At 47.3% G+C, this 57,671-nt stretch carries 58 protein-coding genes and 1 pseudogene (1 of these 59 running past the window's edge); 21 read left to right on the top strand and 38 right to left on the bottom strand.

Annotated elements, in window-relative coordinates; genetic code table 11:
* From AC58QT_RS33340 to AC58QT_RS33310, 7 genes are all read right to left on the bottom strand, one after another.
* Positions 1 to 693, bottom strand: the 5' portion of a protein-coding gene (locus tag AC58QT_RS33340) for a CheR family methyltransferase (protein ID WP_497412744.1). 177 nt of this gene lie to the left of the window's left edge; only the first 693 of its 870 coding nucleotides appear in the window; it begins with the start codon at positions 691 to 693; the stop codon falls past the left edge of the window.
* A complete protein-coding gene (locus AC58QT_RS33335) occupies positions 690 to 3,482 on the bottom strand; it encodes a CHASE3 domain-containing protein (protein ID WP_497412743.1) in 2,793 nt (930 codons plus the stop codon). The genes AC58QT_RS33340 and AC58QT_RS33335 overlap by 4 nt, the downstream gene beginning before the upstream one ends.
* Before the next feature lie 93 nt (positions 3,483 to 3,575).
* Entirely contained in the window at positions 3,576 to 4,400 is an 825-nt protein-coding gene (locus AC58QT_RS33330) for a PPK2 family polyphosphate kinase (protein WP_497412742.1), read from the bottom strand.
* 12 nt (positions 4,401 to 4,412) lie between these two features.
* A complete protein-coding gene (locus AC58QT_RS33325; RefSeq protein WP_497412741.1) occupies positions 4,413 to 5,186 on the bottom strand; it encodes a sigma-70 family RNA polymerase sigma factor in 774 nt (257 codons plus the stop codon).
* Positions 5,183 to 5,641 carry an anti-sigma B factor RsbW gene (rsbW, locus tag AC58QT_RS33320; protein WP_497412740.1) on the bottom strand — a complete coding sequence of 153 codons (459 nt, stop codon included), beginning with the start codon at positions 5,639 to 5,641 and terminating at the stop codon, positions 5,183 to 5,185. Before rsbW (AC58QT_RS33320) ends, AC58QT_RS33325 begins: the two co-directional genes overlap by 4 nt.
* A complete protein-coding gene (locus AC58QT_RS33315; protein WP_497412739.1) occupies positions 5,638 to 6,009 on the bottom strand; it encodes an STAS domain-containing protein in 372 nt (123 codons plus the stop codon). The genes rsbW (AC58QT_RS33320) and AC58QT_RS33315 overlap by 4 nt, the downstream gene beginning before the upstream one ends.
* Before the next feature lie 14 nt (positions 6,010 to 6,023).
* Positions 6,024 to 6,482 (bottom strand): DUF948 domain-containing protein, encoded by a 459-nt coding sequence (locus tag AC58QT_RS33310; protein ID WP_310501742.1) that lies wholly within the window; start codon positions 6,480 to 6,482, stop codon positions 6,024 to 6,026.
* A 172-nt stretch (positions 6,483 to 6,654) separates the two neighbouring features.
* Between AC58QT_RS33310 and AC58QT_RS33305 the strand changes: the two genes are divergently transcribed.
* Positions 6,655 to 7,113, top strand: a complete 459-nt coding sequence (locus AC58QT_RS33305; protein ID WP_497412738.1) for a Dps family protein — start codon at positions 6,655 to 6,657, stop codon at positions 7,111 to 7,113.
* Between the two features lie 33 nt (positions 7,114 to 7,146).
* Here AC58QT_RS33305 and rsbW (AC58QT_RS33300) read toward each other — a convergent pair whose 3' ends face one another.
* From rsbW (AC58QT_RS33300) to AC58QT_RS33275, 6 genes are all read right to left on the bottom strand, one after another.
* Positions 7,147 to 7,581 carry an anti-sigma B factor RsbW gene (gene rsbW / locus AC58QT_RS33300; protein ID WP_497412737.1) on the bottom strand — a complete coding sequence of 145 codons (435 nt, stop codon included), beginning with the start codon at positions 7,579 to 7,581 and terminating at the stop codon, positions 7,147 to 7,149.
* Positions 7,578 to 7,910: an STAS domain-containing protein gene (locus AC58QT_RS33295; protein ID WP_497412736.1), complete on the bottom strand. Its 333-nt coding sequence runs from the start codon at positions 7,908 to 7,910 to the stop codon at positions 7,578 to 7,580. Before AC58QT_RS33295 ends, rsbW (AC58QT_RS33300) begins: the two co-directional genes overlap by 4 nt.
* A 148-nt stretch (positions 7,911 to 8,058) precedes the next feature.
* Positions 8,059 to 9,183, bottom strand: coding sequence for a glucose-1-phosphate adenylyltransferase subunit GlgD (glgD, locus tag AC58QT_RS33290; protein WP_497412735.1), 1,125 nt, complete (start codon positions 9,181 to 9,183; stop codon positions 8,059 to 8,061).
* Positions 9,184 to 9,244: 61 nt separating this feature from the next.
* Positions 9,245 to 10,429, bottom strand: coding sequence for a glucose-1-phosphate adenylyltransferase (locus AC58QT_RS33285; RefSeq protein ID WP_497412734.1), 1,185 nt, complete (start codon positions 10,427 to 10,429; stop codon positions 9,245 to 9,247).
* Between the two features lie 7 nt (positions 10,430 to 10,436).
* A complete protein-coding gene (gene glgB / locus AC58QT_RS33280; protein WP_497412733.1) occupies positions 10,437 to 12,338 on the bottom strand; it encodes a 1,4-alpha-glucan branching protein GlgB in 1,902 nt (633 codons plus the stop codon).
* A 121-nt stretch (positions 12,339 to 12,459) separates the two neighbouring features.
* A complete protein-coding gene (locus tag AC58QT_RS33275) occupies positions 12,460 to 13,596 on the bottom strand; it encodes a PP2C family protein-serine/threonine phosphatase (protein ID WP_497412732.1) in 1,137 nt (378 codons plus the stop codon).
* Between the two features lie 208 nt (positions 13,597 to 13,804).
* Here AC58QT_RS33275 and AC58QT_RS33270 point away from each other — a divergent pair, with 208 nt between their 5' ends.
* Complete coding sequence (locus tag AC58QT_RS33270) at positions 13,805 to 14,188, top strand: YtxH domain-containing protein (RefSeq protein ID WP_310501734.1); 384 nt, start codon at positions 13,805 to 13,807, stop codon at positions 14,186 to 14,188.
* Between the two features lie 41 nt (positions 14,189 to 14,229).
* A complete protein-coding gene (locus AC58QT_RS33265) occupies positions 14,230 to 14,643 on the top strand; it encodes a hypothetical protein (RefSeq protein WP_310501733.1) in 414 nt (137 codons plus the stop codon).
* A gap of 273 nt (positions 14,644 to 14,916) precedes the next feature.
* Here AC58QT_RS33265 and fumC read toward each other — a convergent pair whose 3' ends face one another.
* The gene (gene fumC / locus AC58QT_RS33260; protein WP_497412731.1) at positions 14,917 to 16,305 is read right to left on the bottom strand and encodes a class II fumarate hydratase; all 1,389 of its coding nucleotides are present in this window, start codon (positions 16,303 to 16,305) and stop codon (positions 14,917 to 14,919) included.
* 208 nt (positions 16,306 to 16,513) lie between these two features.
* Here fumC and AC58QT_RS33255 point away from each other — a divergent pair, with 208 nt between their 5' ends.
* Complete coding sequence (locus tag AC58QT_RS33255) at positions 16,514 to 16,906, top strand: acyl-CoA thioesterase (RefSeq protein WP_497412730.1); 393 nt, start codon at positions 16,514 to 16,516, stop codon at positions 16,904 to 16,906.
* Here AC58QT_RS33255 and AC58QT_RS33250 read toward each other — a convergent pair.
* The 6 genes from AC58QT_RS33250 to AC58QT_RS33225 form a co-directional block, all read right to left on the bottom strand.
* Complete coding sequence (locus AC58QT_RS33250) at positions 16,903 to 17,736, bottom strand: DUF2935 domain-containing protein (protein ID WP_497412729.1); 834 nt, start codon at positions 17,734 to 17,736, stop codon at positions 16,903 to 16,905. The genes AC58QT_RS33255 and AC58QT_RS33250 overlap by 4 nt on opposite strands.
* Before the next feature lie 71 nt (positions 17,737 to 17,807).
* On the bottom strand, positions 17,808 to 18,923 hold the full coding sequence (locus AC58QT_RS33245) for a GerAB/ArcD/ProY family transporter (RefSeq protein ID WP_497412728.1): 1,116 nt from the start codon (positions 18,921 to 18,923) through the stop codon (positions 17,808 to 17,810).
* 21 nt (positions 18,924 to 18,944) lie between these two features.
* Complete coding sequence (locus tag AC58QT_RS33240; protein ID WP_497412727.1) at positions 18,945 to 19,166, bottom strand: hypothetical protein; 222 nt, start codon at positions 19,164 to 19,166, stop codon at positions 18,945 to 18,947.
* A gap of 23 nt (positions 19,167 to 19,189) precedes the next feature.
* Positions 19,190 to 20,359, bottom strand: a complete 1,170-nt coding sequence (locus tag AC58QT_RS33235; protein ID WP_497412726.1) for a Ger(x)C family spore germination protein — start codon at positions 20,357 to 20,359, stop codon at positions 19,190 to 19,192.
* 20 nt (positions 20,360 to 20,379) lie between these two features.
* The gene (locus AC58QT_RS33230; RefSeq protein ID WP_497412725.1) at positions 20,380 to 21,780 is read right to left on the bottom strand and encodes a spore germination protein; all 1,401 of its coding nucleotides are present in this window, start codon (positions 21,778 to 21,780) and stop codon (positions 20,380 to 20,382) included.
* Between the two features lie 96 nt (positions 21,781 to 21,876).
* Positions 21,877 to 22,446, bottom strand: coding sequence for a pyridoxamine 5'-phosphate oxidase family protein (locus AC58QT_RS33225; protein ID WP_497412724.1), 570 nt, complete (start codon positions 22,444 to 22,446; stop codon positions 21,877 to 21,879).
* Positions 22,447 to 22,646: 200 nt separating this feature from the next.
* Here AC58QT_RS33225 and AC58QT_RS33220 point away from each other — a divergent pair, with 200 nt between their 5' ends.
* The 5 genes from AC58QT_RS33220 to AC58QT_RS33200 all read left to right on the top strand — a co-directional run bounded on the left by AC58QT_RS33220 (position 22,647) and on the right by AC58QT_RS33200 (position 27,364).
* Positions 22,647 to 24,089 carry a spore germination protein gene (locus tag AC58QT_RS33220; protein WP_497412723.1) on the top strand — a complete coding sequence of 481 codons (1,443 nt, stop codon included), beginning with the start codon at positions 22,647 to 22,649 and terminating at the stop codon, positions 24,087 to 24,089.
* Positions 24,086 to 25,183, top strand: a complete 1,098-nt coding sequence (locus tag AC58QT_RS33215) for a GerAB/ArcD/ProY family transporter (RefSeq protein WP_497412722.1) — start codon at positions 24,086 to 24,088, stop codon at positions 25,181 to 25,183. The genes AC58QT_RS33220 and AC58QT_RS33215 overlap by 4 nt, the downstream gene beginning before the upstream one ends.
* Positions 25,180 to 26,280, top strand: a complete 1,101-nt coding sequence (locus AC58QT_RS33210; protein ID WP_497412721.1) for a Ger(x)C family spore germination protein — start codon at positions 25,180 to 25,182, stop codon at positions 26,278 to 26,280. The genes AC58QT_RS33215 and AC58QT_RS33210 overlap by 4 nt, the downstream gene beginning before the upstream one ends.
* A gap of 130 nt (positions 26,281 to 26,410) precedes the next feature.
* Positions 26,411 to 26,575 (top strand): hypothetical protein, encoded by a 165-nt coding sequence (locus tag AC58QT_RS33205; RefSeq protein ID WP_310501722.1) that lies wholly within the window; start codon positions 26,411 to 26,413, stop codon positions 26,573 to 26,575.
* A gap of 159 nt (positions 26,576 to 26,734) precedes the next feature.
* A complete protein-coding gene (locus AC58QT_RS33200) occupies positions 26,735 to 27,364 on the top strand; it encodes a DUF3298 and DUF4163 domain-containing protein (RefSeq protein WP_497412720.1) in 630 nt (209 codons plus the stop codon).
* Between the two features lie 6 nt (positions 27,365 to 27,370).
* On the opposite strand, the gene AC58QT_RS33195 is transcribed toward AC58QT_RS33200, so the two are convergent.
* Complete coding sequence (locus AC58QT_RS33195; protein ID WP_497412719.1) at positions 27,371 to 28,342, bottom strand: TRM11 family SAM-dependent methyltransferase; 972 nt, start codon at positions 28,340 to 28,342, stop codon at positions 27,371 to 27,373.
* Positions 28,343 to 28,374: 32 nt separating this feature from the next.
* Positions 28,375 to 29,265 carry a LysR family transcriptional regulator gene (locus AC58QT_RS33190; protein ID WP_497412718.1) on the bottom strand — a complete coding sequence of 297 codons (891 nt, stop codon included), beginning with the start codon at positions 29,263 to 29,265 and terminating at the stop codon, positions 28,375 to 28,377.
* A 131-nt stretch (positions 29,266 to 29,396) separates the two neighbouring features.
* Here AC58QT_RS33190 and AC58QT_RS33185 point away from each other — a divergent pair, with 131 nt between their 5' ends.
* Positions 29,397 to 30,467: a branched-chain amino acid aminotransferase gene (locus AC58QT_RS33185; RefSeq protein ID WP_497412717.1), complete on the top strand. Its 1,071-nt coding sequence runs from the start codon at positions 29,397 to 29,399 to the stop codon at positions 30,465 to 30,467.
* Between the two features lie 245 nt (positions 30,468 to 30,712).
* On the opposite strand, the gene AC58QT_RS33180 is transcribed toward AC58QT_RS33185, so the two are convergent.
* A complete protein-coding gene (locus AC58QT_RS33180; RefSeq protein WP_497412716.1) occupies positions 30,713 to 31,126 on the bottom strand; it encodes a YkvA family protein in 414 nt (137 codons plus the stop codon).
* 199 nt (positions 31,127 to 31,325) lie between these two features.
* On the opposite strand from AC58QT_RS33180, the gene AC58QT_RS33175 reads away from it, so the two are divergent.
* Entirely contained in the window at positions 31,326 to 32,549 is a 1,224-nt protein-coding gene (locus AC58QT_RS33175; RefSeq protein ID WP_497412715.1) for an MFS transporter, read from the top strand.
* A 16-nt stretch (positions 32,550 to 32,565) separates the two neighbouring features.
* Here the strand turns inward: AC58QT_RS33175 and AC58QT_RS33170 are convergent, their stop codons facing one another.
* The gene (locus AC58QT_RS33170; RefSeq protein ID WP_497412714.1) at positions 32,566 to 33,120 is read right to left on the bottom strand and encodes a dihydrofolate reductase family protein; all 555 of its coding nucleotides are present in this window, start codon (positions 33,118 to 33,120) and stop codon (positions 32,566 to 32,568) included.
* Between the two features lie 210 nt (positions 33,121 to 33,330).
* Between AC58QT_RS33170 and AC58QT_RS33165 the strand changes: the two genes are divergently transcribed.
* Together AC58QT_RS33165 and AC58QT_RS33160 are read left to right on the top strand one after the other, a co-directional pair.
* Entirely contained in the window at positions 33,331 to 33,663 is a 333-nt protein-coding gene (locus tag AC58QT_RS33165; protein WP_310501715.1) for a PadR family transcriptional regulator, read from the top strand.
* Entirely contained in the window at positions 33,656 to 34,174 is a 519-nt protein-coding gene (locus AC58QT_RS33160; RefSeq protein WP_310501714.1) for a DUF2812 domain-containing protein, read from the top strand. The genes AC58QT_RS33165 and AC58QT_RS33160 overlap by 8 nt, the downstream gene beginning before the upstream one ends.
* A gap of 60 nt (positions 34,175 to 34,234) precedes the next feature.
* Here AC58QT_RS33160 and AC58QT_RS33155 read toward each other — a convergent pair whose 3' ends face one another.
* The 6 genes from AC58QT_RS33155 to AC58QT_RS33130 form a co-directional block, all read right to left on the bottom strand.
* Entirely contained in the window at positions 34,235 to 34,741 is a 507-nt protein-coding gene (locus tag AC58QT_RS33155; RefSeq protein WP_497412713.1) for an ankyrin repeat domain-containing protein, read from the bottom strand.
* 95 nt (positions 34,742 to 34,836) lie between these two features.
* Positions 34,837 to 35,166, bottom strand: coding sequence for a hypothetical protein (locus AC58QT_RS33150; RefSeq protein ID WP_497412712.1), 330 nt, complete (start codon positions 35,164 to 35,166; stop codon positions 34,837 to 34,839).
* Between the two features lie 68 nt (positions 35,167 to 35,234).
* On the bottom strand, positions 35,235 to 35,858 hold the full coding sequence (locus AC58QT_RS33145; protein WP_497412711.1) for a LysE family translocator: 624 nt from the start codon (positions 35,856 to 35,858) through the stop codon (positions 35,235 to 35,237).
* Positions 35,859 to 36,734: an N-carbamoylputrescine amidase gene (gene aguB, locus AC58QT_RS33140; RefSeq protein ID WP_497287602.1), complete on the bottom strand. Its 876-nt coding sequence runs from the start codon at positions 36,732 to 36,734 to the stop codon at positions 35,859 to 35,861.
* A 5-nt stretch (positions 36,735 to 36,739) separates the two neighbouring features.
* Positions 36,740 to 37,780 carry an agmatine deiminase family protein gene (locus AC58QT_RS33135; protein ID WP_497412710.1) on the bottom strand — a complete coding sequence of 347 codons (1,041 nt, stop codon included), beginning with the start codon at positions 37,778 to 37,780 and terminating at the stop codon, positions 36,740 to 36,742.
* Between the two features lie 568 nt (positions 37,781 to 38,348).
* A complete protein-coding gene (locus AC58QT_RS33130; RefSeq protein WP_497412709.1) occupies positions 38,349 to 39,794 on the bottom strand; it encodes a dihydroorotate dehydrogenase in 1,446 nt (481 codons plus the stop codon).
* Positions 39,795 to 40,531: 737 nt separating this feature from the next.
* Here AC58QT_RS33130 and hmpA point away from each other — a divergent pair.
* A complete protein-coding gene (hmpA, locus tag AC58QT_RS33125) occupies positions 40,532 to 41,749 on the top strand; it encodes an NO-inducible flavohemoprotein (protein ID WP_497412708.1) in 1,218 nt (405 codons plus the stop codon).
* A 20-nt stretch (positions 41,750 to 41,769) separates the two neighbouring features.
* On the opposite strand, the gene AC58QT_RS33120 is transcribed toward hmpA, so the two are convergent.
* The 3 genes from AC58QT_RS33120 to AC58QT_RS33110 all read right to left on the bottom strand — a co-directional run bounded on the left by AC58QT_RS33120 (position 41,770) and on the right by AC58QT_RS33110 (position 44,199).
* Positions 41,770 to 42,279 carry a Crp/Fnr family transcriptional regulator gene (locus tag AC58QT_RS33120; RefSeq protein ID WP_497412707.1) on the bottom strand — a complete coding sequence of 170 codons (510 nt, stop codon included), beginning with the start codon at positions 42,277 to 42,279 and terminating at the stop codon, positions 41,770 to 41,772.
* 82 nt (positions 42,280 to 42,361) lie between these two features.
* Positions 42,362 to 42,868: a hypothetical protein gene (locus tag AC58QT_RS33115; protein WP_497412706.1), complete on the bottom strand. Its 507-nt coding sequence runs from the start codon at positions 42,866 to 42,868 to the stop codon at positions 42,362 to 42,364.
* Between the two features lie 155 nt (positions 42,869 to 43,023).
* Positions 43,024 to 44,199: an ROK family protein gene (locus AC58QT_RS33110; RefSeq protein ID WP_497412705.1), complete on the bottom strand. Its 1,176-nt coding sequence runs from the start codon at positions 44,197 to 44,199 to the stop codon at positions 43,024 to 43,026.
* 173 nt (positions 44,200 to 44,372) lie between these two features.
* On the opposite strand from AC58QT_RS33110, the gene xylA reads away from it, so the two are divergent.
* Entirely contained in the window at positions 44,373 to 45,692 is a 1,320-nt protein-coding gene (gene xylA, locus AC58QT_RS33105; protein ID WP_497412704.1) for a xylose isomerase, read from the top strand.
* 882 nt (positions 45,693 to 46,574) lie between these two features.
* On the opposite strand, the gene AC58QT_RS33100 is transcribed toward xylA, so the two are convergent.
* From AC58QT_RS33100 to AC58QT_RS33080, 5 genes and pseudogenes are all read right to left on the bottom strand, one after another.
* On the bottom strand, positions 46,575 to 46,727 hold the full coding sequence (locus tag AC58QT_RS33100; protein ID WP_497412703.1) for a hypothetical protein: 153 nt from the start codon (positions 46,725 to 46,727) through the stop codon (positions 46,575 to 46,577).
* A 21-nt stretch (positions 46,728 to 46,748) separates the two neighbouring features.
* Positions 46,749 to 47,462 carry an S-layer homology domain-containing protein gene (locus AC58QT_RS33095; protein WP_497412702.1) on the bottom strand — a complete coding sequence of 238 codons (714 nt, stop codon included), beginning with the start codon at positions 47,460 to 47,462 and terminating at the stop codon, positions 46,749 to 46,751.
* The gene (locus AC58QT_RS33090; protein ID WP_497412701.1) at positions 47,459 to 48,106 is read right to left on the bottom strand and encodes a hypothetical protein; all 648 of its coding nucleotides are present in this window, start codon (positions 48,104 to 48,106) and stop codon (positions 47,459 to 47,461) included. The genes AC58QT_RS33095 and AC58QT_RS33090 overlap by 4 nt, the downstream gene beginning before the upstream one ends.
* An 84-nt stretch (positions 48,107 to 48,190) precedes the next feature.
* Positions 48,191 to 48,511, bottom strand: coding sequence for a YiaA/YiaB family inner membrane protein (locus AC58QT_RS33085; protein ID WP_497287737.1), 321 nt, complete (start codon positions 48,509 to 48,511; stop codon positions 48,191 to 48,193).
* Positions 48,488 to 48,625 (bottom strand): annotated as a pseudogene (locus tag AC58QT_RS33080) (YiaA/YiaB family inner membrane protein); the annotation flags it as partial. The pseudogene AC58QT_RS33080 and the gene AC58QT_RS33085, both read right to left, overlap by 24 nt.
* A gap of 206 nt (positions 48,626 to 48,831) precedes the next feature.
* Here AC58QT_RS33080 and AC58QT_RS33075 point away from each other — a divergent pair.
* The 6 genes from AC58QT_RS33075 to AC58QT_RS33050 all read left to right on the top strand — a co-directional run bounded on the left by AC58QT_RS33075 (position 48,832) and on the right by AC58QT_RS33050 (position 57,474).
* On the top strand, positions 48,832 to 49,449 hold the full coding sequence (locus AC58QT_RS33075) for a TetR/AcrR family transcriptional regulator (protein WP_497412700.1): 618 nt from the start codon (positions 48,832 to 48,834) through the stop codon (positions 49,447 to 49,449).
* A gap of 424 nt (positions 49,450 to 49,873) precedes the next feature.
* Entirely contained in the window at positions 49,874 to 51,163 is a 1,290-nt protein-coding gene (locus AC58QT_RS33070) for a glycosyl hydrolase family 18 protein (protein ID WP_497412699.1), read from the top strand.
* A 302-nt stretch (positions 51,164 to 51,465) separates the two neighbouring features.
* Positions 51,466 to 54,066 carry an Ig-like domain-containing protein gene (locus tag AC58QT_RS33065; RefSeq protein ID WP_497412698.1) on the top strand — a complete coding sequence of 867 codons (2,601 nt, stop codon included), beginning with the start codon at positions 51,466 to 51,468 and terminating at the stop codon, positions 54,064 to 54,066.
* 183 nt (positions 54,067 to 54,249) lie between these two features.
* Positions 54,250 to 54,657, top strand: coding sequence for a hypothetical protein (locus AC58QT_RS33060; RefSeq protein ID WP_310501698.1), 408 nt, complete (start codon positions 54,250 to 54,252; stop codon positions 54,655 to 54,657).
* 770 nt (positions 54,658 to 55,427) lie between these two features.
* Positions 55,428 to 56,558: a carbohydrate kinase gene (locus tag AC58QT_RS33055; protein WP_497412697.1), complete on the top strand. Its 1,131-nt coding sequence runs from the start codon at positions 55,428 to 55,430 to the stop codon at positions 56,556 to 56,558.
* A 4-nt stretch (positions 56,559 to 56,562) separates the two neighbouring features.
* Positions 56,563 to 57,474 carry a pseudouridine-5'-phosphate glycosidase gene (locus AC58QT_RS33050; protein ID WP_497412696.1) on the top strand — a complete coding sequence of 304 codons (912 nt, stop codon included), beginning with the start codon at positions 56,563 to 56,565 and terminating at the stop codon, positions 57,472 to 57,474.
* The last annotated feature ends 197 nt before the right edge of the window (positions 57,475 to 57,671 follow it).

Here is a 57,671-nt window from a genome sequence, read left to right as displayed (position 1 = left end):
ATTGCGGCATAGAATGGCATGAAATTCATTAAATGAACCATCTGTGACCAGGTTATGCTGGGCAAAAATGAGATTCTCTTTAATCAGCGGCTGAAAGTACGCATATTGATGATCCGTCTTATAGTATTCGGAGAACGCTTTGGTGCCTCCGGCTTCCAAGTAATTCTTCGTATACATCTGCATTTGCTTCAGAGGAAATGCCCCCCGCTGTGCTGACACAATGGCATTCTCGTTCATGTCTGTCGCGTAAATCTTGGTCTTCTCAGCTAATCCCTCTTCCTGCATGAGGATAGCCATCGCATAGACCTCTTCGCCTGTCGCACAACCTGCATGCCAGATTCGAATCTCCGGATAGTCACGAAGCATAGGCACAACCTGATTACGAAAAGCGAGGAAGAAGCTGGGGTCTCTAAACATTTCGGTCACTCGAATGGACATATCCCCTAAGAGCTTATCCACGAACCCAGGTTCATGGAGCACTTTCTCTAGGAGAGCTGTAATGGACGGCAGCTTTTCCAGCTTCATCCGATTTAGGATTCGTCTACGCAAGGAGGAACGTACGTAATGACGGAAATCAAAACCATACATTTGAAACAAACCTTCTAAGAGAAGGTTAATCTCGATATTTTGCAATTCGTCATAAGGCAGCTCGTCCAACTCAGCGTACGCATCTGTGGAAGATGGACGTATCAATGCTTCTTCACCTGCTTCGTTAACCACACCCGCATGAGCGAGAATAGCTGCTCCATATTGATTGGTTTGGTAATGTAATCAGACGCGCCTGCTTCCAAGCATTTTTCTTTCTCACTCTTCATGGCTTTGGCCGTAAGCGCTATGATCGGCAGATCGTGCAGCTCAAGCTGCCCGCGGATCGCTTTCATCGCGTCGTAACCGCCCATGACCGGCATCATAATATCCATGAGCACCAGGTCATAATCACGTTTTTGCGAAAGCATATCCAAGGCGTCCTTCCCATTATGTGCAACTTCAACGATAACACCCTTGGTCTCGAGCACGGACACCAGTGCGAATACATTACGGGCATCATCATCGACAAGTAATACATGTTTACCTTCAAAAAGGTGGGAATCCGTACTGACCGGCAGCGCAAACCGCGAATCCGTTTCTAGAAGCGTCATTCGTTCAGGGGTAGCTTCCAGCCTCTGCCACTCTCCACCAGCTAGCTCAATAGCAGCTGCAATTTCACCTTTAGTTGAGCCCTCTAGGGCTGCATCCTCCGCACTCTTTTCCTTCGCATTCGGAATATAGAGAGTAAAGGTGCTGCCTACGTGCATCTCACTTTTCACGACAATGGTGCCTCCAAGCAATCGCGTAAATTCACGACATATAGATAAGCCGAGCCCCGTACCGCCATACTGACGATTCGTCGTACCATCAACTTGCTGGAACGCTTCAAAGATCATTTGCTGCTTATCGATTGGAATGCCAATGCCCGTATCTTTCACTGAAAAAGCCAAGAGCGTCTCTTCCGGTTGTAGATGAAGAAGTTCTTTGACACGCAGCGATTCAGCAAGCGCAATTTTCAAGCTGACTGTCCCTTTTTCCGTAAATTTAAAAGCATTTGACAATAAGTTTTTCAAAATTTGCTGCAAGCGCTGACCATCCGTCAACATCACGTCCGGCACATCTGACTCTAGCTCTACTTCGAACTCCAGACCTTTTTGGGCAGCAACCGGAGCGAACATCATAGTCATGGCTTGCGGAATTTCAGTTACATTGACTTCATCCGTCATAATTTCTATTTTGCCCGCTTCTACCTTGGATAAATCCAAAATATCATCAATCAATGCCAGGAGATCTTTCCCCGCCCCATAAACGACATTCGAATAATCAACAACCTCCGACATCTCCATGTCGCCATTACTCTCTGCCAGCATCTGCGATAAAATCATAATACTATTCAGTGGCGTACGCAGCTCATGGGACATATTCGCCAAGAAGTCCGACTTGTACTTCGAGCTTGTTTCCAGCTTCATGGAGTAGTCCTCTAGCTCGTCCTTCGCTTTTTTGAGCTCGAGCGCTTTCTGCTCTGCAAAGTGGTTCTGTTCCTCCAGGAACTCGTTCGTCATTCGCAGCTGTTCTTGCTGCATCTGGAGTTCCTCAGATTGCGTCTGAAGCTCTTCGGATTGCGCTTGGAGCTCTTCGGTCAGAATTTGCGATTCGGAAAGCAGACGCTCTACTTCCATTCGGCTGCGAACACTCGTGATCGCGGTTCCGAACTTATCTTGCAAGGAATCTAGCAGTGTCAGATGTTTGGATTGGAAGTGATCGAGAGAAGCAAGCTCAATAACTGCCTCTGTTCTTCCCTCAACAAGAATAGGGGCCACAAGCAAACTGCGAGGTCTGGAACTGCCTAAGCCGGATGTGAGCTTCACATGATCCTCTGGTAAATTATCTACTAGAAAAATCCGCTGGTCTAACGCACACTGACCTACAAGTCCTTCACCGGAGCGGAAGCTGATCGATGACATCTCCTGACCCATGGACGCGTAACCTGCTATTTTCACATAAGAAGGCTTGCCATCCGTATGCTGTCTCAGGTATACGACGCCATAACATGCGCCAAGCATAGGGGCCAGTTTAGAAATGACCATCTCACATAGCACCTTACTATCACTAATCCCTTGATATAAGGTGGATATATCGGTAATTCCCTTCTGAATCCAACTTTCTTTCTCTAATTCAGCTAACAAGTCATTGGTCGCCTCAGCCAGATGGCGAATCTCGTCATTAGAAGTAATATCAATTCTAGATGAGAGGTTGCCATCGGCAGAAGAAATCTCACGAATCTTTTGACTAACCTGCCCGATGGTTCTTGTTATCGAATTAGAAAGCACCAAAGCCACAACAATAGAAATGAAAGAGATAAGGCCCAAAAGCGAAAAAAGAACAATCCGCAGGTTACTTGTGCTCCCCTTTAACTGTTCAACACGCGTAGAAGTTAACTTTTTCTCCGTTGTTAAAAAGGAATCAAACTGCAACCGCAATTCATCCATGATTTTCTTGCCTGAGTTTAACTTAAAGAAATTATTAAGCGCTGAGGTATCATTGTTCTTCTTCAAAAGGACAGCTGGTTCACTAGCTGTTTTCACGTAATTCTGAATGGTCGTTTCTAAGGTTTTCAGACTTTGCAGTTGAGCCGGGTTATCATTGACTAGTACACTCAACTTCGTATAATTATCCATCCAAGTTCGACTGCCAGAATCATACGGTTCTAGATACTGCACATCTCCTGTAATAACGAATCCCCGCATCCCTGTTTCCATATCCAAAATATTTTTTTGTAAGGAACCTAGTAGATCATGCACTTCAATATCATGAACGGAGACAAAGTCGACCTCTTTCTGAAGATCAGACATACGGTTACTTACGACTAAGAGCGCAATCCCGAGGCATAAAATAATAGATAAATAGCCAATTAATATTTTGGCTTTAATCGTCACATGAATAGACTTAAACATAAGGATGTGCCTCCAAGTACAGAGATTTGCAGCATATTATGTAAACATACTGCAAATCTACTATACCACATCAACGCGGTAGCTAGAATGTAATTAATGTGTTTCTGATGAAATTTTTACCAGCAGCTGTTCTAGTTCTGGGGAGGAATCGGGGTAGGCCAAGCTCATGCTTTCTAACGCGTGTACAGCAATTTGCAGCACCGCCCAATCTCGGTACCACCTGTGATTCGCAGGAACAACATACCAGGGAGCGGTAGCCGAACTACAACTTTTAAACACAGCTTCGTAAGCTTGTTCATACGCCTTCCATGACTCACGTTCAACCAAATCATTTTTGTCAAATTTCCAGTGCTTTGTCGGATCCATCAGTCGATTCTTCAGCTTGGCTAGCTGAAAATCCTTGGAGATATGCAAAAAAATCTTAACGATTTTAACACCGCTGCTCTCTAGTAATTTCTCAAATTGGTTAATTTGCTTGAATCTGCGCTTTGCCTCAGAATCTGTAACCATACCATGGACTCTCGTTATGAGAACATCTTCATAGTACGAACGAATAAACGCGCCAATCATCCCCTTGGCAGGTACGATTTTATGCGCTCGCCACAAAAAATCATGAGCAGCCTCTTCTTCCGTAGGCGTCCGGAAGCTGTGAACTTCAAAGCCTTGCGGATGTAATCCGCCAAGCGCATGTTTCACAACCCCGTCCTTCCCACTGCAGTCCATCCCTTGGATGACAAATAGGACGGAGAGCTGTTTCTGAGCGTAGAGGATGTCCTGCAGTTCTTGCAGACGCTCGGCAAGTCGTTCCATCTGGGACTCCGCCTCTTCTCGGTCATGTAGGCCTTCCGTTTCATCGGGGTCTATGTTGGCTAGCCGCGTCTTCTTATCCGAATCCAACCGAAAATGACGATAAGGCATATAAAGCCTCCTTTATGTCTGCTGTGATAAGACAGCCTTTAACTTTGTCATGGCACGTTTCTGAATGCGTGAAACACTCATCTGAGAAATACCAAGCTGGTCCGCGATATGCCTTTGAGAGTAGCCTTCGTGATAGATCAAGGCAATGATACGGCGCTCTTCTTCCTTCAAACAGCTCATCGCCTCTTCTAGATCCATCTGCCTCTCAAGCGCGGCATACTCATTCGTTGTCCCAGCAATCATATCTCCAATGGTTGCACTGTCACCCTCCGTTGCAAGAGGGGTGTCGAGCGAAGTGTAATGATAATAGTCGCGCCCAGCTAAAATCTCTATCGTTTCCTCTGGGCTCAACTCCAGGTATGCAGCAATTTCATCGACATTCGGTGAACGTTCCAGCTTAACCGTCAATTCATCTAATGCTCGTTGAACTTGTGAACCCTTCTCCTTAATACGTCTGGGAACCTGTATGTACCAAGATTTGTCACGAAGGTAGTTTTTGAGATGGCCAATCACACATTTCATCGCATACGCTTCGAAGGGAATGTCCATCGTGCTGTCATACTGCTTAAATAATCGCAACATCGACATTTGCCCAACTTGAAAGAGATCTTCATATAGATCTGGGCGGCTTCGCGACATTTTGCCGGCTGCCATACGAACGATAGGTTCGTAGTGCAGCAGCAATGCCGTAGCCGCCTCTTCACATGCTGTTTCTTTGTATATCTTCATTTTGGAATACATTTCGTATAAGGGCTTGGAGGTAGCGGAAGATGCCTTAGCATTCATACCAGTTCCTCTTTTCTACTCGCCTGCCCTGCCAACTGTTTCGTGAGTATAATTTCGGTTCCCTTACCTGTGTGTGTCAGTACCTGCACCTCATCCATCAGCGCTTGCATCAGAAAGAGGCCTAAACCGCCAATATCGGCTTCGCTAATTGATTTATTATGCAGACTCGCGTCGTCATGGTTGGTTTGCACATAATGAAAGCTGCGGCCTTCATCTTTGACTGATATTTTCATGAATCCGTTACTGCATTCAAATTGAAGTTCTATGTTTCCTGACTGTTCCTCTTCATAAGCATGCAAGATTGCATTATTACATGCCTCGGCTACAGCCACTTTCATATCTTCAATATCTTCAAAGGCGAAGCCTGCTTTGGTGGCAACACCATATAACGTTAATCTCACAATGTCTAAATAGTCTGCTTTGGCGGGTATCGTCAGTCCGATGTATGGGCTCATATGATCTCTTCTTTCCTTTCTGTTACACGCTCGGATTGATCTAAACGACCATTGTCTACTAAATAACGGGCAATACCAGTTAGCTCAAACAATCGCTGAATTTTGGCCGGAACGTGGTGGATACGAAGAGGTGCCTGCATGGCCGCTCTAATCTTAAGAACAGAGACAAACATTCCGATTCCCGTACTATCAATATAGCGTAATTCCTTCAAATCTAAGGTTAATGCCTCATCATACTTGTTGACAACCGAATCTAACACAACAGCCAACTCAGGCGCTGCAGATAAATCGAGTTCTCCACTTAAGTATATCGTATTCTCATTTCCATTCGAATGTTTATAGACAAAAAATTTACGTATAGCGTTCACGTGATGACCCCTCTCTATTTGACACGGCTAGCATGCGAAGTTGTTTTTTTGGATCTGATTTGCTGCCACATCTCAATGGACATTGCAGCTCCTTGTAACAGCGTCTTCCATTTGGAGACGATCTTGGGCGCTTCGCTTGGTATCCCTGTTTGTTTCACAGCAGAAATCAAGCCTGAAGCGGATTGCTTGACAGAGGTTGTTAATTCTTTCATCACTTGGCCGACGTCACTCACGGAGCTGAACAAACTGTTGAGTTTCGCTAGTTTCACTCGCACGTCGATGGCCATCTCATTCGTATTGAGAATAACATCCTTCACATCTGACGTAATCTCAGTTACTTCATTCTTCATTTGAGCCATTGTACTCGTTATTTCATCAAGCGAATGTTTGAGTGATTTTAACGTTTGAATCAAATAAAACACGAGAAACACGAAAGCTACCGCAGCAATAATGGCACTAATTTGAACTAACATTTGAATCCCCCCTGACGGCTTAGTTATTAAGTAGTACCCCAATCGTTTGGGTTTGAAACACCCTTATTTTTCAAAATTATTATTTCACCATTCGTGTTTCAAATCGAACTAGCCGGGGTATTTCATGCTATACACCAATTTGCTTTACAGAATGAACAATGGAGGGATTACAATGGTCAAATTAGCTACGAAAGCAAGTCCAATTACTAACCTGCTGGATAAGCAAGTCGCCAACTTCTCGGTTCTCTATATGAAGCTGCATCATTTTCATTGGTATGTGAAAGGTGAGAATTTCTTTACCTTACATATTAAATTTGAGGAGCTTTATACCGAGGCTGGGCTCCATTTGGACGTCATTGCGGAGCGAATGCTTTCCCTTCGCGCTAAGCCAACAGCTACTTTACAAGAACAGCTACAACTAGCTTCCGTTAAAGAAGCGAAGAACATGGAGTCGGCGGAGGAAATGGTTAAGCAGATTTACAACGATTTCACCGCAGTTTGTGCCGAACTCACTGAAGGCATTGAGTTGGCTGAAGAGAACAAGGATCAACCGTCCGCTGATATGCTGATTAGCATTCGCTCATCGTTGGAGAAACATAACTGGATGTTGGAAGCGTATCTAGGTAATTAAAAATATAAAAACCACGGAATGGCGGTTAACCCGTCAATCCGTGGTTTTTGTATGCACATATTTAACAAGCGTAACCTCTGTCCCATCTTGCGTATCGATCTCGACTTCATCCATTAAAGCCTGCATAAGGTAAATGCCTAGACCACCGGTTTGCAACTCACTTGGCGAAGTACCCGAGAACGGTCCTGTCTGCCTATTGGGGTCGTGAGTCTCATAACCAGTACCATCATCCTTCACTTTTACCCGTAAGAACCCTTCGCCAAACTCATAACTAATCTCAATTTGGCCGTTGCCAATCTGCGGCTCACCATGCAGAATCGCATTATTGCACGCCTCAGAAACTGCTACTTTTAAATCTTCGATATCCTCATAAGAAAATCCCATCTTAGAGGCAACGCCGTATAGACTCAGTCTTACTAAATCCAAATATTCTGCCGATGCCGGAATTTGTAAGCGAATTACACTCATGCGCTGCCTTCGATCCCTTCGTTAAGGAATCCCGAAATACCCGTTAAATCGAAAAGTTTGCGAATTGTGGATGGAATATGATGCACGGCCAATGGCATCTTCAACTCATCTCTAATTTTCAAAGCGGAAACAACAATCCCAATACCTGTACTATCAATATATCTGAGTTGACTTAAATTAAGGATTAACGCCTTATCCTCTCGGTGAACAACGGCCTCGAGTGCTTGACGAAACGTTTGAGCTGCTGCCAAATCTAACTCGCCACTGATATGAAGCTGGATCGATTTCTCTAGTTCTACTTGTTCAACCTGGAACTTTTCTGCAGACATGAGCCACACTCCTTTAGTTAAAGTCATTACCTAAATAGTAACAAGGCTCCAGCTTTTATACAAGTTCACTTGTATAGAAGCCTTCACCTGAACATACCTGTAAGCTGGCTTTCCCTAGGGGGCCAGCAGTTAAGTGGCATCTTTCTTCTTACATGATGCCCTTTTTTTCAGCAACAAAGGGATGAGTAAGCTCTCCGCAAAGCACGGCCCCTTGCTCGACAACTACCTGTTTGTCCAATATGACGTAATCCAAATACACTCTAGATTCGATGGCACAGTCCTGCATGATGACACTATTTCTTACGCTGGCCCCTCGGCTCACGGTCACACCTGGGAACAAAATACTGTTTTCCACGTAGCCTTCAATTCGGCAGCCTGGACCCAGAAAAGAATTACGAATTAACGAGGCCTCATGGCAATCAATGTCAAACTCCTCTTCTTTGCACGTGTACACAGATTCCTTATTCATCATAAATTCCTTCCACCCTTGCGGTTGCAAGAGCCTCATACTGTGCGCATAATAACTTTCAATGGAATCCATGATGGCTACATAACCATGATTAGCATAGCCCTGAACATGCAGGTCTACCAGATGCGCATAGATCATGTCCTTCAGGTACCCGTGATAGCCCCGCTCGACGCTCTGTTCAATGATATGAACCAACAGCTTCCTGGACAACACCATCGTTTCTAAATCGATACGATGCGGCGTCAACGTTGGGAGTTCATGATAGACGTGTGAAACGCTAATCACGCGACCTTGCTCGTTCATCTCCAGGTTGAACGCTTTACCGATATGAGCATCACGGTCAATCTCCGCAACGTGCTGATAGAGCAGCGTAATGTCTGCCCCGCTGCTCCTATGGTAATCGACCATATTCTCGAAATTTATCCGATAAATTACACTGCTTGGCGCCAGTAACACGTACTCCTCTGTGCAAGCCTTTAATTCCTCGAGATGACTGTACAAATGATACAAGTCACCCTCCTGGGACAGCCGGGTTATTGCAGGCGCAAGGATGGAAACACCGCCTTCAGCTCCTGTTAACCCCCAATGCTGGCCGTCGCCAACGTGTTCCAATAGCGAATCCGCCTTGGGGCTAGCAAGAAGCAACACCTTCTGAATGCCCGAATTGCTCATGTTGGAAAGCGCAAAATCAACTAACCGATACCGACCTGCAAAAGGCACCGCACCCACACAACGATTACGTGTCAATGTCGATAAGTCATCCTGTTCATTCATGAGGTTGATCATGCCAAGAACATTTTTCATGATGAGCTCCTCCTTCACATTTAGCACCACTTACATCGTAAGCATTCAATTAGGGGTTGCTTTAGCCGAAATTCACCCTCGTATTCGTCAGTTTGACAGGGATTGTCGCTGGATAGTGACGTCCAACCACCGTTTTCTCAGCAATCACAGAGATGCTATCGCTTCCAGGCTTGCCAACAATGGCGCCATCTTTGATGACGGCTCCTTCCCCCACGATCGCATTGAGGATAAGTGCATTTTTACCGATGCTTACGCCCGGCATGATGATACTGTTCATCACCCTGCTGCCCTCGCCAACCCGAACACCTTCGGAAATAACCGAATGACTAACACTTCCTTCAATCTGGCAGCTGTCGCCAATCAAGGCATTATTCACTCTAGCTGTTAAAGCCACATAACCTTTGGTATACTCTCGTTTCGGCGTTAACAGAGGCCACTGCTCACTATTGATTTGCAAATGGGGGTTATATCCCAGTAAATCCATATGAGATTCCCACAAACTTTCGATCGTACCGACATCTTTCCAATAGCCCTCATAAGGAAAAGCCGATAAGTGAGCACCTGCTTGCAGCAGTCCTGGGATAATATTTTGACCAAAATCATGATTCGATGTTTCGTCATTCGCATCCTCTTCCAGGCATGTCTGGAGGACATCCCAGTTAAATAGATATACGCCCATGGACGCCAAATTGCTTATCGGATTGCGCGGTTTCTCGCTAAAACCAGTAATACGATCGTCCTCGTCCGTGCTCATAATTCCGAAGCGGCTCGCCTCTTCCATTTTGACCGGTGTAACTGCAATCGTAGCTACAGCGCCGGATTTCTTGTGATGGGCCAGTAATTCTCTATAGTCCATGTTATAGATGTGATCTCCAGAAATAATCAGAACATATTCGGGGTCATACGCTCGTAAGAAAGAGGCATTTTGATGTATCGCATCCGCCGTACCTGAGTAGGCATTAGGCGCCCCAACCTGCCTTTCCAGCAGCGAAATTCCCGTGCGCTCACTCGTCATACCCCATGCTTCTCCGTTGCTGATATGGGCGTTTAACACAGCTGGCTTATATTGTGTCAGAACACCAATTGTGTTAATCCCGGAATGGCGGCAGTTGCTCAACGTAAAATCAATAATTCGATATTTCCCTCCAAAATGAACAGCTGGTTTGGCGTTATTCTTCGTTAATGGACCCAGTCTAGTCCCTTCCCCACCTGCTAATAGCATAGCTACACATTCCTGCTTCATCATCGTTATCTCATCCTTTCGAGGGAATATATTCGAAAATTACGGCTGCTAGCGGTGGCATATTAACCACCATGCTGTTCGGTCGATTCTGGCAGAACCACTCTTCCGTGTTCAGCTCACTTGCGTTGCCTACGCCTGAACCACCGAATTCGGAGTTATCACTATTAAATATTTCTCGGTACCGTCCTGGCATTGAAATACCAAGTCGATAACCTTCCTGTGCCACCGATTTAAAATTGCAAACAATGACTAACTGCTCGTTTTCCTCATCACCTGTTTTCCGATAGAAGGTTACGATGCCATCACTTTGATCGTCAGTCCCCATCCATTCAAAGCCAAGCGGTTTATAATCCTGTTTCCATAAGGCTGGCTTCGATTTGTAGAAATGGTTCATTTGTGTAACAAAATGTGCAAATTGCTGGTGTTCTTCATAGTCCAGCAGCTGCCATTCCAACGTGTCATCCCAGTTCCAGTCATCCATCTGACCGAATTCATTGCCCATGAAGGTCAGTTTTTTACCTGGATGGCCCATCGTGAACATATAGAGTACGCGTAGATTAGCAAAGCGCTGCCAATCATCCTTTCCTGACATTTTGCCAAGTAACGATCTAGATTCATTCGCCATTTCGTCGTGTGAAAAGGGGAGAATAAAGTGCTCATCCCCAATGTTAAGCAGCGACTGTGCCATTTGGTCTTCCCCCGCGCTGCGCTCTTCTTCACTTTTCTTCTCATATTCAAGTGTGCGCCAGGTATAGCCTAGATCCCATTTGTAATTAAAACCTAGACCTCCGTTAGCTACAGGACTCGTAACACCTGGGAATGAACTTGAATCCTCCGCAATCATCAGCGCGTTCGGATATCGCGCGAAAACAACTGCATTCAGCTTCTGCAGGAAGGCTATGCCCTCCAAGTTCTCATCCCCGCCATACTCATTGGTGATACGAACCTCCTTTCGCTCATCGAAATTCAACGTTAATAGACTAGAAACCGCATCAACACGTAAGCCATCCACATGATACACATCCATCCAGAATAAGGCATTCGTGATGAGAAAACTCAACACTTCTGGCTTCCCATAGTCGAATACACTCGTTCCCCACGTGAGGTTCTCGCTTTTCTGAATGTCAGCGTATTCATAAAGGGGTGTCCCATCAAATCGAGCCAAACCATGAGCGTCTTTGCAGAAATGAGCTGGCACCCAATCCATAATGACGCCAATGCCTTGCTGATGACAGCGATCCACGAAGTACATGAAATCCTTCGGCGACCCATAACGGCTTGTTACGGAAAAGTAACCCGTTACCTGATAGCCCCACGAGGCGTCCAACGGATGTTCCCCGAGCGGCATAATTTCAATATGGGTATAGCCACGGTCCCGCACATAATCAATGAGCTCGTCCGCTAGCTCAACATACGTGTAGAAACCGCCGTCTTCCTTCCGCTTCCAGCTGCCCAAATGAACCTCGTAAATGAGTAACGGCTGCTGCTGCAACTGATCCGACTTGTTCGCCTGCCAATCCTCATCCTCCCATTCATATCCTTCAAGGGACGTAACGATAGAAGCAGTGCCCGGGCGAAGCTCGGAATGGAAGGCCATCGGATCGCTTTTCAGATAACAATCGCCCTGCTCAGTGATCACTTCGTATTTATATAAAGTACCTTCCGTCAGTTCCGGTATAAATAGCGTCCACACGCCCTCTTGCCGAGACATCGGGTGCCCACTGCCATCCCATCCATTAAAGCTGCCAGTTACGTTCACTTGCTTCGCATTCGGCGCCCACACAGCAAAATGAACACCACGTTGGCCACTTCGTTCCTCTAGATGAGAACCGAGAAAATGATAGCACTGATATTGTGTTCCCTCATGCCATAAATACAAGTCCTCTGAATCGACCACAGACGTCATTGTCATCCATTTTCCTCCCAGCATGCCTGATATAATACTCCTTATTACACAGCTAATGGAGGATTGAAACAACAAACGCGCAAGTTTCTTCCCCTTAGAGGAAAAAACTTGCGCGTATTGTTGCAAATTATGAAACAGTTACCATGACCAAACACATGTCGTCTTGAGGAGAACCTATTTTATCATACGGATAGATGCGCTCTATCAGCTGATCAGGATCATGAGAGGTCGAAGCCTTCATACCCGCCATAATTTGAGTCACCCCGTCCGACTCCTCCTTATCGAGCCATTCGGTCAAACCATCGGTGAATAAGGCGATGCGAGCTTCTTTTTGGTAAGAAATTAACCCTTTGTTCATTTCAATTCCTTCAAAAAAACCAATCGCACAGCTGCCTTCGGTCAGCAGCTTCACTTCGCCATCCAAAATGGCAATACCAGCCGGATGACCCGCATTCACATATTCAATCGTGCGGCTTTCCGTGTCCAGTACCATATAGATCGCCGTAAAGTAATAATTGATTAAATTATCGGATCTATGCAGCTGGTTCATTCGCCGATTAAGCTCTTGCATGACACCTTCCGGATCGCAAATGTTCGTAATGGTATCCTTCAAGGCAGAGTAAATGTACATACATACCAATGAGGACGAAATCCCATGACCCATCATATCCAGTAAAATAATGCCATACCGATTCGGAGCGATCGGATACCAAGCATAGAAGTCCCCGGCCAGCTCCGAGGATGGCTTGTACACCGCTGAAATCTGAATGCCATCATCCCTCAGAGGGCTGCTAAGTACACTAAGCTGGACTTGCATGGCTAGGGCTAATTCATATTTGATCCGTTTATCGCGCTCTTTATGCCAGTCTTTCTCGTATTTCAATCGCAACGTCGAACGAATGCGAGCGAGAAGTTCCACCTTATTGATTGGCTTCATGACATAGTCCAAGGCTCCGGCATCCAGCGCTTCAGCCAGTTTATTGGAATCCCCCATTGCCGTGACGAAAATAATCGGAATATCCTTCAGTCGCTCCTCCGCCTGAATCGTCCGACAAGCCTCTACGCCGTCAATTTCAGGCATCATCATATCCATGAGAATTAAATCGACAGGCACTTCAGCTTCACTTGTTGATTCCATATTTAGCACTTGATATAGCTCTTTAGCGGATGAAACCAGCACTAAATCGGTATAACCCGCCTTCAGCAAAATTTTTTCAATGATTAATAAATTCGTTGCGTTATCGTCTACAATGACAATACTCATCCCTATAACCCCTTTCGGGTAAACAAAAATCACAACACGTATGTAAGTAGTTTACCTTACTATCCTAATACCCTACTGCCAACTATTCAATCATTCCTATAAAGAATTTCAAATATGCGCCCCTCCACTTGTTTCAAAAAGAGCTCAGACGGGTATATCCCTGTATAAGCCGAATCAACAACTACCTAATTTAAAGGAGAGATGACTCATGAGTGAAGCAGTCGAAACAAACAAAGGCGGATTTTTCGTAGGATTATTGCTTGGAGGCGCGGTAGGTGCGGTCACCTCATTGTTAATGGCTCCTAAAGCGGGGGAGAAGTTGCGCAAAGACCTCTGGAGCACTTATCAAACTTGGCTGGACAAATCAAGCCAGATTGCCTCCACTTTAAGCAATAAGACCGAAGAGGTTGTCTCCAAAGTGAGTGATAAAACAGACGATATCGTTTCCACCGTTAGCGATAAAACAGAAGATATGGTAACCAAAGTAACTGATAAAGCCACGCACCTTGTAGACACAGCAAAAGAAAATAAGCAACTCGTCTCCGACTCTATACAAGCTGCCAAAACAACGTTTCAAAACAATCAACACTAGCTCATCCTAACATTGAAATGCTTAAAAAGGAGTTGTACACGATGGACAAACATGCCCTGCATCATCAATTAACGGATCTCGGGTTGGAACGTATCGAATACTTGGAGAAATCCGTTTATAAATTTGATATTTATCATGACGCTACCTCAGCTTCCTATCCATTAACTTTGACCACGTTAACTTCAGAGCATGGGAGTACGACCGTGCATTTCCATGAGGCCGATTTCGCAGACAACCAATTCGTTCCCCTTCAAGTCCGACGAGCTGCGCTGGATAAATTAATTGAGCTAGAACAGATCTGTAACGGATCCTCTGGTAAATCACTGGAAGAAGCCAACAATGGCTCTATGGCTCAAGATATGGGCGAGATGAAGAAGCTCGGGAATGAAATGAAGCATATGAAAACCAATAGTGAGTTATTGGAACGGGATATGATTCCGGATCCGATTCAGTAAGCATAGTTCAGATAAATAGAGAGTTATTGGGAGATAGAGGGAACATCGGAGATTTGCGATGATAGACGAAGAGGCTGTTTCAAAAGTCAATTTTGACTTTTTGAAACAGCCTTTTCTTTACCCAACCTCAAACCAGCCACTACCTACACCCAAGGTCAATACCTCGCCAGATATAGACACTATCCCGTTGGCTCAGACGCTCTTCCATGCGAGCACATCTGAGCCAACGGGATAGTACAGATAGTTGCCTTCCCTAGCAGGGCCGACTCTTCTTTAAGCCTTCGGATGGACCATATCCGCTGGCTTCACGTAACTGTCGAATTGCTCAGCCGTCAAATATCCGCTGCGCACAGCTGACTCCTTCAATGTCAGCCCTTCCTTATGCGCTTGCTTCGCAATGCTGGCTGCCTTCTCATACCCGATATACGGGTTGAGTGCCGTTACCAGCATGAGCGATTGCTCCAGATTGCGCTGAATCACCGCGCGATTCGGTTCCATGCCTGCGAGGCAATGGTCGTTGAACGAGCGCATGCTATCCGCCAGCAGTCGTACAGACTGCAGGAAGTTGTGGATGATGACGGGCTTGAACACGTTCAGCTCGAAATTGCCTTGGCTAGCGGCGAAGCCGATGGACGCATCGTTGCCCATCACCTGGCACACGACCATCGTCATCGCTTCGCTCTGCGTGGGGTTGACCTTGCCCGGCATAATCGAGCTGCCGGGCTCGTTCTCTGGAATCGTGATTTCACCGATTCCGCAGCGGGGTCCGCTCGATAGCCACCGCACATCGTTGGCTATCTTCATTAAGTTCGCCGCCAGTGCTTTAAGCGCACCGTGGGCGTAAACGATCTGATCATGGCTGGTCAGCGCATGATACTTGTTCTCCGCCGAGACGAAGCGCGTGCCCGTCTCGCGAGTCAGGGCTTCGGCGACGCGGGCGCCGAACTCGGGATGCGCGTTCAGCCCCGTCCCGACGGCGGTCCCGCCGATCGCGAGCTCGCGCATCGTGTCTACGGCGCTGCGTACCATACGCGCCGTCTGCTCCAACATGGCCCACCAGCCGCTAATCTCCTGACCCAGCGTCAGCGGGGTCGCGTCCTGCAGGTGGGTACGGCCGATCTTGACGATGTCGGCGAAGGCCGACATCTTGGTGTACAGCGTTGCCTGCAGCAGTTCTAGCGCAGGCAGCAGTTCTTGCTCTACGGCGATGACGCCAGCAACGTGCATCGCCGTCGGGAATGTATCGTTCGAGCTCTGCGAACGATTCACATCATCGTTGGGATGGATGCGCGAAGCGCCCTCCCCGATCAGTTCATTGCCACGATGGGCGATCACCTCGTTGACGTTCATGTTGGACTGCGTGCCGCTGCCCGTCTGCCAGACGACAAGCGGAAACTCATCGTTCCAGAGGCCTTGTACGATTTCGTCAGCCGCTTGTGAGATGGCCTCTGCCTTTTCAGGCGGCAATCCGCCGAGGTCACGGTTAACGTGAGCGGCTGCCTTTTTGAGGAGCGCAAAAGCACTAATCAGCCTCACCGGCATTCGCTCGGTACCAATTTTGAAATTCTCGAAGCTGCGCTGGGTCTGTGCCCCCCACAACTTATCCACAGGTACCCTGATTTCCCCCATGGTATCCCGTTCTATCCGATATTCTTGCGTCATACATACCCTCCTCTATCTGTCCATAATCTGAATCGTAAGGAATAATACCCACGCTTTAACAACATCTAACAATCCTCATATAGTTTCCCCGCATTTGGGAGGCTTATGAGTCGCAACTGGTTAACTAGCAGAAGCTAGAGCTATAATGAGGAATACAGAGACTACCCCTGTTAGAGACAGGGTCATTTATGAAAGGAGACTATCGTCTATGGAAACGAAATTAGCGATCATTGTCCGTTCCACGGAGATTGATGTGAACGGCCATGTAAATAATGCCAAATATTTGGAGTACCTCGAATGGGGGCGTGAAGAATGGTATGAAGCCTGCGAGCTATCTTATGAGACTTTTGGTGCCCTAGGCTTGCAGACCGTGACCGTAAATATCAACATCAATTACCGTAAGGAGTGCAAGCAAGGCGAACATTTGACAGTGAGCTGCCGCCCTGAGAAAATCGGCAATTCCAGCTATGTCCTCCAGCAAGAAATTCGTAACCAACAAGGTGAACTATGCGCAGATGCGCTTGTAACCAGCGTGACAATGGACAGTACAACGCGCAAAAGCCGGGAGGCCCCGGCGGCATTACGTGCATACTTCGCTTAGTCGTTCAACATAGATGACTTCGTTAACGGGCAGTGACCGAGAGGCGGCGCATCCGGTATGAACACCGTGAGTTTTCGCATGAAATAGCAGGATTCTGGAAAATGGTGTTCTAGAAAACGAAGTGTCGATTTTGATAATAATTCGTCATTTCGATATTGAACGACGATTCGCTGTACGAAATCATAGAATTTTTTTACAGTTCCCAGTACTTCCTTTGCGAATCGAATCTCCGCCGGGAAACCAGGCGGTGTAAAACGCAAATAACCTTGCATGGCACGATTTTTCGTCATATAAGACGAGAAAAGCGAAGCGAACTTATCCGTCTCTACGCCAAGTGGAATCTCCACTGGGTCCAGCAGCCCATTCAGCAGCACAGCATGCCCAAGCTGATCCTCCAGCCAGAGATCCAACAATTCGGTTAGTCTCAACGGGGCCGCTGGAACACCTTGCATCCAGTACGAGAGTTGCCGCAAATATTCTCTGTTTTCATTAATGGTTCCATTAAAGTAAGAGGGCGTCAGATTCAGGTTAATACGATTCCACAGCCTTAAATGCTGCATATGCCCTTCTAGTCTGCAATAAGCATCCGCAAGCGGGTACACGCTTCTAGCGAAGGCTTGCATGGTCGGTGAATCTGCACCCTCGGACGGTGCTAACCCCTTCGCGTGACGAAGAGCATCTTGAAATTGTGGAATGAACTTCTCTGCTTCCTTCCACCATTTCGTTTCCACTGGAGATAAATAATCCCTCAAAAAGTGCGCATGATCTTCCAGCACTTCCAGCCAAAATAAATGCTCCTCCTGCAACGAGATTCGCACTTCTTGTGTCATGCAGTTCCCCCTCCTCCGCACGCCTTTCTTTCCTTCAAAATGTATGAAAGAAATCGGCGCCATAGACCGCTTCACGGTTTCGGGGCTGGCCCCTTACTACGCGCTCTTCCGTTTTTTATCCAGAAGACAAGGGGATAGATAAAGAACAAACACTCGATAAATAGGGCAAAAGTTGCCCAGCTGCTATTAAAATAACCCGCTAATTCTACAGGGTTTTTAGCTAAAATTAGGGACATGGAGACGACAATGGCCGCCAGCGGGAATGTAATTGGTTTATAAGTACTTAGCGACAGCGCTTGCGAGCAAAGCAGCGTCCCTATCGTAAAGATAATACTTAGCTTAATGAAATAGCCTGTGAACCAGATCGAGACAATAAGCGCATCAGTATTGCGTAGAAAGTCGCCTAGATGCAGGAATCCCGTAAGCTCTAACGCAGGATATACTAACGTAGCCGCAAGCTTAGGTCCGAAAAAAAACATTATTAACAAAAATTCTACAAGGAGTATGTAAGTACCCGCCAAGGATCCTACCCAAATGACTTTACGGATTTTTTGATTGGTATTTAGCTCTGGAATGATATAAGAGAACATCATTAATTCCCCATACCACGGGATAATGGCATACGTTTGTGCCCACAGTGCCTTCCAATCATGAACACGCGTAAACTCGTACCACATGGGTGTATCCATTGCCGTAAGAAAATATAACGGTTTGAATACAAACAACACGCCAATAAATAAAAAGCACCCCTGTGCGAATCTGAAAACAGTTGAAACACCAGATTGGGTTAAAGACGCAACGGCAACCATGACCAGTACACCAACAGCAGCAGGTGGTGTTTCCCGCAAATAAGTTGGGATGAAGAAGTCAGTAAACTCACGCAGAATATAGGAGGCTAGATGTAAAAAAAAGAACGATATCAGAAACAAAATACCTTTGTGAAGGTACTTGTTTATGATAGTCCCTCCGTATTCACCCAAATAGTTGGAGGGTTGGCGGAGAGCAAACCTGAGGCTGAGCGTTGCAATCGCTGTTCCAAAAATCGCGGCAAGTACGATACACAATCCACCGTCAAAGGAGACCGCACCCGCAAGATGACTAATGAGAAAGGCAATCGTGGTAGAAAACACGAACACAAAGGTCATCGCCCCCAACTGCAGTCCTGTCACTGTTCCTTGTTGCTTCACCTTGCCGCCTCCCTGTAATGCCTATCTTTGAACAATGAAGCTTTGTAGCGGCTCAAATAGCAAACGGATTGCATGACTGGGATTTACCCACTCCGGCCAGAAAATACTGAGGGCTCCAAAAACAAACGCGACACCAGTAACCGACAGCGCAAGCCTCTTTTCTTTTGAGCTTGCAGATTGACGTCGAAGCAACGAAATTTGATAGATCAGGATACAACCAATACCCAGAATTAAATAGAACATTGGAATCTGATCTCCTTTCGAATTCAAAGTTTCGCTGAGCGGCTTATCCCCGTGCTTCGCAAGACCACATGAACTTGAAATTCAGGATCTGTATGTGTAAACATCATCTCGCGGGGATTTTCCGACCATTCCTGCCACATCCCAGGATATTTATATTTAACTAATTCGCTCCACTGAAAAACATCGGCCTGGTGGTCTTGCGCCTTCTCACTCGCAGATTGAATGAGATGTCTAATACGATTGCTCACAGCCTTCTCCACGATGGAAATATTCGTTGGGGCGTTTAAATTCATATTGGATTCAATGGAAATGAGATCTGCTCTTGCTTGAATAGTTACCTGAAAGGTGACCCTGTCTCCGTTGCGAATCGCTCGCGTCCTATGCTTCACATCAATGAGTCTAGCGCTGAAAACACCCTTATTATCTGGGAGTTCCCCCGTAATGATCATCTCCGGAATCCGATTCTTCATCATTAAAATGCCCATCGCTTCATCATTCGTAAATCGACCTGTAACAGCGCCATTTTTCAAAATGGCTGCGCCTCCAACCCCCGACCACTTCACAGATTTGGCTTCTGTCAGCAGCTTAAGATCACGCAAAGTTAACTCTGGAATATATGAGTCGCCCAAGTTATTCCATTGTGCATATAATAAGTCTCGGATTCGGATTGGGGGAACTCGCTTTGTATGCGCTGATTCTCGCCAGATCTCAGTGGGGAAACGTTCAAATACAGATTCCAACTTCGCTAAATTTCTGGCGAGGCCATTGAAATAAAACACATAGATGGGCAATCTGAAATCCGTTGCACGAATCAAATGATCCAACAAAGGGGTCAAGCCCGCCCTTGCAAAACGATCGCCAATGACGATAACTTGCATTTGTCCCCACGTAACCGATCTAGGTAACTCCGCTTGAATATGTTGGAGCGCTTCTGCGACATCCGAGCCTTTGCCCGAAATCGATACATACGGTTTTTGATTAACACTATTCGAATTGAGTCCATTTGATATGCGGTTCGGCAGCATGAATAACGTAGAGACTTCCGTCTGCCCATCCTCATTTAGATCAACAAGCATCGTTGATACGAAGGTTCGGTCATTGAGCTCTTGTTTGGACCAGCAGCCTGTTAATCCTATTGGAATCGCCGTGATAAGCACCAGCATGCCAATCATACGCTTTATTTTTGGCAACATTGCAGCCCCTCCTTGATGGATCAAGGTCGTTTCTTGCCCATCCATTTTGTCCAAGGAAATCGGCCAGCGGCATCCCTCATCTGTTCCGACTTAAAAGGAATGAACGGAGATAGATACGGTGTGCCATAAGACTCCATGGACAACAAATGAATATAAATAAAAAAGACCCCAATCAATAGTCCGAGAAGCCCAAATATCGCCGATATGAATAATAGCGCAAACCGTAGGAATCGAACCGTCAAGGTAAGTGAGAAATGCGGCACAACAAAGGAAGAAATCCCTGTGAGAGCCACGATAATGACCATGGGTGCACTCACGATGCCAGCCTGAACGGCTGCTTCGCCTATGACAATAGCCCCAACAATAGAGATTGTCTGTCCCATCGTTGTAGGGATGCGCTGCCCCGCTTCTCGCATGACCTCGAACGTAACCTCCATAATGAGAGCCTCCAGGATCGCGGGAAAAGGAACAATATCTCTGCTTGCAGCTAATGAAATCAACATATTGTAAGGGAGCATTTCTGGATGAAAGGTCGTAATGGCCACATACGCTGATGGCAGAACCAGACTGACAGCAAAAAATATGTACCGGAGCAGACGGATCCAGCTGCTGTAAAAATAGCGCTGATAATAATCCTCTGCCGACTGCATAAACGACAATAAGGTCGCGGGGGCGACCAAATTACTTGGCGTTCCGTCTGTCAAAAGCGCTAAGCGTCCTTCAAATAAAGAAGAAACCACTACATCCGGTCTCTCTGTATTCAGCATTTTCGGAAATGGCGATATGAGCCTTTCGTCCAGTAACTCTTCAAGAAAGCTGCTATCTGGAACGCGGTCTGTTCGAATTGCCCCAAGCTTCGTTTGAAATTGCTGCACCAGTGCAGCGTCACAACGACCTTTCATATAGAGCAAAAGAACGATTGTACGTGATTCACTTCCGATAATAAATTGCTCTACAACAAGATTATCGCTTTTGATGCGCTGACGGATGAGTGACAAGTTCGTAGATACATCTTCAACAAAGGATTCCTTCGGCCCTCGAATCGTCTTCTCATTCTCAGAGACATTCACTTCTCGCTTCGCTTTTTGAGGAAATGGGAATACGACGCCCGCCGTCTCACCAGAAATACATAGTAAGACATACCCGTTAAACAATCCTTCTAGCGCTTCTTCTGGCGTATGTGAAACGTTATAGGCAGCTGAAAAAAACGTGTTACTTTGGAAAATGCTATGGAGACGCTCGTCGCTGCGTCCCGGATAGGGCTGCAGCAACTTACGCAGTACATGCGTTTGCAGCATCTCCAAATCAATCGCATCCATCATATAGTAAATTGTGCAGATGAAGTCGTCTTGCTCAATCCTTTGCGAGATCACATCCAAGCGATCTTGGAGCTTCTCACGGATCCATTGCGTCAATTCCATATAACATGGCTTCCTTTTTGGTAGTAGTTTCCTCTGACTTGGATGTAATTATGCATCCTATGGCGAATCAATTGGAAATTACTTCATGGAGCCACTTCATCTATTCTCTGTGGATAACTTATGTCCAATCGGCGTTGGCAGTCCATCCATACTCGTCATATTTTTCTTCTCCCAATAGGCAAGCAAACCTTCGTCCCCTTGCTTCGTCGCCCATTTTTGCAGCGTATTACGCTCTCCCTCATAAGTATAGAACGGTACACTAAAGCCGCAGGACGACTTCACCTCATGAATATCGATGACCATAATTTGCCGCACCCCTGGCAGCAACTCGAACTTCGGCGCCAGCTGCTCCCACTCATCAGATCCAGACAGTACCACATGGCCTTTTCCATACAACCTGATAATCTCTGGCGGTCCCTCGATAGCCATGAACATAATGGTGATGCGGCCATTTTCCGCTAGATGAGCGCTGGTTTCATTGCCACTTCCAGTCAAATCTAGATAGGCCACTTGATTGGCCGATAGGATGCGCAGCACATCGTGCCCCTTCGGTGAAATATTGACATGCCCTTCCGCTGATAATGGTGCTGAACCAACGAAGAAGATATGTTGCTTGGCGATGAACGCCACGTGTTCCGGCAGAAGTGCCTCGAATGATTTCCCCATTTTGCACTCACTCACTTTCCATTTTCTTCTATTATGTGCCTCCTAACACTATTTGTGAAATACATAAATTATGTACACTTTATAGGTAACACCTATAGGAAAATGTAGAACCATCCATTGAACACCCTCCCAATGACAATTACATATTTTTGGAATTACAGGAGAAAGTAAGGGGATCTGATGATGAGGAGGGGACACGCGTGAAACAAAATCCGCCGGTCGAAGCAGCAGAGGCCTATTTCGAACACATTTTCTCTGAACAAAGCGACTTTCAATCGAAAGAATTGCTTATAGGAGGAGCGTTATTTCAACTGTTCTATTTCGAATCGCTTGTCGATCTGTCCCTCGTTCAAGAATTCATTCTAAAACCACTGCTTCTCCGCCCTCAAGAAGGTATTCGCGAAGTGGTATCCATTCTCGACTATGCTGAAACTGAAAATTGGGAAGAAGCGGTTCAAGCCATATTGTACGGTAAAATTGTACTCTATCCAGGCGGAGACAGTAAGCTTTACCTCCTAGGTGTTGACTTGAAGAAGGAACGCTCCGTTAATATTCCAATTAATGAACGCGTTTTACGCGGAGCAAACGAAGCTTTCATCGAGAATTTAGATACCAACATTAATCTGATGCGCAAATTAATTAATTCTACAGAGTTCGTTGTAAAAACATACACGATTGGACGGCTTTCGCGAACGAAAGTCGCTGTGATGTACATCAAGTCGATTGCCACAACAGCGATCGTCGATGAGCTGGAGAGAAGGCTAACTAGCATTGACATTGATTATGTCGAAGCGCCAGGATTTATCGACGAAATGATTCGGGAGAAGAAATTCAGTCTATTTCCACAACTTCTCATTACAGAACGGCCTGATCGTGCGCGTTCCTATCTGATGGAGGGGAAGGTTGTCATCGGAACTGCTGGGTCATCAGATGCCATTATTATGCCTGTAACGTTCTGGTCTTTCCTGCAAAGTCCTGATGATTATCAAGTAAGTTGGCTGATAGGTACGTTCTTTCGCCTCTTGCGCATATGCTGCCTGTTCATTACGATTGGCCTGCCCGCCTTGTATGTGGCTGTCAGCGCCTTCAACCCACAACTGTTGCCAATTAATTTCGTGAATACACTTCAGAGCTCTCTGAAATACGTCACGTTCCCGCCCGTACTCGAAGCACTTTCCATGATGTTCATGCTTGAGATATTAAGAGAAGCAACCATTAGGCTAGCGAGTCCCGTCGGCCAAACCATTGGCGTCGTAGGTGGTATCGTCATCGGAACAGTCGTCGTGCAGGCTAACTTAGTTTCTAATACGATCGTTATCGTTACTGCTCTAACAGGCTTGGCCTCCTTTGTCCTGCCTTCTTACGAAATGAGTAGTGCAGTTCGCCTGTTAAGCTATCCGGCGCTCCTTCTTTCCGCGTTGTTCGGCTTGTTTGGACTCGCGTTCTTCTTCATGATGATTTGCATTCATCTATGCCAAATGACAACAATGGGACTCCCTTACTTTACACCGCCGTTCTCCTTACGCGATACGAAGGATACGCTGTTTCGAGTCCCCATCTGGGGATTACTTAAACGCCCCATAGAGTCGATTTCAAGCAATCGCACAAGGTTAAGGAATCCAAGGAGTTGGAAACGCCAATGAAGGAAGAAACCATCACAAGGAGACAGCTGATTTCGCTTGTTATTATGGTTCAGCTCGGAATTGAAGTATTGTCACTGCCCCATGTGGAAGCTGGAACTGCAGGCCACGATACATGGCTAGCTGTCTTGCTAGCTGGACTGGCCTCACAAGCAGGCATCACGATCCTCTGGTGGCTTGGCAGTCGCTACCCTAAGCTTAACTTCTACGCCTACATCCCACTAATTGTAGGGAAACCAATTGGAGCCAGCATTAATTTATTGCTGGGATGCTATTACGCCTTTTCTGGATTTTTGTTAACACTACTTTATAGTGACATCTTAAAAAGATGGCTCTTTCAACTCACGCCTAGGTGGGTTCTTATTCTTATGCTTCTCCTCGTGTGCGGCTATGCAGCTACGTCAACACTCAGGCAGCTTGCTAATATTTCACAAACCTTTATGGTCTTCGCTTACATCAGCTTTTTGCTCATCGTATTTAGCGGAATTTACGGCCTTGATGCGAGAAATTTGTTGCCTGTTCTTCCCAATGGTTGGTACCCGCTTCTGAAAGGTGCCTATTCTGCCTTCAGTTCTTACGTTGGTTATGAGCTGCTTCTTTATGCTTACCCCTATGTACAGTCAGATAGTAAAAAAAAGGTACTGCTTTCGATGACATTAGCGAATGCTGCTACTACCGTATTTTATATTGCCGTGTGCCTGATCTGCTCCATGAAGTTCAACTTAAAACAGCTGGAGGTTATTCCGGAACCGATAATTTTTATATTAAAAAATTATCGTGTTGACATCTTACAGAGCATTGATATCTTATTCCTGATTTTCTATGTATGCATTGTATCGGCAACGATATATACCTATTTCTTCATGGCTGCCAAAGCATTCCTGCACTTACGCACCCGTGGCTTGGGTAAACAGGTTATTTGGGCATGGATGATAGTCGCTCTCTGTCTACTTGGAGGTTTCTTCTTGACGAAGCTTAATGACATTCTGCAAATTGCTACGATTCAAGATATGATATCCATCGTGTTGGTCGTCGCTCTACCGGTTGTTCTGCTCATTATTTCTGGGATACGCGGTACGAGGAGGCACGAGACATGAAAAAAGTGGTAACAGCGCTACTCATCTGCTTACTGCTGACAGGTTGCTGGGATCAGTCACAACTGAAGAAGCTGCTCTTTGTCGATGTCATCGGCTTAGATTACGCTGGTGACAGCAAGCAACTACAGGTCGGCTGTGTTATTTCCTCGCTTCAGAATGCCAATCTAGGAGGAGGCAATCCGAACAACGTATTCGTGGAATCAACAGGCGATAGCATCTATGACGCTGTGAATAAAACAAATAAAGAATTTCCTGGCATTCTTACTGTGCTAGAAACCCGGCTATTTCTGATAAGCACCGCATTCGCCAAAGATCAGCCGCTGAACTATCTCAATAGTACCAGCCAATTCATAGCCAATCCTTTGTACGGCTATCTGGCTGTGTATGACGGCGATCTGACTACGCTGCTGCGTAAGAAAAAAATAAATGATCAGACCTTATCGGAATATCTTGTAGGTTTATTGGAAGATGATAAGAAGAGGGGCAAAATCCCCTTGAATAAGATAGTTCAGTATATCCTTGGAGGAGCGGGGTTCCTTAACGACTTTGCACTCAATCGGTTGGAACCTTACGAGAACGGCGTTCGACTCGCAGGTACCGCTTTATTTCGAGACGGAAGATATACGGGCGTCAATCTCGATGATGATAATACCCTCATAGCCACGCTCCTGGATGGTACATCTGGTAAAAATCAACTTATCACAGGTAATGTGGACGGAAAGCACTATACTGCACTAATACAGAACGCCCATCGCGATTTCCATATTCACCCTAGGGACGGCCGTCTTCATGACATTGAAATCTCGTTAGATTTAGATCTTAAACTCATTGAAGCTGGATTTGAGAGTAAGAGACATACGAAAGACATGCTCGCCGAGTTAGAAAAGCAAATCACAGCTAGTCTTATCCCAAAAGTAACTAACGTGATGGCAATCCTGCAGAAGACCAATTGCGATTATCTGCAGCTTGGACACGAGGTGTCCGCCTATCATCCCAAGCTGTTTGGCGGCATCGACTGGTGGCGCGAGCAGTATCCGACCCTCCCTATTCAACCACAAGTGAAGGTCAAGATTCTGAATACAGGTATTTTGGAATAACGTCAGTGAGAAAAACTTGCATTCCCTTTGCATATTTTCCCTCTACTCGAAGAATACTTAGTTGGTTGAATCTTAGCTTATGTTTACGACGCCGGATTTCTGGCGAAAACGCGAAGGAGGTGATTGTACCATGTCAACAACGAACAGTAATGACGACGTAGTAAGTCATGCCATTAATGCGGCTCAGGCAAATGCTGAAGACAGCCAATCCCAACAACAGGTAGAGGAATTGTCTGCTGCGCTGCAAAGTGCAACATCCGATGCGAATGATGAGGAAAACACCTCACAGGAATAATTCGGTTCAGTTCCGTATCAAATAAAGAGCTTTCCCTCACGCTAATCGCGATGCAGGGGAAGCTCTTTTTCTTTGACAATGGCACGAATTGGTCTCATTCATTGAACCAAACGCCCATCTTTGGAATATGGTGTAGCAAAAACGTAGGGATGATGAAACATGAGAGACATGGATCAGGACTTAGAATTGGAACACCAACCCGTTAGTATACAAACCTATAAAGTGCTAAAGAGCAAATTAAACCTGTTGTACCCCGCTGTTATTCATATGAATACCCCGCTAGTTCAGCATAAAATCAATACAACCATTGTCGATGCCGTCAACAAGCAGCTGCATGATCAGGGATTTCCACAGAATCCAGAAACCGATGTGACCGCTTATTATGAAATCAAAACGAATGAACGTCGCGTGCTGAGCTTATCGTTGCTCAATTATGCTTTCTCTGGCGGCGCTCACGGAATGACCATCCAACAATCATTGACGTTCAGCACGGAAACTGGGCAAAGCTATACGCTAAGCCAGTTATTTAAACCAGGCAGCGATTACGTCAAAAGAATTAGTGATATCGTTGCCGCCGAGATCAAACGACGCGAAATTCCATTGTTGGTTGAGTTTACAGGCATTCGACCTAATCAAGACTTCTATATAGCGGATAAATCACTGGTTGTTTATTTTCAACTCTACGAGCTAGCCGCTTACGTGTATGGCTTCCTTTACTTCCCGATTTCGGTGTATGAACTCCAGGATATCATTGCTGAAGACGGCCCGCTTGGGAAAATGATGTACTAAAATAGGCTAGACGCAGACAATAATTTGTCGGCTGAAATTCCCCTTGTTAACCATACATCGTGAATCGATGTGGAAGCCAGCTTTGGTCAAAAGCGGGTCGATCTGCTCTGTCGTTACAATGACCGCGCGCCGCGCTAACCGGCGGGCGGTTTGCAGCATGTCCAGCTTCTCGGCCTCCGGCAGCACGGAGCACAGATTATACGGCATGTCCAAAATCAGCGCATCGTAGATGGGCTCTGGACTGCCTGACAGGGCCGCCGCATGCGGAACAAGCGTCCGCATGTCCGCGATCTGGACCACCCCCGGCATGCCGAAGTGGTCCAGATTCACCCGCGCGCCGCGTACGGCCAGCGGGTTGATGTCGTAGCCCACGATGTCGATCCCCATCGACATCGCCTCCACCAGCACCGTGCCCATGCCGCAGCACGGGTCAATGACCCGCGTGCCCGCCACCTCGGGCACGGCGATGTTCACCACCGCCCGCGCGAGGCGCGTTCCGAGGGCGGTGGAGTAGTTCTGTGGCTTCTGCTGATGCTGAAGCCACACGGCTTCGCCGTAGCTGCATTCGCCGAACAACCATCGGCCACCCAGCTCCGTCACGGCGAAGTACTGCTCCGGCCTGCGCATCTCGGCCTTGCCGCGCAGCCCCAGCCCCAGTTCGCGCTCGACGCTGCGCTGGCGGTCATAGCTGACCGCCGTGTCCGTCTCCGCGAACACGACCTTGAACGTTGCGCCGCGCACGGTCAACGTCTGAAGGTCAGAGGCCAGCTCCAGCAAACTGCCGGCCTCAAAAGCAACATCCATCCGCAGCTTCAAAAACGGGCTGCGGCTCGGCTCTACCTTACGCGCGCTGACGGCGTAGCGCGCACCAATCACAGCATCTGCGCCCAATAACGTGTGCAGCTCCAATTGACACAACGCCTGTTCATCCTCATGACAGGCAAATACATAAATATGTTCATTGCTCACTTGTTCCATTGCCCTACCTCACTCTTCCTTACGCCCTTACGCTACGCAAATTCCTGAATAACCTGCTTCACGAACGTATCCATCGTTTTACACAAAAACATATCCTTCCGATACACAATACCGACTTCCTTCTGCGGAACGGGATCGATAATCGGAATCGCGCACAGCTTCTGCTCACGCATCTGAGCCCCCATGCCATCCACATAGGATTGTGGCAAAATCGCACCGCAGACATGGTTTTTCACCATTTGCAGCAGGGATTCGAGTGTGGAAAGTTCCACGATCGGCTTCCAAGCAAGACCGATCTGTGCGCAGCAATCATCCATCATTTGCCGAACATAGAACTTCTGCTGCAGCATCGCAATCGGAATCTCGGTCAACTCCGCCAACCTGATCTCCCTCACCTGTTCTTGAGCAAATGCATGCTGAGCCGACACCACAAGTTGAAGCTTCTCTTGATACAACGGCACACATCGCAGCTGCTCATCCTCTTCAGGCAAAAAAACAACGCCCACATCCAACTCATTGCTCAGCAGCTTCTCCTTGGTTTCCTCGGTAGCCAGCTCCATCACCGATAGCTCGATTTTCGGATACTTAGCATGAAACGTCATGATCGTCGCCGTCAGCAAATGATTGCCCGAACAGCCGATCCGCAATCGCCCGCGCTGCATCCCTTGAAGTTCATTCATCGCCATCTGAGCTTGCTCCAGCTCGTGAAAAATGTTGCGACTATGCTTGCGCAGAATCTCGCCGGCTTCGGTCACATACACTTTTTTACCCATGCGCTGAAAAAGCGGCGACCCCACCCGATCCTCTAACAACCGGATCTGTTGACTAAGGGTAGGCTGGCTAATGCCCAGCCTTTCTGCTGCTTTTGTGAAATGGAGCTCCTCACATACCGCCAAAAAATACACCAATAACCGATAATCCACCTGACGCCCCCCGATCATAGCTATTAACTATGATAGTAATTGATAAATAGCAATTGATCAATGATTGCGAATTTTCTATAGTTAAGGGTAAAAGATTGTGAGTACCCTCAATAGGAAAGGTGGCACAACGTATGTACGGAAACATTCGCATCGAACAAAATCAAAGTGGTAAGCCTATGCCAAATTTGAAAGAGAATCTGGGGTTTGGCAAACTTTTTACAGATCATATGTTTATTATGAATTACGAAGAAGGTCAAGGCTGGCACGATCCGCGCATCGTTCCCTACGGTCCGATTTCACATGACCCTGCTGCGATGGTTTTCCACTATGGGCAAGCTGTTTTTGAAGGGATGAAAGCATTTCGCACGGAGAGTGATGAAGTTGTTTTATTTCGTCCCGATCAAAATGCCAAGCGTTTAAATCGTTCTAGCGAACGACTCAGTATCCCGCAATTGGACGAAGAGTTCGTTGTCCGTGCTATTCAAGAGCTAGTTCACCTCGATGCCGCATGGGTACCGAAGAAGGAAGGCTCCTCTTTGTACATCCGTCCGTTCATCATTGCAACGGAAGGCGTGCTAGGTGTCCGCCCATCTCTTACTTACTCCTTTATTATCATTATGTCGCCAGTAGACGCTTACTATGAGGAAGGCCTGCAGCCGATTAACATCCTTGTGGAAAGCTATTATGCGCGATCCGTGCAAGGCGGGACAGGCAATGCCAAAGTAGCAGGCAATTACGCTGCCAGCCTAAAGGCACAAATGTTGGCTAAAGAGCATAACTGCGCACAAGTGCTATGGCTCGATGCTATCGAGAAGAAGTACCTGGAAGAAGTTGGAAGTATGAACGTCTTTTTCAAAATTGGCGGAGAAGTCATCACGCCTAGCCTTAGCGGCAGCATTCTAGAGGGAATCACGCGTGGCAGTATCATCCACCTACTGAAAGAGTGGGGCATCCCCGTCTCTGAGCGGAAAATATCAATCGATGACCTCGTAAAAGCGCATGCGGATGGGACGCTGGAAGAAGCTTTCGGCACTGGCACCGCTGCGGTAGTATCGCCAATTGGCAGCCTGCTGTGGAACGGTACACCGATGGTCGTGAACCATGGCGAGATCGGCGAGCTTGTGGAGCGTCTGTACACGACAATTACAGGAATTCAGAGTGGCAAACTGCCAGACACGTTTGGCTGGTTGTTAAAGGTTTAAACTCTGTATTGCCGCAAAATAGCTGCACAGCAAATAACCGACGAGTTTTCTATTCGTCGGTTATTTGTCTATTCGCTTCACCTGCGGTGCCCTATCCGACGAATAGCTGGAAAAAGTACAGTTAATTCTGGACTGTTCCACGATTTTAGTGAAATAAGTAGTTAATTCGGCTCGTCTTCAGCAGAACCAGCAGATTCTCCGAAAATAACTACATATTTTCCAGTTAAACGAGGGCGTAGCTTCCCCTACTCCTTCGCCTTCCCCTGCTCCTCCACAACATGACCATCAATATCAATAATGTCCTTGCTGCTAACGGCATCATCACCGAGAAAATCCCTCAGCTTACTTTTCGCTTTGCGTCTAACCTCATCATCAATACTCTTCGACACAGCCGCCAACGCAAAGCCCAGCGCACTTAAATCATCGACATAACCAACAATGGGCAGCAAATCTGGCATGAGATCCAGCGGCAAAATGAGATACCCCAAAGCACCGTAGATCTGAACTTTCGCGCGCAGCGGCGTTTTCGGACTATCCAATGCATAAAAGAGCAGTAAACCCATATAAATCACTTTACCGCCAGCTTTTTTGGCACCTTTTTTCAACTTGGACCAAAAGCCGTCAATTGAGAAATACTTTTCATATTTGGACACATTCATTTGGCGACCACTCCATTCATCTTCATTCACTGTATACCCGTATATACCCTTATTTTACACTGATCTCACACAAGAAGTCTTCGTTTCTGTATATCTAACTTTTACCCAAGTCCATCCAAAGAATATCCCTATACAAATAATCCCTCATCCTGTATGGTGTTGAAATCGACATCTTACAGCAAGAAATGAGGTTTTACTTATGTCATCCATCTGGAATAAAATCACATCCATTCGGCTACCCTTCTGGGTTATGTTCATGAATACCTTCAGCATGGCGGTCGGATTTTATATGATGATCCCGTTGCTTGCCTCTTATCTATTAAACGACATCCTGTTGACAGTCAGCATGGTTGGGATCATTTCAGCGATTCGCAGCTTCAGCCAACAAGGGCTTTCCGTTCTTTGCGGGACTTTGGCTGACAAACTCGGGTATAAGCGTACCATTCTGATTGGTTTGTTTATCCGTACCTTTGGTTTTGGTATGTTCGGTTTCGTCGATAGCATCCCTGGCTTTATCATAGCTTGTTTCTTCTCTGGTTTAGGCGGATCGCTATTCAACCCAGCCAGCTATGCTTATTATGCGGCATTATCTACTTCGAGTAACCGCATTACGATTTATTCGATTCGCGAAATGTTAAGCAATATGGGATTCGTTGTAGGTCCTGTTGTAGGTGCATTACTTATGGGCTTTCATTTCAAATATGTGAGTATGGCTGCTGCCCTTATTTTCGCATTTTCCTTTTTCTTTAGCCTCTTCTTCTTGCCAGCTATCCAGAGTGAGCAATCTCGCAAGGCCTACACAAGTATCTGGTCACAAATGAAAAATGTACTGAGCAATCGTCCTTTTCGACGTTTTATGATTTTCACGATGATTTCGTGGTCCCTTGTCACTCAACTATATATAGCTGTTCCGTTTCGAGTACATCAGCTTGCCAGCGATGCGAATATCGGACTCATTTACAGCTGTGGCGCTATTGTCATGGTCCTTCTGCAAGTGCCATTGTCCAAATTAGGTAACCAAAAGCTGCAGCCCTTTGGCGTGATGTCGTTAGGTACGTTGCTGTTGGCAGGCGGTTTATTCACAATGGGCATGCTGGGAGGCATGTGGGGAATTTACGCTGGAGTGATAGCCTTCATGATTGGACAAGTATTTCTACAGCCTATGATGAACACCATGGTTTCCGACTATGCCGGAAATGATCAAATTGCCAGCTACTTTGGCTTTAACAGCTTCGCTCTTTCTATCGGGGCCATCATTGGTAACGTCGGCGGCGGTTACTTATATGACCTAGGTAATGCCCTCGGCTGGCAGGGCCTTCCTTGGGTTTGCTTCTTCGGTTTTGGACTTATGAATATTGTGTTTATGCTAAAAGAGCAAAGAACGACGTCAGCTGCTAAGTCTTTCATCCGCACAGAAGCTTAAATAGTTACACGCTCTTCTATTCGCTAGCTCTCACAATCTGATAGCTCACAGCTACAACGCCGTTACTGTAGCCTTTGGAGTCAATCAATTTCAGGTTGATTAGCTCCTCAATCCCGTCGAAAAGACGTGTGCCGAATCCAACCACCACAGGGCATATGTTGAGGTTAAGCTCATCCAGCAACCCTTCGCGCAGCAACGATTTAACGAGTGTCGGACTGCCCGGAACCTGAATGTTCTGGCCAGGCTGCTGTTTGAGCTTCCTTATTTCTTCGACAAAATCCCCCCGTATTAGCGTCGCTGGCTGCCAATGCAGTGAATCGAGTTTCCCCGAGACCACGTATTTCGGTGAGTTGTTCAAGAAATTCGCCATAGGCGCATCATTGCTTTGGTGCTGCCAAAATTGCGCCAGAAACTGATACGTTTGCGGCCCCAAGAGGACAGCATCCGCTTTCGCCACACCTTCCGCGATACGCTCCATGATTGCGCCATTACCCCACTTTTTCGGCGAGTTTTCAGGCGAGTCGATAACTCCATCCAATGACATGAATAGTCCTGCTACGATTTTTCTCATCGTGTATTTGCTCCTTCTACTGTTCACTTTAGTTGTTGGACCGTGTACCTGAATCTTAACATAAAAGAATTCCCAAGTTGGTATCCAGCTTTTTTGCATATGCCTATTGCACTCTATATCGCGCGGTGATATACTCATCTCATGATATATCACAACACGATATAGCGAGACATGATACAACATACCCTGATATAAGAAAAAGGTGCATTTATGGATAGTGAAAAGCTCTACCGTCAGTATTTACCGATGTCTGAAACCGCCTACTACATTCTGCTTTCCCTGACTGAAACCCGGCATGGTTACGGCATTATACAATTTGTTCAGGAGCTGACGCACGGTCGAATTCACTTAGGTCCTGGAACGATTTATGGCAGCTTATCACGGATGGAGAAGGATCGTCTAATTCAGGCAGTAGCTGAAGAAGAACGTCGTAAGCTATACTGCATTACCCCATCTGGGAAAGAACTGCTTAAGCTCGAGATCGCCAGAATCACGGAGTTATACGAAAATGCGAAGAAAGTAGAGGGATCTTTCGATGAATGAGACCAAGAAAGTGTTTAAATGGTGGGACGGTTCACAATCAGAACTCATTTCTGCATGGCTCGAGAATATGGAGGCACAAGGTTGGCATTTACAACGTGTCAATTGGAATGGCCTGCGCTTTCATTTTAAGAAAGGTGCTCCACGTAAAATGAGCTATTGCGTAGACTATCAAATGAAAGTAGACCCCAACTACACTAGTATTTTTGAGGACACGGGATGGGACCGAATTTACAGCGGAGCCGGCTGGTATATCTGGAGACAAACCTATCAAGAGGTAAAGCCTGAAATTTTTACCGACATTGACTCCATGATCGATCGGAATAAACGACTACTCGGTGTATTTACTGCCGTAACTGCCGCTCAAATCCCAATTATCATGATCAACATCGACAATGCTTTCTTCTATCCCTTACTCATCCTATATATACCTCTGATGGGCCTGCTTGTAGCTAGTTTATACCGACTAGTCGCTGCCAATAAAAAACTTCAAGCCAAAAAGGACATTCTGTAATGGGCTAGCTGGCTAGCTGAATGTCCTTCATTGACCCTGTATGATCGCTAACGTACTCGTTTATCCTACTGCTCCATGCTCTCTTAAGAGCGCTATCACCGCAGTATGTCCTTGCTCTTGAGCCAGATCAATCGCATAGACGCCGTCCTCTGACTTCGCATGAACATCCGCACCATGATCGAGCAACAGGGAAATGATCGCTGTACTATCCTTATGGAAAGCCGCTACATGTAAACTTGTATGTCCATTGCTATCCATGATCGTCGGATTTGCTCGGTGAGCAAGCAGCAATTGTATGACCTCCATGTTCCGCTCGCCAGCAATAGCCGCGTGAAGTGCCGTATTGGATGGGATGTAACTCACTTTGGAATGAGATACGGCATTCACAACCGCACCATTTTCCAGAAGCAGCTTAACTACTTCACTCTGACCGAAATGTGCTGCAAATCCCAATAGGGTAAGGCCCTCACTGTTCTCAGCATTGGCAAGCGTAAGATCCGAGTTTAGTAACGCCTTGATACGATTTGCGTCTCCTGTGCGTGCTGCGGTAAATATATCGTTAATCATGTAGGGAAGCCTCCTCTAACTTGTATGTATGTCAATTCGGCAAAAATCCAACATTTTCCTTTTTTCATCCAAATAAATGAATCCATCATGCACACTTAGACAGACCTTTTCCCTCGCATCTCGGCACGCATCTTCCCCCATTTATGAATGAACCCATCCACCACCAAGCCAATCATCCCATACATCACTACGCAGATCACATAAGTGAAATAGGTTACAGGCAGCAACGCACTGCTCCCCGGCCATTTCGTTGTATTCATGCGGTCAAATAACACTTGATCCAAGGCATCCACCTTTGCAAGCAAGCTTATCGGCGGCGTCAGTCTTATCCATAGATTCGCCAATCCGAACCCTGCACCATCGCAGACGCAAACGATAACGCTAAGCACCATAAGCCAGAAGGCACAACGTTGAAACAATGACAATGGACAGACCTTCTTTCTCCGTTAAGTTGGATGGTTAACCATAAAAAACCAATATAACACAAAAAAAGCTACCCCCGAAAGAGTAGCCCCACAACTGCAAACAAACCAAACACGGATAACATCGCACCTGAAATGCGGTTGATCCATAGGAACGCCGCTCCTTTGAGCCGCTCCCGCAACAGTCCAACTAACAAGCTCAACAACAGCCACCACAGCGCGGAGCCTGTGAAGACACCGATCACTAAAGCGATCGCTGGCGAGAAACCTGCATCGCTGCTACCGCCAAGCCCTAGACCCGCGAAGGCGCCGACGAACGACATAATCGTCATCGGATTCGTGATCGTGAGTAGCAACGTAGACGCGTACGATTTGATCATCGTGTCCCCTGTTGCTTTAGCGGCCTCAGCAGCAGGCTTCGAGCGGAAGGTTTGCACGCCCAAATAGATGAGGAACAGACCGCCGACCAGCTGCAGGATCACCTTCTGATCCAACAGGAAGCTGGTGATCAGCGTCAATCCGAAGCCAGCGATAAAACCATAAATGGCATCAGCCGTGGCTGCGCCTAGCCCTGACAGAAAGCCATGCAAGCGACCTAACGTTAAGGTCCTGCGCATACACAAGATCCCGATAGGGCCCACCGGTGCTGCGATCGAAAAACCTAGCAAAAGCCCCTTTAACAACGGGATGAGCAATTAAAACACCTGCTCACCATCGTAAGTAGCGATTTTCTTATAGAGATCCGGACGACGATCGCGGAAAATACCCCATTCGATACGCTGAACTTCCAGCTGATCCAAGTCAAACTCAGCAACGAGAACCGTTTCCTCGTCACGTCCAGCTTCTTCAATTAAATTGCCCTGCGGGCCTGCAATGAAGGAAGAACCGTAGAAGTTGATGCTGGAATCCTCATCTTCTTCCTTACCAATCCGGTTCGAGGCAATAACCGGCATCAAGTTGCACGCCGCGTGACCGCGCATGCACATTTGCCAGTGATCCTTCGAATCAATGGAGCCATCCTGCGGCTCAGAGCCGATAGCCGTTGGGTAGAACAACAGTTCTGCCCCCATCAGCGCCATGACGCGAGCAGCTTCCGGGTACCATTGGTCCCAACATACGCCGACGCCGATTTTGGCGTAGCGTGTTTTCCACACTTTGAAGCCGGTATCTCCCGGGTTAAAATAGAACTTTTCCTCATACCCCGGACCGTCAGGGATGTGGCTTTTGCGGTACGTGCCGAGCACCGAACCATCGGCATCGATAACAGCAAGCGAGTTGTAGCGAGCGTAGTTCTTTTTCTCATAAAAGGAGATCGGAAGTACGACTTGTAGTTCTTTGGCGATCTCGCGGAAGTGATTGATCGCTTTGTTTGTCTCGAGCTCCGTCGCGTAGCGGTAGTAGTCGGATTTTTCTTTTTGGCAGAAGTACGGCGTCTCAAAAAGCTCTTGAATCAAAATAATTTGTGCGCCCTTCGCCGCGGCTTCGCGTACCAATTTCTCCGCTTTGGCGATGTTTTCTTCTATATTATCGGAACAGCTCATTTGTGTGGCTGCTACAGTCACTTTTCTCAATGGAATCACCCTTTCTTGCTAGCTGGCATTTGCTGCGTTGTGCAGTGAACATTGCCGCCTTCTTTAATGATGGACATACCGTTAATCGTACGGATTCTGCGGTCTGGGAACGCAGCTTGAAGAACTTCAATCGCCTTGCGATCCGTCTCCTCTGATGTCCCGCCAAACACCGGCAAAATAATGCCGCCGTTCACAAAATAGAAATTCAAGTAGCTAAGCGTCAAGCGCTGCTCTTCAAAGAAAGTAAGCGGAGGCTGCTCAATCTGAATAATTTCAAAAGAGCGACCTTTAGCGTCCTTCGCGTTGCGGAGAATCTCCAAATTCTCCTGTGTAATCGCATAGTTGGCATCCGAAGGATCGTTGCACACTTGCAAAATGATTTTGCCTGGAGCTGCGAAGCAAGCAATGTTATCTACGTGACCGTCCGTCTCATCGCCGTCCAGCCCTTTGTTCAGCCAGATGATTTTCTCTACGTTCACGAAATCGCGGACAAGCCCCTCAATCTCCTCGCGGCTTAGATCCGGGTTGCGATTCGTGTTCAGCAAACATTCTTCGGTAGTCAAAAGAGTACCTTCCCCATCCACGTGGATGGAACCGCCCTCCATGACGATCGGAGCGTCAAAACGTTTCACACCATGGTGCTCCGCGATTTGTGGAGCTACGTTATCATCGAGATCCCAAGGCGCGTATTTGCCGCCCCAGGCGTTGAACTTCCAGTTGACTGCTGCGATTTCTTGCTGCTCGTTCAACACGAAAGTTGGACCATTATCGCGGAACCAAGCGTCATTATGAGGGATCTCAAGGAAATCTACGTTAGACTCCGTAAACATCGCCTTCACTTGCTCGGCATCAGATGGGTTAACGATCACGGTTACAGGTTCGAATTCAGCAATGGCTTTGGCTAGATCCGCATACCCTTTGGACACAACTGCGTGATCCTCTGGGTAAACCATCGATGCTTGAACAGGCCATGAAATAAAGGTACGCTCGTGCTCTGTCCACTCTGCTGGCATGCTATAGTTTAAATCTTTGGGTTTCGTCATCATCCATCATCTCACTTATCTTAATTGGATTTATAATCTCGTAGAATATAAAAAAAACATCGTCTCCCATCATAACTCAAAAGTGGCTAAGGCTCAATGTAAATAGGTAGTTCCTCGACCAATTCCTGCTGAGCATCCACTTGATCCCCAAATCTGTGTCCGTACACAAAGCCTAATCCCAATGACAAAGAGATTCCTATTAATTTGTATCGTGTCCAAGTGCCGCATATTGATGCGGACGTGTTCAGGCAGTAGGTGTTCAGGTAGGCGGGGGCAGTCACCAGACCCACCATCAGACCTTTCACCAGTTAGTCCGAAATGATCGAACTAATTTCACTTTCCAAGTGTTTAATTCTTACTTAGTTCTAAATAGCCCAACTAAATCGCCCCAAATAGCATACATCTGAGAATAATAGGCAAATAGTTCGGCAGAATCTGACTATTGGTTCTTTATTGATCGGGATCGACGATTTAGTTCGGCGATATCGGACTAGATCTGATTCCTGATCAGAAAAAGCAAAGTGCAAAAAAAGAGGCACCACCGGAACCCTCCGGGGTGACCTCTTTCCAACTAGTCCTGCTGATGGTTCATCTGAACTCTAAGGGGAGTACCAACTAGATACGGATATGTTAAGAATAAACCAGCTAAATAGAGAAGCACAGCTATGTAGACAGGCAGCAAATGGACAAAATCCGTATATCCAATTTGTCCATGAACCGCGAGCCCTGCCACGAAGCCGGGCAGCCCACCCCAGAGGAATGTCCGCCACAGCCAACTCTCGCCTTGATTGACACCCCACAGTGCCGAAGCGGTTATGGCTACGGCTAACGAAAACAGCGCACCACCAAAACCTGCACGATCATGTGCAATGAGCGGAATAATCGAGTCACTCCAAGCAGACAGCTGTGACGTGGTTACACCCAAATATGCCAAATCACTGGGAACAAATACGCCGGTAATCCCTACGATCGATATCGTGAGACCTCCAATTCCTAAGCCAAAGCCAAGTATCACGAAGCAGCATTGCCCCCACTGGGCTCTTAGCCATATCCGGTCATTCCGTAGACCTGGTGGTTTACGAGACGGTTGATCCTTTAGTCCACGCAACGTAAGTAAAAACATGGGCAGTAGAACAACTGCCGCCGCCGCATGCAGCGGATCGAAATACCCGTAGCCGAGATAGAGAAAGAAACTACTAAAACCAACAACACAAGAAGATAAAACTGCCGTACGCGCCCAATGCAGCCCATAACGTAAGCCATGATGAGCTAGCTGATAATAAAAAATGCCGATGGAGATCATTGTACCCGCTAAGGTAATACGATCATGTGACATGAAATGAAGAAGATGGCTATTAAAACGGACAATTTCACTGCGTGATCTGCCTAAGAAGTCTTCATCATAAGGCAAAACCACCGTCGTTGCTGCAATAAACCAGGCGAGCACACCGCCGATCATCATGCCTAATCCCAGCAGACTCATCCAGCCCCAATTCGCGAAAAAGGCAGGGAGTGGTGGGAAGGAGCGAGATAATGGTGAAGGCGGTGGTGACGGGAAGGATGGACTCTCTTCTCCAGCGGAAATCACAGGAGCAACGAGGCGATCATACAGAATCGCCTCATTAATGCGCTTGGGCAGCCCTGGCCCCGCGTAGACCAGCCCGCTGTGCAGCATCACGCTAGTCGCGCCTGCTGCCAACAGCGCGAGCGCGTCCTCCGGCTGATGCACGCCGCCGGCCGCCACAATCGCGCTGCGCTCGCCCAGCGCCTCGCGCAGCAGCCTGACCTTGCTCAGCTGCGCGCTGAGCAACGCTGCCCCGCCGCCGACGCGCTCGCGGCGAGTGCCCGGCTCCCGCTGCGCGTCGCCGAGGACGACACCGCTGAAGTTGCGCGCGGTGTCCAAGACCGCAGGCAGCTCCCACTCCGGGAGCTGCTGCGGCACATACAACAGCAGCGGCTTCCCCGGGGCCGCCGCTTCGGCAAGCTGGCGTACCTCGGTGAGGTACGCCAAAGCCATGTCGGATGGCCAGCCTTCGGCGAGGCCATCGAGGGTGAAGCCCGCCGCGTACGGCGCCAGCGTGAGGAGCAGCTCCCGCTGCTCTTCAAGCGCTTCGCGCGGCGAACTTCCCGGCATCGGCCGGAGCCGCACGAAGTGCGGCAGTCGATGCCCCGTGCCCTTGCGCAGGCGCGCGGCGATCGCTTCCGCGCCGTCGTTCTCATAGCCATCGGAGTAGACGATGGCTTCTTCCTCCGTCATGCGAGTTATCGAGGCATGACGGAGGACAGCTCGGGCCGTCACAGGCCCGAGCTCGATGAACCCGAGCCCGAACTGGGCGAGGGCCTTATGCGCAGTGCCGTGCGGGTCAAGCCCGCCGCTGAGTCCCACGGGGCAGGCAATCGGCACGCCTGCCAGCTCACTAGCAAGCTGTGTGGACATTTCCATATGACCCATCGTGCGGATCACAAAAGTCCCGCCAGGAATGCGACTTAGCCCGCCTATCGCTTGCAGCGTAAGATCTCTTGCCCTTCGCCCGCTAAGCCGGAAAAGCAGCGGTTTAAATAACGTATGATACGACCAATCGGGCATAGGCCGCCTCCTCTTTTGGATATTAGTTCCAGTATACCTTGTATCCCTCATTCTGCCCATAGACACACTTTGTTGCTATTCCCTGTGATTCTAATCACAGGGGTTCCAGCCGCTTATTCGCTATACTGAAGGCATCAAGTCATCCTAACAGAAATGAGATGATCCCTATGTTAAGCGAACAAACCATCCAAATTATTAAATCCACTGTGCCTGTACTTGAAGTTCATGGTGTAGAAATAACCAAACGTTTCTATGAAAAATTATTTACATCTCACCCAGAGCTCCTACATCTATTCAATCACGCTAATCAAAAGCAAGGCCGACAGCAGACGGCTTTAGCTAATGCTGTTTATGCAGCGGCGAAGCATATCGATCGATTGGAAGCGATTCTTCCCGCTGTCAAACAAATTGCCCACAAACATCGCAGTCTTGGGGTTAAGCCTGAGCAATATCCCATTGTCGGGCAACATTTGCTAGGAGCGATTAAAGATGTTCTGGGCGATGCAGCAACAGACGAAATTCTTGGGGCTTGGGCTGAAGCTTACGGCGTCATCGCAAGTGCATTCATTGGCATTGAATCAGATATGTACACCAACTCGGCTATGCAGCCTGGGGGCTGGAGTGATTTCAGACCTTTCGTCATCACAGGCAAAAAAAGAGAAAGCGACGTCATCACCTCTTTCTACCTAACGCCGCAGGATCATGGTCCTCTCGCTGCATTTGAACCTGGACAATACGTCAGTATCCGTATACAAATCCCTGGCGACACCTACACACACATTCGCCAATATAGCCTTTCCCATGTATCCGGTCAGCCGTTCTACCGAATCTCGGTGAAACGTGAAGACACGAACCCTGCCATCCCTGCGGGCAAAGTTTCCGTCTACTTACACAATCAAGCGCAAGAAGGAGACGTTGTCTGGCTTTCTGCGCCAGCAGGTGATTTTACGCTAGATCAAACGGATTCTCGACCTGTTACGCTGCTTAGCGGCGGTGTTGGACTAACTCCTATGGTAAGTATGCTGCACGCACTTGTTACCAAACAACCGAATCGTAAGGTTACCTTCATCCATGCTGCTCAAAATGGTCAACATCATGCCCTTCGCAGAGAGGTCGAACAGCTCGCTGAAGCACATCCACAAGTAACGGTTGCTTGGTGCTATGCACAACCTACAGATTTGGATTCCAGCGAAAAGGTATACCATAAAGAGGGTTATCTCGATCTACCATGGATTCAAAGTCTTGTTCCTAGCGAGAATGGCAGCTTTTACTTCTGTGGTCCCGTACCGTTCATGAAAACTGTGAACCAATCGCTTATCGCTTGGGGTGTTCCAGAAGCCGACCGTCATTACGAATTCTTCGGCCCTTCAGGGGCGCTTGCCTAAACAAAAAAAGGGAGAAGAGCCTAATCGCTCTTTCTCCCTTTTTCTCGCAGCAGTCGATTCACGGTTTCACGGCGAAGCCCAATAAATTGCCCGATTTCCTCCTGCGTTAGCACGTCTGTCAGCTTCAAGTCACCTAGGTAATGTTGAAACCATTTTTCCATTTTCAGCAATTTAGCCGCTGGAGCGACTACCGTTAATTGATCAATGCGCTGCTGCATCATGCGCAGCTTGTCCTGCAGCTGACGAGCGATCGTGCGAAAGTGTTCTGGGTTGCGTTCCAAATCTGCATACCACGGCTCAGACGGCAGCACTTCAACCTCACTTGTCACAAGGGCGATCGCCGTTGCATAGTAAGCACTCGGACTAATTAAGGAATGATGCGGAATCGTCTCACCGGGCACGATAATATTGACCAGTGTCGTATTCCCGTCTTCGTGTGATCTGACGATTTTTAACAGACCCGTATGCAGCTTGAATAGGGAACCTGACTCTCCTTGCCGGAATAGAATTTCTCCCTTATGCAGTTTCATCTTTGTATATCTCCTTTAATGAGCAAAAAAGCGACAGCACCTTAGCTGATCGCTTTTTCATTTGCACACGGATGACGTCATGCTATAGCTCTTTCTTTAACGGTTCAAAAGGTGTCCGAATCACTTGCCGCGCCTGTGTTAATTTGCCCGATAGGTTCACGTACCAATTCAGCTGCTCGACTTTGCCAATCAGCCAAATCGAAATCAATAAGCCTGTTAACGACAAGAGAACAGCAATCGGCAGTGCCCACATGGAGACGGGATGAGCGAAATAGGGAATGAATGAAACCGCCAAGATCGGCGCCGCATTCCATTTGAAGAATTGGATTAACGTGATCGTCACGAGAGCTGTTAAGAAGAATGAAATGGCTCCTGTGCTAATCGAATAAAAAATACTGCCCATCGTAACCGCGATAATGGCTCCGAGAATGATCCGCCGTATTTCTCTAATATTGTCTACGCGATGCATAAATAAGAAACTGAATGCGCCCAACGTTGGGTAAAATACCATCTTCATCGATGGAAAGTGATAGGATGCCCAATAAGCTCCCATCAGATAACAGCAAATAACAAGCGAACGAAGAAACATCGTTGGTTCCCGTCCTTTTCTATATGGGATTCATGAGGCCGTTCACGTTCTAAACCAGACCCTTCCCATTTTACAAAAAAGACAGAGAGTCAGTCAATAACTTTACATGCCATGTTATGTCAATTTGACTCTTCGCTAACCTTAGTTCTTAGTTCTTAGTTCCGATCCACGGATACGGTTGTCGATGCAAAAAACTTCGCCACAGCAAAAGACGCCGCTCCCAGCACGGTGGACCGATCACGCAGCTGAGAGAACTCGACCCGCAATTGCTTGCGCGGATGCGGCAAAGATCGCTTCTCAAGCAGCTCCAAAAGTGGCTTCATGAGCCATTTTTCACCACCAGCCAACCGTCCGCCAAGAATAATAAACTCTGGATTATACCCGTTAATGATGTTCACCACACCAACCCCAAGGTAGTAGCCTAGCCGCTCAAAAAGCTTAATGACCCCTGCGTCGCCACTCTCTGCTTGTGTTAATAAAGACTCCAGATCGACTTCGTGCCCAAGCTCTCTCGCCGCTTGCTCCAATAACGCATGCTCGGATGCGTAAAGCTCCCAGCAGCCCAAGCTGCCGCAGCGGCATTTCGGACCGTCATGCTGAATCGAGATGTGGCCGATCTCACCGGCGAAGCCCGTCGCCCCGCGATAGAGCTCGTTTTTGATAATAATACCCGCACCGATCCCCATACCAATGGACACATAAATGAGATTCGCCGTGTCTTTGCCAGCGCCAAATTGCTTCTCTCCCACTGCACCAGCATTCGCCTCATTATCGATGACAACAGGCAGTCCAAATTCAGCTTCCAGCTGTCCCTGCAACTGTACATTTTCCCAGCCCAGATTCGGGGCAAACAATAAATTCCCTTCCTCATCGCAAATGCCAGGCACACCGAGACCGATACCAATCACACCATATACGCTCTCTGGCGCCGTTTCAATCAGCTCACGAATTGTCGTTTTCAGCAGTTGCGTTACCTGTTCTACAGACCCGTTGTGATGCAGGATGCGATTTTCACGAATCACTTTTCCCGTTAAGTCGGTAAGCACAGCCAACATATCATGTACACCTAGATCAACACCGATTGCATATCCGGCCGTTCCGTTAAAAAGCAGCATCATCGGCTTGCGCCCACCGCTTGACTCCCCAACACCGATCTCTTGGGCGAGGGAGCTCTCGATCAGTTCATTCACGAGACTGGATACCGTCGCCTTCGTCAGTCCTGTAATTTCAGCAATTCTCGCGCGTGAGATTGGTGAATCCGTGCGAATGTGATGCAAGACGATCGATTTATTAATCTTTTTCACAAGGTTTAAGTCGCCTGTTTGTTTCATGGTTATCCTCCATACCGTTCCAAATGCTGCGAGTCATCGCTATGGAAATGATTCTAACATAGAAGGCTTTTTCATGCATTAACTAAGTTTGTTTAATGAATTTACAAACTTTAAGAATGATGCTATGATGGCTTCATAAGCAATTATTATTCCTTTATACGGAGGCTGAATTCATGAGCTACTTTGACAACATTCAACCGGTTACTTACGAGGGCCCGACATCCACGAACCCACTTTCCTTTAAATTTTACAACCCAGAGCAAGTCATTCTAGGCAAAACAATGCGTGAACATATGCGTTTCGCAGTCGCTTACTGGCACTCTTTCTCTGCTAATGGTTCTGACCCATTCGGAGCTGGTACTAACATCCGTTCTTGGGATAAGTACGACGGCTTAGAGCTGGCCAAAGCTCGCGTTGACGCTTGCTTCGAGCTTCTGAACATTCTAGGTGTCGACTACTTCGCTTTCCACGATCGCGATATCGCACCAGAAGGTAACACCCTGCAAGAAACGAATGCACACCTCGACGAAATCGTTGGTTTGATCAAAGATAAAATGGCTTCCACAGGCAAAAAGCTGCTTTGGAACACAGCCAACATGTTCACAAACCCGCGCTTCGTTCATGGGGCAGCTACTTCCAACAATGCAGAAGTTTTTGCATATGCAGCAGCACAAGTGAAAAAAGCTTTGGATCACGCCAAAGAGCTTGGCTCTGAAAACTACGTTTTCTGGGGCGGCCGTGAAGGTTACGAGACGCTTTTGAACACGGATCTTGGTCTTGAGCTCGACAACCTGGCTCGCTTCCTGCACATGGCTGTTGATTATGCCAAAGAAATCGGCTACACAGGTCAATTCTTGATCGAGCCTAAACCGAAAGAGCCTTCCAAGCACCAATATGATTTCGATGCAGCGACAACACTTTCATTCTTGCAAAAATACGACCTGCTTCCTTACTTCAAATTAAACCTTGAAGCAAACCATGCTACACTTGCTGGTCACACGTTTGAGCACGAGCTTCGTGTAGCTCGCGTTAACGGCATTCTTGGATCCATCGATGCGAACCAAGGCGACTTGCTGCTAGGCTGGGATACTGACGAGTTCCCAACTGATTTGTACTCGACAACGATGGCGATGTACGAAATCCTTCTGAACGAAGGCGGCATCGGCCGTGGCGGCGTGAACTTCGACGCGAAGGTTCGCCGTACTTCCTTCGAAGCTATCGACGTTGTGTATGCACACATCGCTGGTATGGACGCATTCGCTCGCGGTTTGCAAGTTGCAGCCAAATTGATCGAAGATAAAGTATTCGATAACATCCTTGATACACGCTACGGTTCCTTCAAGTCCGGCATCGGCGCAGACATCGTGTCTGGCAAAGCGGACTTCAAATCACTTGAAGCTTACGCGCTTGCCAACAACGGACCGATCGTGAACCAATCCGGCCGTTTGGAATTGATCAAAGCAACTGTGAATCAGTATTTGCTTAACGCTTAATACATGAAAAAAATCCCGCTTCAGCCTTGGCTGGGGTGGGATTTTTTGCTGACTCCAAAAGCCCTTGCTTCGCTCACGTAACTCGAAAAATTCGTGTTACAGACCCCAAAAGCCCTTGCCGCGCTCACGTAACTCGAAAAATTCGAGTTACAGATCCCAAAAGCCCCTGCCGCGCTCACGTAACTCGAAAAATTCGTGTTACAGACTCCAGAAACCCTTGCTTCGCTCACGTAACTCGAAAAATTCGTGTTACAGACTCCAAAAACCCTTGCTTCGCTCACGTAACTCGAAAAATTCGTGTTACAGACTCCAAAAGCCCTTGCGCGCTCACGTAACTCGAAAAATTCGAGTTACAGACTCCAAAAGCCCCTGCCGCGCTCACGTAACTCGAAAAATTCGAGTTACAGATCACAAAAGCCCTTTCTTCGCTCACGTAACTCGAAAAATTCGTGTTACAGCTCCCCAATTGCCTTGGCTTCGCTCTCGTAACTCGAAAAATTCGACTTACAGATCCCAAGAGCCCTTCCCGCGCTCACGTAACTCGAAAATTTCGAGTTACAAACTCCAAAAACCCTTGCTTCCCTCACGTAACTCGAAAAATTCGAGTTACAGATCCCAAACGCCCTCGCCTCACCCACGCAACTCGAAAAATTCGACTTACAGACTCAAATAGCCCTTGCTTCCCTCACGTAACTCGAAAAATTCGACTTACAGACTCCAAAAACCCTCGCCTCACCCACGCAACTCGAAAAATTCGAGTTCCAGACTCCAAAAAACCTTGCTTCCCTCACGCAACTCGAAAAATTCGAGTTCCAGACTCCTTCGACTTGGTTCCATGCAAAAATCCCGCTTCAGCCTTAGCTAAAGCGGGATTTTCTAGTCTTATCCTGTACCTTGGTGGCTAATCTTTTCACTCTCCATGGGTTCACCACAGCCGCATTTCGCGCCAAACGAGTTGCACCCGCCTAATAGCAATGCCACGAGTATGAAAAGCACCAGTGTCTTATACCGATTCCCTTTTTGCGACGACAACATCTCTTCAGCTCCTGCTCTTGGTTATTTCAGCGCCTCGCGAATAGCATCTTCGATCTGGTCCATCGGATCTGAAGCAGACTTCTTGTAGAGCCCGCTAGCGACAGCAGCCTCCACACTTACGGCCTTGTCATCCTCGACTAGCTTCTGCAGCAGCGTACGCGTGCTGCCCTTCAGCTTGGTCTGGATGGCGCGATACGCTACCGCGACCATCTCGTCGCGGCGAAACACCGCGCCAAGCGCAATCGACTGCGCCTCGCTCGCGCTGAGCAGTCCGCTTGCCGCCGCAAGCTCGCTGGCCGTCTGCGGCTCCGCCTCTGCGTAGCCTAGCGCGCGCAGCGTCAGCGCCAAGAACTGCTCGCCGGTGATGCTCGCATCCGGCGCAAACGACACGTTGGTGACACCGTGCACCAACGCTTTACTAAACGCGAAGCCTACGGCCTTCGCAGCCCAATGCGTCGCCGGCACATCCGTGAACGGCGAGTTCAGAGCATTCACGGCGGCCGTCTCCCAGCCGAACAGACGCAGCAGCATCGTGGCGCCCTGCGCCCGCGTCAGCGTCTGCTCCAGCTCGTAGCCGCGATCTGTGCCTTGAAATAGCTGCAGCTTGTTCAAGCTATCTGCTTCTGCCGTGTGCTTAACCCCTGCATCCGCAGCCCATGCTCCCGAAGTGAACAACACGGATACAAGCATCGCGCCAACCACGGTTAAAGCAATCTTTTTAATCATTTTCCTCATCGCTGCACCGCCTGATTCGCGCCCTTTTGGCGGAGCGTAGTGAGATCAATAACATACGAGGTTTCCGTTAACTTTTGAAAGAAAACATCCGTTGGACCGACCAAATCCCATTTGAAGCTAATGGTAAAATCCATCGGGTTGGCATAATCATCCCAGTTCCGAACCAGTCTAATCGTTTTCCAGCCATTGGAATAGTCCTTTACGACACTTTTATCGGTTAGCTTTTTACCTGTCACAAACTCCGTACTCTGCCCTCTTACTTGCTTGTTCGCATTGTAAATTGGGCCGCCCCCATTGGATAAACCGCGAACAGTGTGAACACCATCCGTAACACTAATGAACTCCTCTGTAAAAGAGTTACCTTGCATAGTCGTCAGTTTAACTACACCGTACAGCACTTGCAGCGGCTTAGCTGCGTTGCTATAAACCGCATCGTAGACAGACATGGAAACCGTAGGTTTTCCTGCCTTAGCTACAGGATTAGCGGTAAATTCGGCCGCATACTGCACGCTAATATCCTTCATTTCATAGGTGATACCACCGGGCTTCAAAACGTTTTGCTCCGCACCCCACACGGGAACGGTAAACCCCAGACAGCTTATCAATAGTAACAAAGAGATAACTTTACTTATTTTCCTAATCATACCAAAACCCCTCCCGTTTCATAGATTACTAGATGATGGGAAGGTTTGGCAATATTTATATGAAGTAATAGCTCACCAACTTGACTACTCTTCCACTTTCAATTCATTCAAATGAGAGGCTGAATGCCCATGTTGTGCAGGGTTCAACGCTTCGTCATCGTTGTTATCACGTACTGTTTTTTGCAGAACAAACGAGGACATGGTCAGGAACAAAGCGGTTACAGCGTAGTACCCTTTGACCGAAAGAATCTGATCGAGATTAATGATGCCGATGAACATGCCAAGCAAAGCTAAGGCGAACGAGCTCCACGCTAGGAAGGTAAAAGCCGATGTATTCCGCTTACGCGATTCGAACCCATCCTCCAAATTGTCACGAATAACCTTCTGGAGTACGAACGCCGACATCGTGAGAAACAGGGCACATACCGCAAAGTATCCCTTCACGCTTAGTGACTCTTCCAGTGTGTAGATCCCAATGAACATGGCCACGAAAGCCCCAATAAAAGACGCCCACGCCATAAAAGTAAAAGCTGTTGTATTCCGTTTCCGTTGATTCATCATCTTAATATCCCCCTATCGTTGCCTCGCAACGCTATGAATGACCTGCTCTTGTTACTGAGTATATGGGAATCACCGCGTTCTAAATAGTACTATTTTCCAATAGTACCTACTCCTAAGACTTCCTAACATAACTACCCTTAGCCTCCAACGTGGGCAGGGATGATTTGACAATTATTTTTCAGCACTTTATAGTACTGCTCATGACAAAAACAAAACGAATAACTAATCGAGACGTTGTGCTTCAGACCGCTACGAATCTCTTCCTCACCAACGGCTATTCGGCCACGAGTATGGATGAAATTGTGCTCGCCAGCACGGTGTCGAAGACGAATATTTATTATTATTTCAAAAGCAAGGAAGAACTCTTATCTGCGATATTGGATGAGCTTATCCAAACGTATACACAGCTGATGCAGGATATTGCAGCCCGTTCGGACTTATGTGTTCAGGAACGTTTCAATCTGTTCTATCAAAGCATAACAAGTACGGAAGCTAGCTCTTTAGCTGGCTGCCCTTTCCTCACATTGTATACTCAGATGCCACAGGAGGCGCTAGAACTCAGACGGAAGGTGGGGTTATTTTTTCAAGATCAGATCCACTTGGTTAATGAGCTGCTTCTCGAAGGGGTGGGTACAGGAGAATTCTCTCCTAATCTGCCTACAAAAGCTGTCGCTGGGCTCCTCATCTCTACACTCGAAGGCGCCTTATTTCTACAACATGCGAACCAGGATCCCGCATTGCTAGGTCAAACCCTTACTACTTTAGTTCATTTGCTAAAGTAGTTTTTTGCTGCAAGCCGCAGCGGTAGAGCTCGCCTATCTGTACATCTTCTCGTACAGATAGGCGAGCTCTTTATCTTTTTCCCCCAAGACATTCACCTATCGCCCACTGGCCGAATAACATATGAGAAAACCTTTACCGCGGCCATTCCAGAGAAGCGTAACCGCCATTCTCCCCCATTAAGTGACGATCATTCATGGGGACCTCGGTAGATGTTCGCTGTATGACCAATCAGAAAGCATTTTTCGGTAGCCCGCAACTTGCCCATTCTGAAGTGGAAAAAAAGTAGGCTCGGATACAGTCATTTCCGACTTCCCATCTCCTGAGCCTCCTACTTTGAGCGTCTCAGTTGTGCTTTTAGCGTTTTTCACTCCTGAGGCTGCCATATATGGAGGCTCAGTCATTTTTTTTAAGGAGGCACAACTTATGCAAATTCACGTTGTCCAGAAAGGACAAACGTTATATCGCATTTCCCAGACCTACGGCGTGTCGGTTGAGGAAGTCGCTGAGGCAAATGAACTAACCCCCAGTCAATCATTAGTCATCGGACAGGCATTAGTGATTCCGATTGTAGGCTCCTACTACTGGGTCCAACCAGGCGAAGGACTTTTTAGGATCGCGCAAAAGCTCGGCATTGATTTAGACACACTTGCATCTGTCAATGGACTTACCATATATCAAACATTACCCAGCGGTTTCCGCTTATATATCCCGCCAACCCCGCGTACGCAAGCGGAAGTGAACGCTTATATTGAACCTCGAGGCGCAGATGTTTCGCCAGTTCTGGTTCAAGCAGCACGTGAGGCTGCTCCGCACTTAACCTACCTAGCTCCCTTCAGTTTCCGCATTAAGCGCGATGGAACCTTAGTCCAGCCGCCGCTTGATCATCTGCAAGACATCACTAAGCAGCATGGTGTCACCCTCATGATGGTGGTCACGAACCTCGAGAATGACCAGTTCAGCGCAGAGCTGGGTCACATTATTTTGACCGACGAGGCCGTTCAAAATCGTCTTTTGCAGAACATCGAAACAACCGCGGAAAAACTCGGATTTAAAGATATCCATTTCGACATTGAACATCTTCACCCTACGGATCGAGAGGCGTACAACAAATTTCTACGAAAAGCAGTAGATCGCTTCCATCAGAAAGGCTATCTCGTGTCCACCGCGCTCGCTCCTAAAACAAGCGCAACACAAGCCGGGCAATGGTACGAAGCACATGATTACAAAGCGCATGGCCAAATCGTTGATTTCGTCATTATCATGACGTATGAATGGGGCTATAGCGGGGGGCCTCCGATGGCCGTTTCCCCAATTGGACCTGTTCGCAAAGTGTTGGAATACGCTCGCAGTGAAATGCCCTCGTCCAAAATTATGATGGGCCAAAACTTGTATGGATACGACTGGACACTGCCATTTGTCCAAGGAGGCGCCTATGCAAAAGCGATCTCTCCACAGGCAGCGATTGATCTGGCCCGCAAATATAACGCGCAAATTCTATATGATTACACCGCGCAAGCTCCTCATTTTAATTATTGGGATGATGCGGGTAAGGAACATACGGTTTGGTTTGAGGATGCTCGCTCCATTCAGGCCAAATTTCGTTTGATTCAAGAACTCGGACTTCGTGGGATTAGTTATTGGAAGCTTGGACTTAAGTTCCCGCAGAACTGGTTGTTGCTTGACGATAACTTTAAAATTGTAAAACGCAGTTGACGAGATGAACATCTGGTTATGAGGAAATATCTGTAAGAAGGGTCCGTGAAGCGGATTCTTTTTTCGTTTCAAGACGGGGAGACGGCATGCCAGCTCGTTTCGTATAAAATTGACAAAACAGACGCGGCAAGCTCCTATTTTCAACCAACGTTCAAATCGCATTTACTTCCCGTTTACAATCCCCCAATTGTGTGTCTATTGTGTGACAAACATTCACTTTAACCTGCCAAAAACCGATATAACTAGCATACATTTCGACATCTTTCGATTCATACTTGCAGCAAAATGGAGGGAATTAAAGCATGAAGTTTCGTCACAGTAAATGGTTGTCGCTCGTTATTGTTTTCGTCCTGGCAAGTCAAGCTATCTTTGCAGGAATGGCTTTCGCCGCGACTGACATTTCAAAGTTGGTTCTGAACAAAAATGAGCTTAACCTGCAGGTTGGCGATACAGCTAATCTGACAGCAACGGCTGTTTTCACAAGTGGTTCCACAGAGAACGCAACGGTCAAAACCGATTGGAACTCTGGCACAACCGAAGTAGCAACTGTCTACGCGGGTGTCGTGACCGCCAAAAAAGAAGGTAATGCCGTCATTACAGCCACCTATCTTGGTGAGACTGTCATCGTTAACGTAACGGTTACCAAAAAAGTCAAATCCTTAACCACCGATAAGCAAAGCCTTGATCTTCGTCTCAATGGAACGAGCCAAGTGGTGATTACGGCATATTATTACGACGGCACTTTTGCAGATGTAACAAGCAAAGCAGACTACACAGTCGCATCTAGCTCCATCGCTACAGTGACGAATGGATTAGTTAAAGGACAAAATCCGGGAAGCACGACCATCACGGTATCTCATATGAATCAATCGATCGTTTTGGATGTCGATGTCGAGGTTGTTCGTCGTCTTGATCCAGAAGTGCCTAGCGTCTCTTTGCTTCTGAAAGGAACTACCGATCTTAAACTAACGGCAACTTACCCAGATGGGACCAAAGTTGATACTGTCGCGGATAAAGCAGTGTGGACATCAGATAAACCCGAAATTGCAGATGCGATTAAAGGGAAAATTACCGGCTACAGTGTAGGTAAAGCGACTTTAACGGCAACCTATGGTACCAAATCAACGACAATTACGGTTGATGTAGACAGTACGGTGAAACTTGAGTTAGATAAACAAAGTATTTTGTTAAAGAAAAATGGAACAGGCACGTTAACGCTTAACGCAACCTATCCAACAAGCACAACACCTACAGATATTTCAGATCGTGCAGAATGGACTTCCAGCGATGAGAGCATCGTTTCTGTAACCAAAGGCAAGCTCATTGGTAACGCTATTGGCGAAGCAACGGTCTCTGCGAAGTATGGGGACAAAACAGTCACAGCGAAGGTTGACGTTGAGGTTCCACGTCGTTTGGTTGTGAGCAGCGAGCTCGTTATTTTGAAAGCGACAGAAACTCAGCAGCTTGAGCTATTTGCTACTTATGCTGATGCTTCCACAGATAACTTAGTCAAAGACAGAGCTGTATGGACCTCAGATAATGAAAAAGTGGCTACGGTAATTAAGGGAAATGTGACAACATACAAATCCGGTGTAGCTAACATAACGGCAACCTATGGCGGTAAAACAACAACAACCCGCGTCGAAGTCGACGTCCCAATCAACATCATACCAACGCAAAAAGTAGTGAATATGCAAGTCGGTGATTCCGCTCCAGTCACAATTTCTGCCTATTTCAAAGGCCGTACCGTTGATGATTTGGATGAAGAGGTCATCTGGACATCAAGCAATAAAGATATTGTTGAAGTGCGTGACGGTGTCATTACCGGTATTGCTACTGGTGCTGCTACAGTGACTGCCGAATACGGCACACGTAAAGCAACTATACAGGTTTCGGTAGGCGAGTTGAAAACTCTTACGATCAGCCAGGAAAAATTAATTATGAAAAAAGGTGAAACGGCAACCCTTACTGCAGAAGCGGTGTATACCGACGATGATAAGAAACCTGTAACCGCAGATGTCATTTGGACAAGCAGTAATCCTAAAGCGGCTACTGTTGACAAAGGTGTCGTAAAAGCCATCGCTTCAGGTGAAACTACGATTACCGCTCAATTGGACAACAAAACAGTTACAATTCCAGTAAAAGTGGATATGGCAAGTGAGTTAAAAGCCAACGTCGCTAGCTTAGTTTTTGATTTAAATGAAACAAGACTAATCCGAATTACAGCAACAGATGATAACGATGCAGACATTCCAGTTACAGAAGGTATTGAGTGGAAGTCCAGCAATACCAGTATTGCTACGGTTTCAAAAGGTTTAGTTACTCCCGTTGCCCGCGGTAAAGCAACCATTACAGCAACTTATGGCGGAAAATCTGTCTCTGTTCCTGTAGAAATCGGTTTAATCGATGGTTTAACAATAGATAAATCCTATTTTGTAACTAAAAGTGGTCTTCAAACGCAACTGAAATTAACAGCAACTTTGTCCGACGGTACTACGAAAGACGTCACAGAAAACGCAACTTGGAAAGTCGCTTCTTATAAGCTAGGTACTGTTGAGAAAGGTCTTTTCACAGCGACAGCTTCAGGAAAAACTACCATTACTGGATCCTTCGGTGGCAAAACGGTCTCCGTTCCTGTCGAGATTGATACTTTGAAATATTTGAAAACCAATGTCGTTAAGCTTACGCTGAAGGAAGGCGAAACGGCTAAAGTAGAAGCAATAGCTACCTATACGGATGGATCTGAGGATGATGTCACCAGACCAGCATTATGGACAACATCCAACATCATGAACGCAGACGTTAAGGACGGCGTTATCAAAGCAACTGGAAAAGGAACTGCACGTATTACCATTACTTATGGCAATATGAGAACTACAGTTCAAGTAACTGTCACGAAATAAATTTAGTCTAGAACCGTTGTCTTCCTAGTTAGTTAGGGGACGGCGGTTCTTTTTTGTTCTGTCGACGCGGCTATCGCCTCCACTATCCCACTGATCTTCATGCATAACTTCTCGCTCACAGGGGAATATATGCTTACCTACACCGAATGACCCCTATCTACTTACTACCTGGAGGTATGGATAATGGTTACCCGATCTTTCAAATTAGTTTCTATTTCATTCCTTACCTTCTCTCTTCTGCTTGGGGCACATCAATATCGGCTGCATGCCCACGATCATAGTGGACATACGTCACAGACCGAAAACCTGCAGAGCTTGAAGAATGGTTCTCCTACGATGTATCAAACCAACCCCTTTGGTATGCCCGGGGCAGATACCCGTTTACTCCCTGCAACCAACCTGAACGGTCATGCTGCTGCGTATGGGATTACACCGCCAACAGCCTTGAACGTTTCTACGCTTAAAGCTCAGTCCGTCGCAGCTGCGCCGCCCAAAGATAAAACTAGGCACTGGTACAGCTACATCGGTTTGTTAGGATTACTTGGTCTGCTTGGACTCGGGTCCCGCTCCAATTCTTCGTATACAAAGTAGTTTTGGGGCAATGAAGCGATTCAGGTCGAGGAGTCCGCGTCAGTATTTAGGCTTCGAGAACAATGAGGAGACGCGGACGTGACTGTGTCTAAAAAGTCTACTCCATTTCACATTTTTTGTGTGAAAGGTGGGTAGGCTTTCGTTTTGTTAAGGGAAGTAGTCGATAAAATCGACTTACGGAGCTCGAATGGCCGCGCATAGCTTCCGTAACTCGAAATATTCGACTTACGGAGCTGGAATGGCCGCGCTGTGCTTACGTAACTCGAAATATTCGACTTACGGAGCTCGAATGGCCGCGCATAGCTTCCGTAACTCGAAATATTCGACTTACGGAGCCTGAATGGCCGCGCTGTGCTTACGTAACTCGAAATATTCGACTTACGGAGCCTGAATGGCCGTGCTGTGCTCACGTAACTCGAAATATTCTACTTACAGAGCCTGAATGGCCGCGCTGTGCTTCCGTAACTCGAAATATTCGACTTACAGAGCCCGAATGGCCGCGCTTAGCTTACGTAACTCGAAATATTCGACTTACGGAGCTGGAATGGCCGCGCATAGCTTCCCTAACTCGAAATATTCGACTTACGGAGCTCGAATGGCCGCGCTTAGCTTCCGTAACTCGAAATATTCGACTTACGGACTACCTAAACCCTTGCTGCTAGTTCTTAACCAAGCGTTCAGCACACCACCAGAACATTTGTCCATCGAATAGACATTTGTTTTATAGTGAGTTAAAATAAAGGGAGTACGACGAAGGAGGGGAGCTTTGCATGGATCGTGAACAGCAAATCCTAGCGCTTATCCGTCAAAATCCATTCATTTCGCAGAATGAAATGGCCGGTCTCATCGGTATTTCTCGATCTGCTGTAGCTGGTTATATTGCGTCACTGACCAAAAAGGGAACGATTCGTGGCAGAGCCTATGTCACTTCCGATGAGCATACGGTATTCTGCATCGGCGGAGCGAATCTCGACAGTAAAGCCCTCAGCAAGCATGCCATCCGACTAGCCACCTCCAATCCGGTTACGGTCACGGAGTCATGTGGCGGCGTTGCTCGCAACATCGCTGAAGCTTTAGCTGGACTAGCCTGTCCAACATCCCTCCTCACCGTGGTGGGGGACGATAAAGCAGGCCAATGGGTACTAGAAGAAACAAGACGCCGAGGCGTCGACGTCAGCCAAGCCATCGTACTCAATGGCGAGAATACGGGATCTTATACTGCGCTCCTCGACACGTCAGGCGAGATGTTTCTCGCTTTTGCCAATATGGACATTTATGATAAATTCTCACCAGCGATGCTGAGGGATAAATGGTCTCATATTGCCTCTGCCAAGCTCGTAATCGCAGATACGAACCTGCCGAGCGATACTTTGGAGGAGCTGATCCGCCGCTGTCAGGAGGAGAACATCCCTCTCTTCATTGATCCGGTTTCCTCGGAGAAATCAAAAAAGCTTCCCACTGATTTAACAGGGGTAACGGCTATTTTCCCAAATTTAGAGGAAGCCGTTCAATTAGCTCACACACCGCTAACCATGAACCAAGATGTCATTGATATGTTCTATGTAGAGCCTGACCATTCCAAAATTGCCGGAATTATTCGCGAGCGTGGTGTGAAGCATGTTTTCATTACACTCGGGAGCCAAGGGGTGCTCTATGTAGGTGAAGAAGGCGAGCAATTCTTCCCGTCCATTCCTACTCAGGTAATCGAAGTAACGGGTGCTGGAGATGCGTTCCTAGCCGGAATCGTCTATGGTGTTACCCATGACCACACTTATCTCACATCCTGTGAATACGGCCTTGCGGCTGCGCATATTACGCTACAAACCAGTGAATCGACGTCCAGTGATCTGAACGAGGAACGCTTACACCTTACGATAAACAACATGACTAAAGGAGACTAAACCCATGTTATCTACCTCATTAACTTTTACAGAAGAAGTGAAAGATGCACTAGCCCATAACAAACCAATCGTAGCTCTTGAAACGACGATTATTTCTCACGGTATGCCTTACCCGCAAAATATTGAAATGGCGAAAAAAGTTGAGCAAATTATCCGCGATAACGGCGCTGTTCCGGCAACGATCGGGATCATGGATGGCAAAATCAAGATCGGTCTAAACGAACAGGAACTCGAAGCATTCGCGACGAATGGCCATGTTGAAAAAGTAAGCCGCCGCGATTTCGCTTATATCCTCTCCTCCGGCAAAATCGGCGCCACCACCGTTTCCGCGACGATGATCGGTGCTGCCTTGGCTGGCATCGAGGTATTCGCTACCGGCGGAATCGGCGGCGTACACCGCGAAGGTGAAAGCTCGATGGACGTCTCCGCTGACTTGACAGAGCTTGCCCAAACGAACGTCGCCGTCGTCTGTGCCGGCGTGAAATCGATCCTCGATATTGGCCGTACGCTCGAGTATTTGGAAACCCACGGCGTGCCCGTGGTTGGTTACCAAACGAGCGAGTTCCCGTCCTTCTACGCCCGCGAGAGCGGCTACGGCGTAGACTTCCGCCTCGATGAGGCGGCTGACGTGGCTGCTATGCTCCGCACGAAGTGGGAGCTATGCCTACGCGGCGGCGCCGTCATCGCTAACCCGGTCCCAGCAGAATCCGCTATGGACCATGTCGAGATCGAGGCCGTCATCCAGCAGGCGCTGAATGAGGCCAAAGAGCAAAACGTGACCGGCAAAAAGGTCACGCCTTTCTTGCTAGCGCGGATTAAGCAGCTGACGGAGGGGCGCAGCCTGGAGACGAACATCGCTCTCGTTTACCACAACGCGCAAACCGCCGCAAGGATTGCGGTTGCGCTGAAGAACTAACCCCAAATAACAAAGGAGCTATGGGATTATCCCTTAGCTCCTTTGTTATTTGTATTCACGCTGTTCGTACCCGCGATAGTTCGATTCTGCTCTTCTGTCAAGAAAGTGGACGTCACTAAGTTAAGCCACCTGCTGGTAGTATAGCTGCTCAAATTGAGCGGGAGATATGTAACCAATTGTGCTATTCGACCTTGTTC

It is taken from the genome of Paenibacillus sp. J31R109 (assembly GCF_059692055.1).
The sequence above is the reverse complement of the archived record's forward strand: the minus strand, read 5'-3'. Positions and strand labels throughout refer to the sequence as shown.

Coding starts and splice junctions, on each gene's coding strand:
- AC58QT_RS33235 (WP_497412726.1), bottom strand. CDS start 20,359: ATGTTGCCAAAAATAAAGCGTATGATTGGCATGCTGGTGCTTATCACG.
- AC58QT_RS33180 (WP_497412716.1), bottom strand. CDS start 31,126: ATGAATGTGTCCAAATATGAAAAGTATTTCTCAATTGACGGCTTTTGG.
- AC58QT_RS33185 (WP_497412717.1), top strand. CDS start 29,397: ATGTACGGAAACATTCGCATCGAACAAAATCAAAGTGGTAAGCCTATG.
- fumC (WP_497412731.1), bottom strand. CDS start 16,305: ATGACGCAAGAATATCGGATAGAACGGGATACCATGGGGGAAATCAGG.
- AC58QT_RS33055 (WP_497412697.1), top strand. CDS start 55,428: ATGGATCGTGAACAGCAAATCCTAGCGCTTATCCGTCAAAATCCATTC.
- AC58QT_RS33165 (WP_310501715.1), top strand. CDS start 33,331: ATGGATAGTGAAAAGCTCTACCGTCAGTATTTACCGATGTCTGAAACC.
- AC58QT_RS33175 (WP_497412715.1), top strand. CDS start 31,326: ATGTCATCCATCTGGAATAAAATCACATCCATTCGGCTACCCTTCTGG.
- AC58QT_RS33270 (WP_310501734.1), top strand. CDS start 13,805: ATGAGTGAAGCAGTCGAAACAAACAAAGGCGGATTTTTCGTAGGATTA.
- AC58QT_RS33135 (WP_497412710.1), bottom strand. CDS start 37,780: ATGATGACGAAACCCAAAGATTTAAACTATAGCATGCCAGCAGAGTGG.
- AC58QT_RS33225 (WP_497412724.1), bottom strand. CDS start 22,446: ATGGGGAAATCATTCGAGGCACTTCTGCCGGAACACGTGGCGTTCATC.
- glgD (WP_497412735.1), bottom strand. CDS start 9,183: ATGAAAAATGTTCTTGGCATGATCAACCTCATGAATGAACAGGATGAC.
- AC58QT_RS33090 (WP_497412701.1), bottom strand. CDS start 48,106: ATGATTAGGAAAATAAGTAAAGTTATCTCTTTGTTACTATTGATAAGC.
- AC58QT_RS33170 (WP_497412714.1), bottom strand. CDS start 33,120: ATGAGAAAAATCGTAGCAGGACTATTCATGTCATTGGATGGAGTTATC.
- AC58QT_RS33060 (WP_310501698.1), top strand. CDS start 54,250: ATGGTTACCCGATCTTTCAAATTAGTTTCTATTTCATTCCTTACCTTC.
- AC58QT_RS33070 (WP_497412699.1), top strand. CDS start 49,874: ATGCAAATTCACGTTGTCCAGAAAGGACAAACGTTATATCGCATTTCC.
- AC58QT_RS33095 (WP_497412702.1), bottom strand. CDS start 47,462: ATGAGGAAAATGATTAAAAAGATTGCTTTAACCGTGGTTGGCGCGATG.
- hmpA (WP_497412708.1), top strand. CDS start 40,532: ATGTTAAGCGAACAAACCATCCAAATTATTAAATCCACTGTGCCTGTA.
- AC58QT_RS33110 (WP_497412705.1), bottom strand. CDS start 44,199: ATGAAACAAACAGGCGACTTAAACCTTGTGAAAAAGATTAATAAATCG.
- AC58QT_RS33250 (WP_497412729.1), bottom strand. CDS start 17,736: ATGACACAAGAAGTGCGAATCTCGTTGCAGGAGGAGCATTTATTTTGG.
- AC58QT_RS33205 (WP_310501722.1), top strand. CDS start 26,411: ATGTCAACAACGAACAGTAATGACGACGTAGTAAGTCATGCCATTAAT.
- AC58QT_RS33305 (WP_497412738.1), top strand. CDS start 6,655: ATGGTCAAATTAGCTACGAAAGCAAGTCCAATTACTAACCTGCTGGAT.
- AC58QT_RS33230 (WP_497412725.1), bottom strand. CDS start 21,780: ATGGAATTGACGCAATGGATCCGTGAGAAGCTCCAAGATCGCTTGGAT.
- AC58QT_RS33115 (WP_497412706.1), bottom strand. CDS start 42,868: ATGTTTCTTCGTTCGCTTGTTATTTGCTGTTATCTGATGGGAGCTTAT.
- AC58QT_RS33120 (WP_497412707.1), bottom strand. CDS start 42,279: ATGAAACTGCATAAGGGAGAAATTCTATTCCGGCAAGGAGAGTCAGGT.
- AC58QT_RS33330 (WP_497412742.1), bottom strand. CDS start 4,400: ATGCCTTATCGTCATTTTCGGTTGGATTCGGATAAGAAGACGCGGCTA.
- AC58QT_RS33085 (WP_497287737.1), bottom strand. CDS start 48,511: ATGTCGGCGTTCGTACTCCAGAAGGTTATTCGTGACAATTTGGAGGAT.
- rsbW (WP_497412737.1), bottom strand. CDS start 7,581: ATGAGTGTAATTCGCTTACAAATTCCGGCATCGGCAGAATATTTGGAT.
- glgB (WP_497412733.1), bottom strand. CDS start 12,338: ATGACAATGACGTCTGTGGTCGATTCAGAGGACTTGTATTTATGGCAT.
- AC58QT_RS33065 (WP_497412698.1), top strand. CDS start 51,466: ATGAAGTTTCGTCACAGTAAATGGTTGTCGCTCGTTATTGTTTTCGTC.
- AC58QT_RS33255 (WP_497412730.1), top strand. CDS start 16,514: ATGGAAACGAAATTAGCGATCATTGTCCGTTCCACGGAGATTGATGTG.
- AC58QT_RS33215 (WP_497412722.1), top strand. CDS start 24,086: ATGAAGGAAGAAACCATCACAAGGAGACAGCTGATTTCGCTTGTTATT.
- AC58QT_RS33265 (WP_310501733.1), top strand. CDS start 14,230: ATGGACAAACATGCCCTGCATCATCAATTAACGGATCTCGGGTTGGAA.
- AC58QT_RS33295 (WP_497412736.1), bottom strand. CDS start 7,910: ATGTCTGCAGAAAAGTTCCAGGTTGAACAAGTAGAACTAGAGAAATCG.
- AC58QT_RS33130 (WP_497412709.1), bottom strand. CDS start 39,794: ATGGCTTTGGCGTACCTCACCGAGGTACGCCAGCTTGCCGAAGCGGCG.
- AC58QT_RS33275 (WP_497412732.1), bottom strand. CDS start 13,596: ATGAGTATTGTCATTGTAGACGATAACGCAACGAATTTATTAATCATT.
- AC58QT_RS33210 (WP_497412721.1), top strand. CDS start 25,180: ATGAAAAAAGTGGTAACAGCGCTACTCATCTGCTTACTGCTGACAGGT.
- AC58QT_RS33100 (WP_497412703.1), bottom strand. CDS start 46,727: ATGTTGTCGTCGCAAAAAGGGAATCGGTATAAGACACTGGTGCTTTTC.
- AC58QT_RS33240 (WP_497412727.1), bottom strand. CDS start 19,166: ATGTTCTATTTAATTCTGGGTATTGGTTGTATCCTGATCTATCAAATT.
- AC58QT_RS33200 (WP_497412720.1), top strand. CDS start 26,735: ATGAGAGACATGGATCAGGACTTAGAATTGGAACACCAACCCGTTAGT.
- rsbW (WP_497412740.1), bottom strand. CDS start 5,641: ATGAGCCCATACATCGGACTGACGATACCCGCCAAAGCAGACTATTTA.
- AC58QT_RS33310 (WP_310501742.1), bottom strand. CDS start 6,482: ATGTTAGTTCAAATTAGTGCCATTATTGCTGCGGTAGCTTTCGTGTTT.
- AC58QT_RS33050 (WP_497412696.1), top strand. CDS start 56,563: ATGTTATCTACCTCATTAACTTTTACAGAAGAAGTGAAAGATGCACTA.
- AC58QT_RS33285 (WP_497412734.1), bottom strand. CDS start 10,429: ATGATGAAGCAGGAATGTGTAGCTATGCTATTAGCAGGTGGGGAAGGG.
- AC58QT_RS33155 (WP_497412713.1), bottom strand. CDS start 34,741: ATGATTAACGATATATTTACCGCAGCACGCACAGGAGACGCAAATCGT.
- AC58QT_RS33160 (WP_310501714.1), top strand. CDS start 33,656: ATGAATGAGACCAAGAAAGTGTTTAAATGGTGGGACGGTTCACAATCA.
- AC58QT_RS33325 (WP_497412741.1), bottom strand. CDS start 5,186: ATGAATGCTAAGGCATCTTCCGCTACCTCCAAGCCCTTATACGAAATG.
- AC58QT_RS33195 (WP_497412719.1), bottom strand. CDS start 28,342: ATGGAACAAGTGAGCAATGAACATATTTATGTATTTGCCTGTCATGAG.
- xylA (WP_497412704.1), top strand. CDS start 44,373: ATGAGCTACTTTGACAACATTCAACCGGTTACTTACGAGGGCCCGACA.
- AC58QT_RS33335 (WP_497412743.1), bottom strand. CDS start 3,482: ATGTTTAAGTCTATTCATGTGACGATTAAAGCCAAAATATTAATTGGC.